Source organism: Yoonia sp. (assembly GCF_014859355.1).
In the GTDB taxonomy this organism is placed as follows: domain Bacteria; phylum Pseudomonadota; class Alphaproteobacteria; order Rhodobacterales; family Rhodobacteraceae; genus Yoonia.
On the sequence record NZ_JACUUJ010000023.1, the window covers coordinates 1 to 46801 of the forward strand.

Consider the following 46801-nt stretch of genomic DNA (forward strand, 5'->3'; position numbering starts at 1 on the left):
CCAGGAAATTCAGTCGCCTGCACTGTTTCAGCCAATTCGGCATCGCCTGTCAGCAGATCATAGGCCGTCAGCGCACGGCGGTCCTGCCCAATCCCCAAGCCAGTGGACGCGTTTCCTTGCGGGTCCAGATCGATCAGCAAGACCTTCTTTTTTTGCTCGGCCAATGCCGCACCAAGATTGATTGCCGTCGTCGTCTTGCCAACACCCCCCTTTTGATTGGCGATCGCAATGATCTTTGGGCCATCAAGAGGATATGCTTGGGTCACGGTGTATCCTTTTCAGGGTGAGGAGTCTGGCAGCAGAATCAGTCAAACTTGGACTGGCTTCAAGGTCAAATTGCCAAGATTGTCGGGCCTCAGCAAGTTCAGCCTCATATCGCTGACCTTTGTGTAAAAGCGCAACACCATCAGGTTGTAAATGGCGATGTATCAATGGAAGCAGTCCAGATACAGACGTTAAAGCGCGGGCTGACACAATATCTGCGTTTTGAGGAACAACTTCCTCGATACGATCGGCGATGACAGTGACGGGCAAAGATAGTTCTCTGGATGCAGTCCGCAAGAATGAGGATTTTCTCTGGTCACTTTCAATTAATGTAAAATGCGCATTTGGCTGCTCCGCTTTGCCAATAATTGCCATAACAATTCCTGGAAAGCCGCCACCACTACCAAGATCAACCCAAGTCTGATAATCCGCTGGTGCGAGTAAATAAAGCTGCATTGAATCAATGATATGTCGGTTCCACAGTTCTGGAACGCTCGCCCTGGAAATAAGGTTTATCCTGGGCGTCCACTTTTCCACCAAGGCTGCGAAAGCCTGTAAATCAGCAATTGTTTCACGTGAAACATTTTGTCCACCAATTTTGCCAGACATTGTCAGGTTCCAAATTTCTCATGGTTCTGTCGCCTGATGGCCGCAACGATCAGCATCAGCGCCGCTGGAGTCATCCCTTCAATACGGCTAGCGTGGGCAAGCGTTAACGGCCGCACAGCCTGAAGTTTCACAACGATTTCGTTGGACATGCCCTTTATCATTGCAAAATCAAGCGTCTCGGGGATGCGTTGGCTTTCATCCCTTTCCATCGCGGCGATATCACGTTCCTGTCGGGCAATATAATGTGCGTAAAGCGCATCTTTCTTAACTTGCTCTCGCACATGAACTGGGGCAGTTGAAACATCAATACCTAATTGATCTAAATGAGAAAAATCAACATCAGTTAAAGCCAAGGCATCAAGAGCAGTGCGGCGCGGCCCATCCGCGTTCAGTTTGACCCCTAGCCCAGCAATATCACGGGCTGACAGACTTATATTCTTAAGGGTATTCCTGAGATCATGGATCTTTGTCATTTTTGACGAGAAATGCTGCCAGCGTGTTTCGCCGACGCAGCCAATATCATAGCCCCGTTCCGTCAATCGCTGATCAGCATTATCGGCCCGAAGCGACAGACGGAATTCTGCACGCGAGGTAAACATGCGATAGGGCTCTGATACGCCGCGTGTGATCAAGTCATCGATCATCACACCGATATATGATTCGCGTCTGCTAAAAATAATCTCGCCCTTGGCGCTAACGGCCGATGCAGCGTTCAGACCAGCAACCACGCCTTGCGCCGCGGCCTCTTCATAGCCTGTTGTCCCGTTAATTTGCCCAGCAAGATATAAACCCGGCATATTGCGCAGCTCCAGCGTTGGCAAAAGCGCGCGCGGGTCAACGTAGTCATATTCAATCGCATAGCCAGGTTGCAGGATCTTTGCTTTTTCCAAGCCAACGATAGACTTTACATAGTCTTCCTGCACATCAACCGGCAGCGAAGTTGATATTCCGTTTGGGTAAACCGTATGATCATCTACACCTTCCGGTTCAAGGAAAATCTGATGCGACGACTTTTCAGAAAACCGGACAATCTTATCTTCGATCGACGGACAATAGCGCGGCCCAACACCTTCTATGTGTCCCCCATACATAGCAGACCGATTAAGGTTTTTACGAATGATGTCATGCGTTCGGTCATTCGTATGCGTAATACCACAGACTACTTGGGGCGCGCTCGTCCGATTTGAAAGAAAAGAAAACAATGTAGGGTTATCATCTCCAGGCTGAACCTCCAAGGAAAGCCAGTCAATTGTCCGCCCATCCAGCCGCGGCGGCGTTCCTGTTTTAAGTCGCCCCAAGGGCAAACCAAAGGAATCCAAGCGCTCTGCCATTTTGACAGAAGGCTTATCACCCATACGGCCCCCAGGACGTGACACATCGCCAATATGAATTATACCGCGCAAAAATGTACCCGTTGTTAAAATAACTGCTCCAGATCTCAATTCGGCGCCATCACTCAAAACAACGCCGACAACCCGATGACCCTCAACCAACAAATCAGTCGCCTCGCCCTCGACAACCGTCAGGTTAGCTTGTTTTCGCATTTCTGCATGCATTGCCGCCTTGTATAATCCGCGGTCAGCTTGGGCGCGGGGCCCCTGCACAGCAGGGCCTTTCTTGCGATTCAAAAGGCGGAACTGTATTCCCGCCCTATCCGCAACCCGCCCCATAACACCATCAAGTGCGTCAATCTCTCGCACCAGATGCCCTTTGCCCAAGCCCCCAATCGCAGGATTGCAAGACATCACGCCAATTGACGATCTGGTCAAGGTTATCAGGGCCGTCCGCGAACCCATCCGCGCGGCGGCATGTGCTGCTTCTGCGCCAGCATGCCCACCACCAATGACAATAACGTCAAAATCGCGATGTTTCACGTGAAACACTCCTCATTTACCGATGCAAAAGCTCGCAAAAATTTCATCAAGCACATGTTCTACATCAACACGCCCCACAAGACTATCCACTGCCCGAATTGCCGCACGCAAATCCTCTGCTATCAAATCTATCATCCCCAGATCATCAACCAACGCCATTTCCACAGCCCCAATAAAAGCAATGGACTGCACCATCGCCGTCCGGTGCCGTTCTCGCATCGCCACCCCAACTGATGCTACACGGTCCTGCAAAGCGCTTGAAATCTGGCTAATCAGGTCATCAACCCCCAGCCCCGTCTTTCCTGAAACGGCAAGCCCCGGGCCAGAAGCAACATCGGCTTTCGCCGACACAAGCAGATCACCAAACACAAATTCTTGTGGTTGAAGATCATCTTTCAACATCATATGGACACGTAAGTCAGCTTTTACTGCCCGCTCCCGCGCGCGCGCCACACCGATACTTTCAACTTCGTCAGTCGTTTCGCGCAATCCAGCGGTGTCAAGAAATGTAACTGGCAGGCCGTCCAAATCCATGCGCACCTCGATAACATCACGCGTCGTTCCTGCGATTTCAGATGTAATGGCGACATCACGTCCCGCCAACCTGTTCAAAAGCGTCGATTTTCCTACATTTGGCGCGCCAATAATCGCGACTTCAAAACCCTCCCGTATCCGCTCGGCAATCCGGACGCCCTCAGATTCCCGCCTCATTTCCGACTTTACCCGGCCAACCAAAGCCAGCACTTCTGGCGTAACATCAACAGGAACATCTTCATCGGCAAAATCAATTGTAGCTTCCAACAGGGCAGCAGCACGAACCAGATCCGTTCGCCAGCCCTCTGCCATTGTGCCCAGCGCGCCAGAAAAAACCCGCACTGCCTGTCGCCGCTGTCCTTCGGTTTCAGCATCGATCAAGTCCGCGAGCCCTTCGACCTGCGAAAGATCTAACACGCCGCTCTCCAATGCGCGGCGCGTAAATTCGCCAGCCTCAGCATGGCGCAAATTTGGCATATCTCCAAGGATTCGCAATACAGCCTTCACAACAGCAGGGCTGCCATGCAAATGCAGTTCAACCACCTCCTCACCGGTAAAGCTGTGATCCTCTGCAAACCGCAAGACAAAGGCTTGGTCCACCAACTGTCCGCAATCGTCACGCAAGCTTCGCAAACCACGCGATACCGGTACATCAGACATCAATAACCCAGCAGCCCACACCGCATGCGAGCCTGAAATACGCACAACCGCAACACCAGCACGGCCTTGCGCCGTTGCCAGAGCAAAAATTGTGTCCATCATGCTAACCAATTATTAGAAAATAATAAGTTACGTATTCATCGAATCGAAGAAATCCGCATTGTTCTTGGTTTGCTTCAATTTCCCAATCAGGAATTCAATCGCATCTGTGGTGCCCATCGGATTCAGGATCCGCCGCAGGACATAGGTCTTTGCAAGGTCAGATTTCTCGATCAACAGTTCTTCCTTCCGGGTGCCGGATTTCAGAATATCCATCGCCGGGAACACACGCTTGTCTGCGACTTTACGATCCAAAACAATCTCACTGTTCCCTGTGCCTTTGAATTCCTCAAAAATAACTTCGTCCATCCGGCTGCCGGTATCAATCAAAGCGGTGGCAATAATGGTCAGTGAACCGCCTTCTTCAATGTTCCGCGCCGCACCAAAAAACCGCTTGGGACGCTGCAATGCATTAGCGTCCACACCACCAGTCAACACTTTACCAGATGAAGGCACAGTCGTGTTGAACGCGCGTCCCAGTCGTGTAATCGAGTCAAGCAAAATTACAACATCGCGCTTATGCTCGACAAGCCGCTTTGCTTTCTCGATCACCATCTCCGAAACAGCGACGTGTCTGGATGCCGGTTCATCAAAGGTTGAAGATACCACTTCGCCTTTTACCGACCGCTGCATATCCGTCACCTCTTCGGGCCGTTCATCAATCAGCAAAACGATCAGATAACATTCAGGGTGGTTCCGCGCGATAGAACTGGCGATATTCTGCAACAGGACCGTTTTACCAGTGCGCGGTGGCGCCACAATCAAAGAACGCTGCCCTTTTCCGATCGGTGCCACCAAATCAATGATCCGCGCAGACCGATCTTTGACCGTCGGATCCTCTACTTCCATGATCAGTCGCTCATCTGGATAAAGGGGTGTCAGGTTATCAAAAGCAACCTTGTGTTTCGCCTTTTCTGGATCTTCAAAATTGATCCGCTCAACTGAAATCAACGCAAAATAGCGCTCATTGTCATTTGGCTCTTTCATCACGCCTTCCACGGTATCACCCGTGCGCAACGAATATTGACGGATCATGTCAGGCGAAACATAGATATCATCAGGGCCGGGCAAATAATTTGCCTCGGGCGACCGTAAAAATCCAAACCCGTCCTGCAAAACCTCTAGAACACCATCACCACCAATGACCCATTCTTCATCTGCCCGCTCCTTGAGAATGGCGAACATCATATCGCCCTTCCGCATAGTCGAGGCGTTTTCAATCTCCAGCTCCTCAGCCAGCGAAAGCAAGTCCTTGGGGCTTTGCGCCTTCAGGTCAGCAAGGTTCAGACGGTGTTGATTCATGAAAATTCCGCGGTCAGCGACATCGCCGACTTCTTGATAAGAGTTTTGGAAAACGCCATCCCGGACGGGATGCAACTTTGCACTTACGCAACCTCGTTCCCCGAGTCAATATTTATGCTAGAAAGGCCGCACTACAACAGCCACCACAATCAGTACCATCAGAACTGTCGGCACCTCATTGAAAAGCCGATAAGCCCGCCCCTTCCGTATGTTTACACCAGCCGCAAATTCCTTGCGCCGTGCCGCCATCCAGCCGTGCGCCCCGGTCATCGCAACCACCGCCAGGATTTTCACCCAAGCCCAGACAGATCCCCAGTCAAAGGCACCCAGCGTCAACATCACCAATCCAGCAAGCCATGCAACAATCATGGCGGGGTTCATAATCACCCGCAAAAGTTTTTCTTCCATGATCTGAAAGGTCTGGTCCAGTTCGGATCCGACAACAGCCCGTTCAGCATGATAAACATAAAGCCTTGGCAAATAGAACAACCCTGCCATCCATGCCATTACCGCCATGATATGTAGTGCCTTGATCCAATCATAATACGTGCGCAGCAAATCCATTGTTTTTCATGCCTTCTGTGTTCACCTCTTCCTAATAAATATAAGAATAAAGAAAAGATGATGTTGTAAGTAGTGTGCCACTTTTTTGTTGGTTATTTTTTATCCGCAAAGTTATCCCAAGGCTATCATGTGGTCTCAGTAACTTATTACCAATATAAAAATAAATAAATATTATTTTATTTCAGTTAGATAACAGGCCATTCTGAATGTAAAACAGCCAAAGAAACGGTTGTTGACCTACCCTACTGCGTTACTTTTCCACAGGTTGGATTTATGCTTTCCCACCGTGGATAAGTCTGATGACGGCAAAGAAGAACCCCGGACTTTTACAGCAGGTTTTATCACGCTAGATGCTACCCACATAAATTGCTTCGACTGACACAAGGTTTTTCCCAAAGGTTGTCCACATGGCAGAACAGATTATCCTTGCTTCCGGCTCAGACATTCGCACCAGAATGCTGCATAACGCAGGCGTTGCCCATGATGTGCAGGTTGCCCGCATAGACGAGGATGCGACCCGTCAATCCTTGCAGTCAGAACAGGCTTCCCCGCGTGACATTGCAGATACATTGGCCGAAATGAAAGCACAGCGCATCGCCACCAGAAACCCCGATGCGCTGGTGATCGGCTGCGATCAAATTCTTGCGCATCATCAGACGATTCTTACAAAACCCGCCTCTCCTTCAGACGCTTTGGCACAGCTTCAGTTTTTGCGCGGTGACACACACCAATTGCTGTCCGCAGCAGTTATCTATGGTGAAGGAAAGCCGCTTTGGCGACATGTCGGTGTTGTGCGTCTGAAAATGCGTGATGCATCTGATAGCTATCTTCAGGATTACATCGCGCGTAACTGGCACAGCATTCGCAATTCTGTTGGGGCTTACAAACTTGAAGAAGAAGGGGTGCGGCTTTTTTCACGCATTGACGGGGATTATTTCAATGTTCTTGGCCTGCCGCTGTTGGAACTCTTGTCTTACCTCACACTTCGCGGAACATTGCCATCATGACCCAAATTCCACGCGCCGCTGTCATTGGTAACCCGATCAGCCATTCCCTTTCGCCGAAACTGCACAATTACTGGCTCAGGCGGTATCAGCTGCAGGGCGAATATGTCGCTCTGCAAGTTGCCGAAGATGCACTTGAAAAAACGCTGCGCCAGATGCCGCAGGACGGATTCATCGGCGCAAATGTGACGATACCGCACAAGGTCAGCGTAATGCAGTTGGCAGATCACATCACAGATAGGGCAACACTGATCGGCGCTGCAAACACCCTGATCTTTAAGAACGATGGCAAGATTTTTGCTGATAATACAGATGGTTATGGTTTTATAGCCAATCTGCGCCAAGGTGCGCCAGATTGGGATCCAAAAGCCGGACCAGCAGCAATATTTGGTGCCGGTGGTGCGGCTCGCGCGATTATTGTGGCGCTTGCAGACGCTGGCGTGCCGGAAATCTTGCTGGCAAATCGCACCCGCCCCAAGGCCGAGGCATTAAAGACAGAATTTGGCACCCGGATTCAGGTTGTGGACTGGGTGCAGGCCAACCTGATGTTGGCCGATGCCCGCACCGTCATCAACACGACATCGCTAGGTATGAAAGGTGGACCGGAATTCAAGGTTTCGCTTGAGGCATTGCGCCCCGACGCAGTTGTCACCGACATCGTCTATAACCCGTTGCGTACACCCTTTTTGCAAGCAGCAGAGGCGGCAGGCTGTATCACGGTCGATGGGCTTGGGATGTTGTTGCATCAGGGTGTGCCGGGTTTTGAACGCTGGTTCGGCAAGCGCCCCGAAGTCGATGAAGAAACCCGGCGCGCGGTTTTGTCATGACCCATGTTTTGGGGCTGACCGGGTCTATCGGTATGGGCAAATCCACGACCGCCCGGTTTTTTGCGGAAGAAGGTATCCCCGTCTGGGATGCTGATGCTGCGGTTCACCGGCTTTATGATGCCGGTGGCGCCGCTGTTGGGCCAATCCGGCAGGTCTTTCCCTCCGCGATTGTGAATGATGCCGTCAGCCGTGAAAAACTGAAATTGATCATCGCCAAAGACCCATCTTCCCTGAAAACGATTGAACAGATCGTGCATCCGCTCGTTTCCGCGGATCGAGGGGTATTTATCGCAGATCATCATGATCCGTTGATCGTGCTGGATATTCCTTTGCTTTTTGAAACCGGTGCTGATGCCTCGCTGGATTCGGTTTTGGTGGTCACGGTGCCGCCAGAAATCCAGAAATCGCGGGTTCTGGACCGTCCGGGAATGACCAACGACCAGTTCGATTCAATGTTGGCGCGGCAAATGCCAGACGCAGAAAAACGCGCCCGCGCAGACCACGTGATCGAAACGCTGACACTGGACGACACCCGTGCCGCTGTGCGACATCTGGTTGCGGAACTGACCGGATAAAAACATGCGTGAAATTGTTCTTGATACCGAAACCACCGGATTTGAACCGCACGAGGGTGACCGGATCGTGGAAATTGGCGCGATCGAGCTTGTCCGGCATGTGCCCACGGGGCGAACCTATCATCAATATATCAATCCGCAGCGGTCAATGCCGGCAGAAGCCTTTGGCGTGCATGGCATTGGGCCGGATCTGTTGGATCCACCCCAAGACCCAAAGCCAGGGCAGGAAACACTGCGCGACAAACCCATCTTCCGTGACATCGCGCAAAGCTTTGTTGATTTTATTGGTGATGCCCGCCTTGTCATTCACAACGCCGCATTTGACATGAAGTTTCTGAATGCCGAATTGGGGTGGTTGAACCGTCCGCTTTTGCCGATGGATCAGGCGCTGGATACGCTGGCGATCGCGCGGCGCAAATTTCCCGGTTCCCCCGCCTCGCTGGATGCGCTGTGTCGGCGGTTTGGCATAGATAATACCGCGCGCACCTTGCATGGCGCCCTGCTTGATAGTGAAATTCTGGCAGAGGTCTATCTGGAACTGATCGGTGGGCGCCAACCTGACTTTGCACTGGCGGCCGATCCGCGGTCACAGGGATCGGATGACGTATCAGGTGGCTGGCGGCCGCAACCCCGCCCATCGCCACTACACGCACGGATCACCAAAGAAGAAGCCGCCGCCCATGCCAGTTTTATCGACAGCTTGGGCGACGGCGCATTATGGAAAAAAGACAGCTGACTTAATTGGGCTTTGCTTTTTCAGCTTCTGCGCGGCGTGCCAGTTCTGTTCTGTAAAGTGCAATAAAATCAATCATTTCCAAGTTCAGCGCGGGGAAACCACCGTCGCGGGTGACATCGCTGACGATCCGGCGCAAGAACGGAAAGGTAATGCGCGGGCATTCGATCAGCAGATAGGGGTGCATCTGTTCATCTGGCACACCTTCCACATGGAAAACGCCAGCATATTCAATTTCCAACACAAAAAGCGGTTCGCCCTTTTCCTTTGTTTTGCTGGTGATGTTCAGCTTTGTGATCACCTCATACTGTTTTTCGGCGTTCCGCTTGCGTGCATCAAGGTTGACCTGCACCTGAATTTCCGGCTGTGCATCGCCCGACACACCCTTTTGGGCCAGAATATTTTCAAACGACATGTCGCGAATGTATTGCGCCAGCACGCGGCTTTTGACTTGGGTCTGTTCGGCGGGTTTCGCGCCGTTTTCTGGTGTCTCTGACATTGGAAACTGCTCCGGTTGAATAAACTTGCTATGTTCCTAGCAGCCTATGGGGTGAGCCTCAATGCTGCGTCCAGCCTGATGGACGATGGGTTGGCTTTTTATCTGGTGTCACGTCTTCGAACTCTGCATCAATGACCCGGTCACGGGGGTGTTGCGGATGGTGTGATCCGGGTGATGCGGTGTTGATGTTCATCCGTGACCGAAGCCACAAAAACGCCTTGCGCCGGATACCCGGCACCAAAAGCGACAGCCCGGCGATATCTGTAAAAAAACCCGGCGTCAGCAGTAACGCGCCGGCAAACAGGATCATTGCGCCATTGGCCAGGGGTTCTGTTGGATCCTGCATGTCCGAAAACGATCGTTGCAGTTTGGCAAACTCGCGCGAACCCTGTGTGCGCACCAGATACGACCCCGCGATTGCTGTCGCGAGCACGATCAAAAGTGTCCACCAAACCCCGATCAAACCGCCAACCTGTATGAAAAGCGCGATTTCGATCATCGGGACGATGATAAAAGCAATTAGAAGCCACATTTGCGGAACCTTTCGTAACTTGTGCGGGGGGTAAGGTGGACTTGGCCCCGACGGTGACCTACATAAGGTTCGCATGGATGGGTTTCCATGGCTTGACGTGAAAGAGGTCCGAATGAACTCTCCGATTATTCAGCTTTTGGTGCTTGCGGGCATTGCTGTTTTTCTAATTCTGCGCTTGCGTGGTGTGCTTGGCACACGCGAAGGCTTTGAAAAGCCTGCCGTCACGCGGACAGGTCCAGGAAGTCTTGGCAGAAAGCCGGAATTCGACGTCATAGAAGGTGGTCCTGATCTGGACATCACAGACCACGTTCCCGAGGGCTCAGACCCCGCAAAAGCGCTAGCCGCGATCAAGCGCGCGGACCCGTCATTCAACGTCAGTGAATTTTTGGGCGGTGCGCGGGGTGCCTATGAAATGATCCTGATGGCCTTTGAAAATGGCGAATTGGACAATGTCGTGCCCTTCATTTCCGAAGATGTATATGAAGCGTTTTCAACTGTCGTCGATGATCGTCAGCAAAAGGGGCTGACCGTCGACGCGACCTTTATCGGGATCAGCGACATGAGCCTGAAAAACGCAACATTTGACGAAATGACCAAAGAGGCCGAGGTGACAGTAAGCTTCAAAAGTGAAATGACATCGGTTGTGCGCGACAAGGATGGCGCGGTCGTCGAAGGTAGCCCGAAAGAGATCAAGCGCCAAAAAGACACTTGGACCTTTGCGCGCAAGGTCGATTCCGACGATCCGAACTGGCGGCTTGTTGCCACGGATGCATGATGCGGTGTGATGGCTTATCTCACGTATAAACGCCTTGATTTCGATGACTTGAACGGATGGGCGGCGGATGATCTATCCGCCGCTTTTTCTGTTTTTAGCACGACATGCGCGGATATTGTTGACCCTGATTGGAAACATCTGTGTCACCTGGCCCAAGCAGGACCCGACCCCCGGCAATTCTTTGAAACCGAATTCCGCCCTGTGCTGATCGAAGATGGCGCGCCAACGCTGTTCACGGGATATTTTGAGCCAGAGCTATTGGGTGCGCGCCAGCAAGGCGGCGATTATCAGTGTCCCATATACGCGTTGCCTGATGATCTGTCATCGCGCAAACCCTATTATACGCGGCGCCAGATCGAACAGGACCAGGCTCTCGCAGGTAAAGGGCTGGAACTGGCGTGGCTGGCCGATCCGGTTGACGCGTTTTTTCTGCATGTGCAAGGGTCCGGCCGTATCCGCCTATCCGACGGGGATGTAATCCGCCTTGGTTTTGCGGGCAAGAACGGGCGCGCCTATACGTCAGTTGGTAAGGTGCTCGCGGATCGTGGAGTGGTTGCAGCAGACGGTATCTCGGCTGCGGTCATTCGTGATTGGGTGTGGGCCCACCCGGATGCAGGCCGTGCTCTGCTGTGGGAAAATCAAAGCTATGTCTTTTTTCGCGTCCTGAACGAAATTTCACCGGATGACGGCCCGCTGGGTGCGATGAACAGGTCAATCACGCCCGACCGGTCCATCGCGGTTGACCCTGCCTTTACGCCGCTGGGCGCGCCGGTGTGGATTGAAAAATATGGCGCTGACCCGATTAACCGCTTGATGATCGCGCAGGATACCGGGTCTGCCATCAATGGTGCGCAGCGCGCGGATATCTTTTTTGGCACTGGTGATGCCGCAGGCCAAAAGGCCGGGTCCATCAAGGATGGGGGCCGCATGGTTGTTCTGTTTCCCAAAGGACTGGTGTGATGCGTCGCCCCCGCCATCTGTCATCCGAGGAACGCGCACTGTGGGACCGTGTTGCTGATCGCGCAACGCCACTGGAACCGCAGCGCCAGCAGGCTGTGGTGGACCGCCCCAAGCTGAAGAAACCCGTCCCCCGGTCTGATCCGATGCCCGATTTTCGCGTTGGCCAATCTGCCGATATGACACGTCCACATGATCTTTCGCCACAATTGCCTGACCGGTTGGCACGTGCAACCATCAACATGGACCACAAGGCATTTGGCAAAATGACACGTGGTAAACTGAAGCCAGAGGCCCGGATCGACCTGCATGGCATGACTATGGCACAGGCGCATCCTGAACTGGTGGCTTTTATTCTGGGGTCACAGGCGCTGGGGCGGCGTTTGGTGCTGGTCATTACCGGCAAAGGCAAGGACCGCGACGATGGCGGCCCGATCCCGACCCGCTATGGCGTGTTGCGCCATCAGGTGCCGCAATGGCTGGCCCTGCCACCCTTGGCGCAGGCGATTTTGCAGATTACCCCGGCGCATCTGAAACACGGCGGGCATGGTGCCTATTACGTTTACCTACGTCGCGGTAGGTAGTTGCCGGATCGCACGCTTGAGAGGGGCGATGCTGATCAACGCAGCCAGCAAAAAGGATGCGGCAAATACCAGCATCTGTTGTTCAAAGCCAAAACCAAGGTCAATCAATACCCCTGACAGCCCTGGCCCGATTGCTGTGCCCAAGACCATCACGGCTGCAACCATTGACTTGATGGATCCGATGTTGCGTGTGCCAAAAAATTCGGCCCAGATTGCGATGGGCAGTGTCGCCTGCCCGCCACCTGCTATCCCCATCAGAACGACGGCGATGGCAGACCAAGCCGGGGTGGGCGCATACCAGTGCAGCGTAAAGGCAATGCACAACGGTAACAAATAGATCGGAAACAAGCGCCCGGCTCCAAATTTGTCGATCGCGGCACCATAGGCAAAAGATGATGTAACCAGCGCCACCGTGCCCAAGGGCAACATGGCAACAATACTCAAATGATCCCAGCCTTTGATTTCCGCGAAATGGACCTGGTGAAACCAGAACGATGTGCCAAACGCTGGAAAAAACAAAAGTGCTGGCATCAGGGACCAAAACAACGGATGGCGCAAAACGTCTTTGCGTGTCCAGTGTTTACAGTCCATCCCGACAACGTGATCCTCTGCCAGGCTGGATTGTGGTGTGCGTTCCAATCGCAACAACCGATAAAGGACGGGCATCAGCAATAAAGCGATGATGCCGGTCCCGAACCACAGTGTCTGCCAGGCGAAAAACCCCTTTAACCAAACAAGAGTTATCGGCATCGCCGCTTCTGCCAGCATGATCCCTAGCGATGCGATGGCCAGCGCACGTCCGCGGGTGGCGATGAACCAGCGCGCCATGGCAACAAGTGCCACGTGACTGACCATGCCCTGCCCGAAAAACCGCAATGCGAAAATCACGAAGGGCAACATGGCGGCATAAGGGTTGATTGCCATGGCAAAGCATGATGATGCCAAAAGCCCGACCACCAGAATACCAAGTGTGCGAACGCGAAACTTGTCCACAAGCCCACCCATGAAAACCATCGCAACAGCAGAGGCGGCAGTGCTGAACATATAAATCAGCCCCCATTCACCATTTGACAGCCCGAATTCAGCCCGTATTTCGCCGCCAAACACAGCAATGAAAAACGTCTGGCCAAAGCTGGACAGCATGGTCAGTAGTGCGCCGACCAACAGAAATGGCGCATTGTCGCGGACGAACCGCACATATGTGGCAAAACCGATCATGCGCCCTTATTGATTGCGAACGACGGGATGTAAAAGAACTAAATCAACCCGAAAGGATCAAAGCACGTAGCGGCTAAGGTCGGTAGATCGGGACAGTTCGCCCAGATGCTTTTCAACAAAATCAGCATCAACAGCTATTTCGTCGCCACCCCGGTCAGGCGCGTTGAACGATAGATCCTCGAACACCCGTTCCATCACGGTGTAAAGCCTGCGCGCACCGATGTTTTCCACCGCCTCGTTCACCTCGGCTGCGATTTTTGCCAGTGCCGCGATGCCATCGGGGGTGAAGGTCACGATGACATCTTCGGTTTTCATCAAGGCAGAATATTGCCGCGTCAGCGCGTTGTCGGTTTCCGTCAGGATGCGCACGAAATCTTCCATCGTCAGCGCACGTAATTCCACACGGATCGGCAGACGCCCCTGCAATTCGGGCAGCAGGTCCGACGGTTTGGCAACGTGGAACGCACCGGATGCAATAAACAGGATATGATCGGTCTTGATCGGGCCGTGCTTGGTGGAAACGGTCGTGCCTTCGATCAGGGGAAGCAGATCACGTTGCACGCCTTCGCGCGACACATCCGCACCGCGCGCGTCGGCGCGGGCGCATACCTTGTCGATTTCGTCCAGAAACACGATGCCGCTTTGTTCGACCGCTTCCATTGCGGCCTTGGTCACGGTTTCATCATCCAGCAGCTTGTCTGCCTCATCCGCGATCAAGGCATCATAGCTTTCGGCCACGCTCAGGCGCTTTTTGACCGTCCGGCCTCCCATTTTGCCGAACAGTTCGCCCAGGTTCATCATGCCGCCCATGCCACCGGGCTGGCCGGGAATTTCAAAACCACCCAGCGGGTTTGACGTATCGGCCAGTTCAAGTTCGATCACCGTGTCATCCAGTTCACCCGATTTCAGTTTCTTGCGAAACATCTCGCGGGTGGCGTCGCGGGCGTCGCTGCCGGCGATGGCGGTAATCACGCGTTCTTCGGCGGCGTGTTGCGCTTTGGCTTTGACGTCGTCGCGCATGTGTTCGCGGGTATCCAGAATGGCAGTATCAACCAGATCGCGAATGATCTGTTCTACATCACGGCCAACATAGCCGACCTCGGTGAATTTTGTCGCCTCGACCTTGATGAACGGCGCGCGGGCAAGTTTTGCCAGACGGCGGGAAATTTCGGTTTTGCCGACGCCGGTCGGGCCGATCATCAGGATGTTTTTCGGGTAAACCTCGTCGCGCAGGTCGTCGCCCAATTGCTTGCGTCGCCAGCGGTTGCGCAGGGCGACCGCAACGGCGCGCTTGGCCTCTTTTTGGCCGATGATGAACCGGTCCAGTTCGGATACAATTTCACGGGGGGTCAGGTCTGTCATGTCAGTCCTTACATCAAAGAAGGGGGAAGCCTGTGCAGGGGTACGATCCCAGGCATCAGGCACAAGATACGGGCGCGGATCCGTTCCCAGAACGCACCCAGCGATAGCAAGACAATACCAAGGATAAGCACGGTCAGCGCGGCGCCGTCACCATCCATCATCGTGGCGGCAAGGGCCACAATATAACCGATGGCCGCAATCAGAAACGAACGCCGGTCAATGACAATGGCGATCAGGGCAAAGAATGCCAGAAAACCCAGCAGGATTACATCAGCCAAAGCGGTATCGCTGTCCAAAAGCGTCAGGGCGACGGTATTCACAAGTGCGGGGGCCGCAACGACATGAAGCCAGAACCCGTTTGCGCTGCGACGGGTCACGCGGTGTGGGTCGCTCATGTCAAAGACCATCGCGATTCCAAAAACCACCAACCCCAGCGCCAGCGTGATAAAGGCGAACGGCCCGCCAGCGGACAGCAGAAAAAGGTCACTAAAGCTTTCCACCCTGCCGCCGCGACTGGCCGTGAAAACGATGGCCACGGCAAACAGGCCAACTGCGATCATCGCCATGGCGAAAGGCACGCGAAACCGCCACCAATAGGCCGCCAGCGTCAGCGTGGCCAGAAACAGCGGCAATGGCACGCTGGAATAGTCGTTTTGCGCAACCATAAAGGGCTGCATCATTCCCGACATGAACCCAAATGCGGCATTGCCGGCAAACATGACCGACAGCGCAATCGCAGGGGCTACCATGCGCCGTTTGCGGATAAAATATTCGGACAAAAGCCACAGCAAGACGCCGCCGATCGCTGCGATCATCATTGCATAGCGGGTCACATCGACAATTCTGTCGCCCAGCACCAATGACGCAACACCAAACCAGCCGAACCCCAGAATCATCAGGCCGATCACGATGAAAATTTCGTTGAACCCTTTGAACAGTTCGAACGGTTCGTCGCCTGCAGTCAGGTTTTCGCGCGCACCACGGCGGCTGTCGGCAAGGCTGACCAATGCGGCGGCCTGTTTTTCGCTTAGCAATCCGCTGCCAATCGCAGCGCGAAGATCGTCACGTTCGATCATCCGATGCTTTCCACCGTCAGATTGCCGTTGGTGTAAACGCAGATATCGGCGGCGATTGCCATGGCGCGGCGGGCGATATCCTCGGCTGACAGGTCGGTGGTTATCAGGGCGCGCCCGGCGGCCAAGGCATAGTTGCCACCTGATCCAATGGCGGCAACGTCGTGTTCGGGTTCCAGCACATCGCCTGCGCCGGTAATGATCAACAATTCCTTGCCGTCGCTGACGATCAGAAACGCCTCCAGCTTTTGCAAATACTTATCGGTGCGCCAGTCCTTGGCCAGTTCCACCGATGCGCGGGCCAATTGCCCCGGCGTTGCCTCCAGCTTTTTCTCAAGCCGTTCCAGCAGGGTGAAAGCATCAGCTGTCGATCCCGCAAATCCGGCGATCACATCCTGCCCGCCGGGCGACAGGCGACGCACCTTGCGGGCGGTGCCCTTGATCACGGTCTGGCCAAGGCTGACCTGACCGTCACCGGCGATAACCACCTTGCCACCCTTGCGCACCCCAATGATTGTTGTGCCGTGCCAGCCTGGGAATTGTTCGCTTGCCATCGTCCGCTCCTGTTTGTTGGGTCATATATGGCTGGGCGGCTGCGGCCAAACAACCCCGGCGCCGCGTCCGATGACCAGACATGAAAAGGGCGCCCCAAAAGGGACGCCCGATGTCGCATATCCTTGGCGGATCAGATCGATTCCTTGATCCAGCTTTCCAATGCGGCTTTTGGTGCGGCACCGGTTTTGTTTGATACGACCTGCCCGTCCTTGAAAAGGAACATCGCCGGAATACCGCGCACACCCATCTGGGCAGGCGCATTTGGGTTTTCGTCAACGTTTACTTTGACGATCTTCACCTTGCCCGCCATCTCGTTCGAGATTTCTTCCAAAGCGGGGCCGATCATGCGGCAGGGGCCACACCATTCGGCCCAAAAATCCACAACGACGGGGATGTTGGACTGGCGCACTTCGGCGTCAAAGGTTGCGTCAGTTACAGCTACGGTGGCCATCGGCTTACTCCTTGGCGATATATTATCTGTGCTGAACGTAGGCACGCGGTAAGCGATGGTCAAGGGATGGGCAAATTGGCCAGCGCACCCGAAAGCAGATCATCGGGCAGCAGTGTCAGCCGCCCTGACGCCGTCCAAAGGATCGCAACTTGCACCGGCATGTCGGGGTAGATTTGCCCCAGTGCATGATGGTAAACCGCCATCTGGCGCAGCAAACCGGCGGGCGTTTGCGCCGGATCATCAGGGATGACGGCGTTTGATTTGTAATCGACCGCTAAAATGCAGTCTGTCGCGATTAACAGACGATCAATCGCGCCGTGAATACGGCCAATACCGGGAATATCGGCTGTGATATCCACTTCGGTCAGTGCATTATCCGCCCACAGATGCGCCAGCGCAGGGTTATCCAGCAGGGAAATCACCTGTGCGACCAGCGCGGGGTCATCCTGTTCAATCAAACGCAGACCAAATTCCATCCGCTTGGCCGGCGCGATTACCGGCAGATGTTCCAATAGCCGGTGAATCAGCGTGCCACGGGCCATCGCGTCAGCATCATTCCCGGTCACGTCGCTTGGCAAGGTTTTTTCCCCAGGCAATTCAGACGGCGCGCGCGTCGCAACGCGGTCTGGAACAGGCAATGTGCCAAAGACGGGCAGAGTGATGTCAGGTATCGCAGTTGATTGCGTCGTCACAAGCGTGCCGACGTCCCAATCCAGATGCGATACGCGCCGCACAGGCAAATCACCTGCCTTCGCATCATAAACACCGCAGCCGTCCATCCCGCTGGCCACGATATTATGCCAACTGTCATCATCTTCCTTGATATTCCCTGCCGCGCCAACGATCAGCCATTTTTCAGCCCGCGTCATGGCAACGTAAAGCAGGCGCAACCGTTCACGGGCCTGTTTGGCGACAACCAGGTCACGCAGATTGGTCACGGCGGGCGCGCTTTCTGCTTTGGGGGTTTTCCAGACGACATGTTCGCCATGTTCGCCAGCGGGCAGCAGCTCTGCCTTGATGTCGGTCTTGGGTTGCACGGTGTCGGGCAGAATGACGATGGGCGATTCCAAGCCCTTGGCACCATGGACAGTCATCACACGAATTTGGTCGCTTTGGCTGTCCATCTGGCGCTTGACTTGCAGATCGTCGGTTTCCATCCAGATCAGAAAGCCCGTCAGGCTGGGGACACCGGTGTTTTCATAAGCGAGGGCCTGGCTCAGGAGCGCGTCAATCCCGTCTTCGGCTTCCGGCCCCAGACGTCCCAGCAGGTTGCGCCGCCCGTCGTGCCGGGTCAGGATGCGTTCGATCAGGTCATAGGGGCGCAGGAAATCGGCCTCTCGACGTAGATCATGCAGGATTTCCAATGTTTCAGGGTAATCCCCGCTGCGCAGCGCGGGCCACAGATGGCCCTTTTCCGGGCGGTGATGCGCCAATGTGAACAGGTCTTGTTCCGACCAGCCAAACAGAGGCGAGCGGAGCGTCGCAGCCAGTGACAGATCATCCTCTGGCAAGGCTAGAAAACTCAACAACGCGGCCAAGTCCTTGACCGCCAGCTCGGCCCCCACGCGCAAACGATCGGCGCCCGCGATTTTCAGACCTGCAGCTTTGCAGGCGCGGATGATCTCGGCGAAAAGGTCTGACCGGCGCTGGACAAGGATCAGGAAATCGCCCTCGCTGATCGGACGGCGCTGAAAGACACCGGTTTCGCCGATTTCAACAGGGATCGTTTCCTGCGCGATCATACGTTTTATCTGCCCTGCAATCCGCGCCGCCATCAGCACATTATGGTCCTGTGTGCCGGGCTGATCGACGGGATCCCACCAGTTGCCGCTGTCGTCATTGCCCGCCTTTTCAATCGGTGGCCAAAGATCGACGCGGCCCGGCATCGCGTCCTTGAATGCAATATGGTTCAGTTCATCGTCCATCCCCGCCGCGCGGTCGCCGGTAAAGGTTGCATCAACCACGGACAGGATTGCCTGCGATGACCGGAAAGAATGATCCAGCGATGTGACAACAAAGGGTTTCTGCACGGCGCGATGGGATGCATGAAACAGGTTTTTCATCTGGTTAAATGCCGCCGGGTCGGCACCTTGGAACGAATAGATCGACTGTTTCTTGTCACCTACGACAAAAACCGTGCGTTCCCTGTCAGACCGCGCGCCGATGCCTGCGGCAAATTCCTGTGTCAGGCGTTCGATCACCGCCCATTGGGTCGGGCTGGTGTCCTGCGCTTCGTCCACCAGCAGGTGATCAATGCCGCCATCCAACCGGAACAGCACCCATTGGGCGACGCCCGGATCGGTCAGCAGCGCGCGCGCCTTGCGGATCAGATCATCAAAATCCAGCGCACCCATCGCCAGCTTGCGCGCCTCATATGCCGGAACAAAGGCCTGGCCAAACCGATAGATGACCAGTGTGCGTTCAAGTGCCTGTAAAGCAAGCCGGTCTTTGCGTGCGGATTCCACGCGGATCATCAGCGGTTCAATCGTTTCCATCAGGTCGCTGTGGGCCGTGCGCGTCGCCTTTGTGGGGAACGATCCTACCTTTGCACCAAAGGGGTTTTTTGTGCCTTCACCAAACAAAAACACAGTTTCCAACGTTTGCAGGTCGCGCAATGTCGGGTGGTCGCCGGGGCAGAACCCGGCCAAAGCGGTTGCCGCCTTTTGGTCATTTGTGCTGCCTGTCGCGCAAGCCGTGCGCAGGTCGGCGATTGCGGGGATACTGTCGGCGTCAAAAACCTGCGCTATCAGGCTTTGCGGTGTCAGTGTTGGATCAACACCAAGAAATTCGCAAATCACATCCCTTGAGGTTTCGCATGCGAAACTATCCCGCTTTGCCGCCACCTCGGCCGTCAGTCTCGCCAGATCAGCGCCGGTAAACAGCGCCAGCAGGTCATGCACGGCCTGTGAATCTACGCCCGTGACCAGTGTATCCATCACTTCTTCGCGCAAAAGCTGCGCATCGCGGTCTTCCATTTCGCGAAATTGCGGGCTGACGCCCGCTTCTAGCGGAAAACGGCGCAGGATACCGGCACAGAACGAATGGATCGTCTGAATCTTCAGCCCGCCCGGCGTTTCAATCGCACGGGCAAACAACGTGCGCGCAGCCCTTAGCTGTTCCGCATCAATCACGCGGTCAACGCCAAGGCGGCGCAGGTCATCATGCAGCGCGTTATCGGCCATCATCGCCCAGGCACCCAGCCGCTTGAACAGACGGTTCTGCATTTCGGCGGCGGCGGCCTTGGTATAGGTCAGACACAGGATGTTCTGCGGGTCCACCCCATCCAATAACAACCGCGCCACCCGGTCGGTCAAGACGCGAGTCTTGCCTGACCCGGCATTTGCCGACAGCCACGTCGAATTGCCTGGATCGGCGGCATCGACCTGTCGTTGGGTGGCTTCATCGCGCATTATGTCAGCACCTCTGGATGCGGGTCATCGCTGATGTCCCATTCGCCATAGCGCGACAGGTGGTCGTAATCGCTGCGATCGTCTTTGGAAAACAGCGCCATCCGGGCGGTATAGCCCCGGTCAATCCGCTGCCAGTTGGTTAATAGCGTTGTGAAGTCGGCCCAAACCTGATCTGCGGGGTGGTTTTCCAACGGGGCGGGAACAATTTTCATATCCGTGTTCACGCCCAGAAAATATGCACCCTGCACCGGCAATGCACCCATGCCCTTGAATGCGCCACGCGTGACCATGGCGGACTCTAATAGCAATTGTTTGTCAAATTTTTCCTGTTGTTTTCCTGTGGGAACGATCCCTGTCTTGTAATCATAGATCAGCGCCGCGCCACTGGGTGTTACGTCGATCCTGTCGGCCTTGCAGGTCAGCGTGACGCCAACCTGTGGCACGGTGATTTCCCCCCATTGTTCGACCTTGCGGGTGTCGGCCAATGCTTGGCGCTCGCGCTCTTGCGCCAGAAACATATCAGCCGATCTTTCTATCCGTGCCAGCCATTGCGCCCGGATCGTGGGCCATGGGCATTGGGCGGTAAATTCTTGCTGGGCGATCTTTATCAGGGCGGCGCGGTCATCAGGCGTGTGCCCTTCCGCGATGAAACGTTCCAGAATTTTGTGCACGATAATGCCCCGCAGTGGCGCATCGGCACTAGGCTGCAACGGGTCAAGCTGGTTCAGCCGCAAGACATTGCGGGCATAGATGGCAAAGGGATCGCGGATCAGGGTCTTGATCTGCGTCACGGATATTTTTTTCGGTCGCGCGGCCAGCGGTGGGCAGGGTGCTGGGCGTCGTGCCGCCGCGATGCTACCGGTTGGTGCCGATAACTTTGCTGCCATCGCGGCCCAATGATCGCCCCGGTTTCGCATTGCCAACAGCGCCTCTGGCCCATTTTGCGCAGGCAAACCGCTAAGCAGGTTTGTCAGCCGGTTCACCCAGCGCGATGGCACGGTTTCTGCGTCAGATGACCGTTTTGCACGGGTGATCCAAACCTCGCGCCCAGCGATGGCCTGCTGGTAGTCATGCGCCGACAGGCCGATCTGGCGTTCCGGTAACAGCAAGCCGGCGGTCTTGCGCATGGTGCGGTTCAACCATGGATCAGGGGGCGGGGCTTCGGGCCAGGTGCCGTCGTTCATGCCGCCCAGAATGGTCAGGTCAACGCCCTGCACCCGCGCCTCTAGTGTGCCCCAGATCAGGATGCCGGGGTGGCCCTTGTCGGGATCGCGCACGACACCTTCGGCGATGATGGCCCCGAACAGGGCGGCATAATCGCGGGGTGACATGGTACCGCCCGCGTCTGCATTGTGATCCAGCATATCGCAGATGCCCCGCGCTTCGCGGCCTGCGGTCTCTTGCCAAAGTTCCCCTGCACCTGTGGCGTTTGGTCCAGCGGCAAGGGCTTCGGCCATGGCCAGATGTCGTTTTACGTGATCGGTCAGAGGCAGATCAGACGGATCATCAAGGCCGGTGATCAACCCTGCCAGCCATGCGATCCAAGCCGTGCGGTCTGTGTTTTCCCCGGCCCATTTTGCCAGGGTTTCCACTGTCGGAAATGGCGGACCCGAGCGCCGCAGATGCAGTTCCAATTCCCGTGTGTGCAACAAATGCGGCCCGCGCTTTGGCCCATCGGAATGGCACAGTGGATGTTTCAGCAGCGTCAGCAGGCCCGCGCCCGTGAGCGGTTTGCCAAACAGATCGGCCACATGGCGCAGAAACCGCCCCGGCGGTGACAGGGCCAGCGGCAGGCCCGCGCTGTCATCTGGCGTGATGCCCCAACGGTCGAGCGCCGCCGTTACCTGCCGCGTCAGCATCCGGTCGCGGGAAATCAGTGCGGCGGTGGTGCCATCTTCGGCCGCTTGGCGCAGGCGCAGGGCGATGGTTTCCGCCTCTGTCCTTGGCGATGCGGCCTCGACCAAGGTCAGCCCTTGCGTCGCTGTGATCATGCAGCCCAGTGCCGGCCCTTCGGTCAACCATTGGTTTGTGACAGGGGCAGGGCGCAAAGACAGTGAAACAAGCCCGTTACGCGCCGGACGAACGGGCGCAAGATCAGTCCAAGGCGCCACATCGCCGGGGTGAAACCCGATCAGGTCCATCAGGTGACGAAACCGGAATTGCGGGTGATCCTCGGCGGTCATGGCGTTATCCATGCTGTGCCAAACCGTTTCAGGCAGATCAAAATCAAACCCAGGCAACACGATCGCCCCCTGCGGCAGCCGTGCCACTGCCTGCATGAACAGCGCCGTTGCCCCGCGCGATCCGGTGGACCCCGCGATAATGACAGGGTCTTGCGGAGGTGTCTTGGCCCAACGGTTGGCCAGCGCGTTAATCACCATGCGCTGACGTGCTTCCTTGTCGGGTTCGTCGGGGACGTCGCTGAAATAAGGCGCGACAATGTTCAGAAATTTCTGCGCCCGTTGCCAGTGGCCTGACTGGTCTGTAACGTCCAGCGCCTTGATGTCGTCGGGGCTGACGCCTTCGCCCTGCATTTCATCCATCAATTTTGCCAGACTGTCGGACAGATCGTAAAGCGCTGTGCGCGGGGCCAGGTCGGGTTCTTTTTCCAGCAGTTCGGACACCAATTGTGCAAGCTGCAACCGCCGTCGCAGCGGCGATACGGCAGGCGGCAGGTCTGCCAGCGGGTCGATCGCAAGATCGGTGATCAGACGGATCCGGGGTAACAGGCGCGGCGGACCCGCGTCAAAAACAGCGCGGATCCGCCGCTGCATTCTTGTTGTGTTCACATAGATCGTGACCCGCGCCAGATCGGTGGGGACCATGCCCGTGCTGCGTGCCAACAACCCGCGCACCAGACCTTCGGCAAAATCGACACCGGGGGCTGCGCCAAAAATGCGTGGGCTGTCGCTGGGGTCAAACATGCAACATTGCCTCGGCCAGCGGAATGCTGTCAGGTTGGCCGACATCGCACCACTGGCCCGGGTAAATCACACCGAAAAGCCCGCCGCGCGCCGCCATCTGATCCCAAACCAAGTTCATGGAAAACACCTCTTTTTCGATGGTGGCTAATGTGTCTGTGCGGATCATCTGCACACCTGAAAAAACATGCGCAGGTGCGCGGGTCAGGCGCCCCTTGGCGTCCATTGCAAAATCGCCTTTGCCCGTGTGGCCGACGACCTGTGCCGGTGGCACCAGAAGCAACAGCGCCTCTATTTCATCGCGCCATGCGCTGCGCAGTTGTGCAACAGGGTTCGGGCCGCGCCAGACGGCATCGGTATTCATCGTGATCACGGGATTGCCCGGCAAAAGCGGCAGCGCGTGCCGCAACCCGCCACCGGTTTCACGCAACAGATCGGTTTCGTCTGAAATGGCAATATCACGCCCTGCCAGATGCCTGCGCAACATATCAGCCTTGTAATGTGCATTGACAACCCGAAGCCCCTGCCCTTCCGTCAGGTCCAGAGCGTGGTCGATCAAGGCACGTCCTGCGACCTTGATCAGCGGCTTGGGCCGGTCGTCTGTCAGCGGGGCCATACGGGTGCCACGCCCGGCAGCAAACAAAAGGATAGGCATTGTCATCGGCGCAGCCTTTCCAGCAGGGCAGCATCTGGCGCGGGAAGGCAATCCAGCGTTGCGCTGCGCAACCGTGCCAATGCCGGATGTGCCAGATCGCGCATCAGGTTTTCCCAGACGCGGGGGATCAAATCAATGTAATGTGGTTTGCTGCGGGTTTGCGCCAGACGGGCGAACACCCCAAGAATACGCAGGTTGCGCTGGGCACCCAAGCAGGCCAGTTGCGGGCGAAATGCAGGCCCCATGCCCGTGACGTGCATGAAATATTCGGTCATATTTTCTACCAGTCCCGCGTCTATATCCCGCCGCACATCCCGCAACAGCGACGCCAGATCATAGCCAGCGGGCGCGAAGAACGCATCCTGAAAATCCAGCAGGCCGACGCGCGCCAGCCCGGTCTGATCCGGCCGCCAGATCAGGTTTTCGGCGTGAACGTCGCGCAACGCTAATGTGTCAGGGTGTGGCGCCAGTGTTTGGAAATGCCTGATCACTTCCTGCGTCAGGTCGATGACATCGGTCTTGGCGTAAAATTCACCTGTGATACTAACCATATCGCCAGCGACCTGCGGGGTAAGCTGAGGCAATGTAAGGTCAATTGTTTGATCGTGCAGGTGCGCCAAGACATCAATGGCGGCACGGTAAAGCTGTGGGGTGTCATGCGGGTGGCGCAAAAGCCAGTGGGAAAAATCCTCTGTTCCAAGATCCGACAGCACCATGACGCCAAGCTCTGGCGCATGCGCCAGCACCTTTGGCGGGCAAAGGCCAACGGACTCAAGCCAGTGGGCCAATCGGGCAAAGGGGCGGGTGTCTTCGGCATTTTCGGGTGGCGCATCCATCAGAATGACGCTGGCGTCACCCCTTAGCAGGCGCTCATACCGTCGGGCAGAGGCATCGCTGGCCAAGGGCACCCGCTGCCAGCCTGCCCAGTCGGACTGTTCCAAATACCGGGAGATCCGAGCAGCACGATCATACATGCAGATCGCCAAGGCGCTTGCCCCATGCATCAGGCGCGTCAATTATGACGCTATGCCCGTTGTCATGTGCTGCGAAACGCAGGCGCAGCGCATTTTCAGGGGCGTCATCGCCCAGCCGGTCGGGCCATTCGATCAGGCAGATGGCGGTGTCAAATGCGTCGTCGAGCCCCAGTTCAAAAATTTCATCAGCATGGGTCAGCCGGTAAAGGTCGCAATGCCAGATGTCGCCGGCGGGATCCTCGTAGGTTTGGATCAGCGTAAATGTCGGCGATGGCACTTCTTCTTGCCGGCCAAGACGGGCGCGGATCAGCGCCCGGCTGAACGCCGATTTTCCGGCACCGATTGGCCCTTCCAGCAAAATAACATCACCCGGGCGCAAGATAGGCGCAATCCGCCCTGCCAGTGCGGCGGTGTCAGATTCCTGCGGCAGGGCCAGATAGGTAGAGTCAGCGGACATGGTGCCAAGACTATGGCCTTGGCGATTGCCTGCAAGGTGAAATCATCGCTTGGCGGCAAGTAATGCCGGATCCGCCGCCGCGAGTTTGCGCATCACCGGCATTTGCGGGGGAGCAAGACTGAACCTGACCATTGTCATGCCCCCCGAAATCGGCTGCGCATGGCAGCGCAGGTGACGTCCATCGTCAAGGATCACGCGATCAGACCACGGTTTGCGCGGGCCAAGTATATGAATGAAACGGTGCAATTCGGCCCAGACAGGGGTTGGCGCGCACTTTGATTGCCAGTTCTTGCTGGCTGATTGCAGGTCAAATGGCGTGATCACGCCTGCCGGGCTTTCATCCCAAAGCCGGTTATAAGCCGCATTTGACATCACCATCGTGCCACCACTGGAAAAGACCGCGATCGGATCTGCAAGGGCATCAAGCACGGCCTGCCCCGTTTCAATGTCCGTGCGGAATCGCCGGGTCAGCGATATTTCGGCGCTGATATCTTCAAACAGAAAGGCAAAGGCACCATCAGGATGCGGGCGTCCGGTGACGCGATATGTCTGACCTTCGGGCAGGTTCCAAATTTCGGTATAATGGCCATTCTTTGCGGCCACTTCCAGCGCGGTGAAGTGATCGCGCCATGTGGTATAGTTTTTCGGTTCCGGCAGCATCCGCGTTTCGCGCAACCGGTCCAGCACTGTATCCAGTGTTGGACGCTGGCTCAGAAAATCAACCGGCAGATTTGTCATATCAACAAGCGCTGGGTTGAACATGGTCAATTCACGTCGCTTGTTAAAAATGGCTAGCCCGATGGACAGGTCAGCAAAGGTTTTGCCAAGCGTTTGCACGAAATGGTGACGTTCATGGTTTGCGCGCACGACCGCATTGGCATCAGTTGCGAAGTGCAGGGACCCATCATGCCGTTTTATGCTGGTGACATCAAACCAATGTTCCGCCCGTTTTTTAGGCAGCGTGACCGACAGCCTGCGCACCGTGCTGTCGCGGTTGGCCAGCGCTTCGTGCAGATTGGGAAAAAGCGGCTCGCTTGGCCAAGTATCAGCGGTGGCTATGTTGTCACTTGTATTTTGCCGTTGGTCACAAAATGTCAAATACATATGGTTGGCCCACAGAAGGGTGCCATCGTGGTCTTCGTGCCAGATCATCTGCGGGCTGTGCTGCGCCATGTCGCGCAGCATTTCCAGTTCTGACATTCTGATATCAATTTCAATCACGTCGCTGGCTGTCTGGCCGTCGGCATCGTTGTGGCCTTTTACCGCGAGGCGCAAGATGCCGTCTTTTTGCTGCGCGTCCAGCCAGATATCGGCGGCCTTGGCCCCGGCGATTTGCACAGGTGTGCTGATGTCTTCAGCAAGCGTTTCGCGTAACTTTGGAAAGTGTGGCGAAAGAACGTGGATCACCGCATCATAGTCATTCATATGTCTGACATGCGGTGCGATCATGGCCAAGGCGTCAGGCGTTGCGTCGATCATGATCTTGTCATTGAACAGAAAGACCGGTCCTGTTGCCGTGCTGTCGTTGGCCGTCACAAACCGGGCGCTTCTTCGGTCAATGAACCTCAGCGTGATCATGACGATCGTTGCGCCGATTGTTGCAGCGGCTGTTGCCACCGTCAAATCCATCCATGTCATCGCCAACGTGCCCTTGATTCCGGCCTTCGCAACCAGCATCCACAATTAAAGTTAAGACGCGGTTAAGAAGAGTTCAGGCTGTCGGCCATAGATCAATGGGTTTGTTTTTGCCAAGCGCGCGACCGGGCGCGCGGTTCGGGTCGGGCAGGGCAGATCTTGCCCATGTGACCTGCACAATGGCACCGCCGGTTGCCTGACCGGCCCAGCCTGCATGGCCATGCCTGCGGCTATTGGCAAAGGTCAGCTTTGCCCCAGATCGTTCGAGAAGGGTCTTGGCGATGAACAGGCCCAGCCCCATCCCTTCGTAACCGGGGCGGCGCCCGCGGTCTTCGGTATACCGCCGCCGGCGCACATAAGGGTCGCCGATGCGCCCTAGCACAGAAGGCGGAAACCCCTGCCCGTCATCAGATATGCGGACGTTGATTTCGGTTTCGGACCAGTTGATATCGACATGAACCTTGGACTGTGAAAAATCGACAGCGTTCTGGATCAGGTTGCGCAACCCGTGAATGATTTCAGGGCGGCGGGGAATGGTTGGTTGGGCCAGTTCAGCCCCCAGCGCCGGGCCGACTTTAAAAACAACTGTCTTGCCACGGCTGACATGCGGTTCGGCGGCTTCCCGAACCACGGTTTCCAAAGGTGCGTGGCGCAGGTGCAGGTCATCCTTGCCCGCCCGCCCCATGGAATGCAGAATATCGCGACAGCGGTTGGCTTGTTGCCGGATCAGGGCGGCATCCTCTAGCAATTCGGGATGGTTTTCCAGTTCTTCCATCAATTCGCTGCTGACCAGTTTGATCGTGGCAAGCGGTGTGCCCAGTTCATGCGCGGCGGCAGCAACGACACCGCCCAGATCTGTCAGTTTTTGTTCACGCGCCAGCGCCAGTTGCGTGGCCAGCAGTGCCTCGCCCATGGTGTGCATCTCGGTTGTGACCTGTCGGGCATAGATGGCCAGAAAGACCACACCAATGGTCAGCGCGACCCAGAACCCGAACAGAAACAGCCCCGGCAAGACCAGCATTTCCCCTTGTGCGCCAATAATGGGCAGGCTCAACTGGCTGAGAAGGCTGATCAGTACGATCGCTGCCAGCCCCAGAAATACGGTGCTGCGCAGATGCAGAACCGTTGCAGCAATGGTGACGGGGGCCAAGACCAGCATCGCAAATGGATTATTCAGCCCGCCCGTCAGAAATAACAGCAGGCTTAGTTGCACGATGTCAAACACCATCCAGAACGATGCCTCACGTTCGGAAAGACGTTTATTTTCAGGATAGACAAAGCTGCAAAACAGATTCGCCAGCAACGAAGCGGCAATCACCATTGCGGCAAATCCTACCTCGATCTGCAGGCCGTAAACCTGAACCGCAACCAGAATGGCCGTGGCCTGCCCGGCGGCGGCAAACCAGCGCAGCGTGACAAGCGTGCGCAAGCGCACCCAGTTGCTGCGCTGCTGGTCCTGAAACATTTCAAATTCCGAAATCGACATTTGATGATGTCATCCCATGCGCCAAGCTGGGCTATTGATAAGCCTGTGTGCATAGAGGATCAATGCGACCAATCCGCAAAAGGGGGATCGGATGTTCAGAACGATTGCAAATGGCACCAGCGTGCTGGCCCTTGGACTGTCGGGTGGAACCTATATCATGACGCAAATGGCAGATGATGCGGGGGGTCAGATACGCGGGTTACTGCGGCGGCGCAGGCCTGCAAGATGCTTGATGCCAAACGGGATGATGACTACGAATATTAACTTATGCAGCCTATGGCATTGATCTATTTCGAGATGCCGGATGTGGGGTTTGTGGATTTTTTCGCCAGATCACACCCCCGAGGAGGTGGCACCACACACGGGATGTTTCGGCGCAGCGGCCTGAACAGTTGACGGCTTTGGCCAAGGGCCTACGTTCAATTCTGAAATGTGAAGGACCGATGATGAATACCGAGCCACTGGATCTGGGCGATGACAACAGCCTTCTTTTGGTCGATGATGACGAGGCATTTCTGCGGCGGCTTGCCAAGGCGATGGAAAAACGCGGATTTGCAGTAGAAATGGCCGATTCTGTGGCGGCAGGCATTGCGATTGCGACGGCACGACCGCCGGCTTATGCGGTTGTTGACCTGCGGCTGGAAGATGGCAACGGGCTTGATGTGGTCGAACGATTACGCGCACAGCGGCCCGAAAGCCGGATCGTCGTTCTGACAGGCTATGGTGCAATTGCAACGGCGGTGGCCGCCGTCAAGATTGGCGCGGTCGATTATCTGGCGAAACCGGCCGATGCGACCGACGTGACCAATGCGCTGCTGGCGCGCAATGACGGCCTGCCGCCACCCCCCGAAAACCCGATGAGCGCGGATCGTGTGCGTTGGGAACATATCCAGCGGGTCTACGAGCTTTGTGACAGGAACGTTTCAGAAACCGCGCGGCGGTTGTCGATGCACCGGCGCACATTGCAACGGATACTGGCCAAGCGCAGCCCGCGGTGATTGGACGGATCACAAGGCATCCATCAGGCGCTGGTGCAGGGCGGTAAAGTCATCGCGCACCTGCGCGGGGGGCCGTAGCCGGATTGTCAGGCTTTGCGTCAGCGCCGCAATCTGTTTACCAAATAACCTGTCCGCTTCTGCCTGCGTAAACCCTGCAATCTGCACTGCCTCTAGCCAGGCAGAAAGTTTATCGGCTTTTTTTATCTGGCGCTTGATCGTTACGGGTATTTGTGCCGGCAGGCCAAAGCGCAGATGGATGGCGGCGGTCAGCCGGTCATCCAGCGCGCCGTACCCCGGCCCCACCGCGGCCTTGACCGGGCTGATCATGTCACCAATCACATATTCCGGCGCATCGTGCAGCAATGCGGCCAACTGCCATTTTACCGGGGCCTTGGGGTTCTGGCGGCTGAAAATTTCGGTCACCAACAGGGAATGTTCGGCTACTGAATAGGCAAAATCGCCCCGCGTCTGCCCGTTCCAGCGCGCGACAAAGGCCAGCCCGTGCGCGATATCCGCGATTTCAATGTCCATCGGGGTCGGGTCCAGCAGGTCCAGCCTGCGGCCCGAAAGCATCCTTTGCCATGCGCGTGGTTGTTTCATGGGGGGTTCGCCTTAATTCATTTTTCAGACAACTGCATAATACGTGGCTTTGGATTGTGGCAACCCGACCGCGATGCTATGGCACGCCCAACAATTTTCAGGAGAAGAACAGCATGTCGCAAGACTATATCGTCAAGGATATCGCGCTGGCCGCCTTTGGCCGCAAGGAATTGGATATCGCCGAAACCGAAATGCCCGGCCTGATGGCCCTGCGCGAAGAATTCGGAGCATCGCAACCACTGAAGGGTGCGCGCATCGTGGGCAGTCTGCACATGACGATCCAGACCGCTGTTCTGATCGAAACGCTGAACGCGCTGGGCGCCGATGTTCGCTGGGCGTCTTGCAACATCTTTTCCACCCAAGACCATGCCGCCGCGGCCATTGCCGCAGGCGGCACGCCGGTTTTCGCGATCAAAGGCCAAAGCCTTGAGGAACACTGGGATTATCTCGACCGGTCGTTCCAGTTCCCCGAAGGTGCGAACATGATCTTGGACGATGGCGGCGATGCGACGCTTTATGTTTTGCTGGGTGCGCGGGCCGAAGCGGGCGAAGATATCATCCCTGTCCCCCAGTCCGAGGAAGAAGAAGTCATCAAGGCGCAGATCAAGAAACGCATGGCGCAATCGCCCGGCTGGTTCACCAAAACCCGCGACGCGATCAAGGGCGTATCCGAGGAAACGACAACGGGTGTCCACCGCCTGTATGATCTGCACAGGAACGGCCAGCTGCCTTTCCCTGCGATTAACGTGAACGACAGCGTAACCAAGTCGAAGTTCGATAACAAATACGGCTGCAAGGAATCGCTGGTCGATGGTATTCGCCGTGCGACAGATACGATGATGGCCGGCAAGGTTGCGGTGGTCTGCGGCTATGGTGACGTTGGCAAAGGTTCTGCCGCATCGCTGCGGGGTGCTGGCGCGCGCGTCAAGGTGACTGAAGTGGACCCGATTTGCGCGCTGCAAGCCGCGATGGACGGGTTCGAGGTGGTGTTGCTAGAGGATGTGCTGGACACTGCCGACATTTTCATCACCACCACCGGCAACCGCGATGTCATCCGGATCGAGCATATGCGCGAGATGAAGGATATGGCGATCGTCGGCAATATCGGCCATTTCGACAATGAAATTCAGGTGGCCGCGCTGAAAAACCATAAATGGACCAACATCAAGGAACAGGTGGACATGATCGAAATGCCGTCTGGCAACCGTTTGATTCTGCTGTCCGAAGGGCGCCTTCTGAACTTGGGCAATGCCACGGGTCACCCGTCTTTTGTGATGTCGGCATCGTTCACCAACCAAGTGCTGGCGCAGATCGAACTGTGGACCAAGGGCGACGAGTATGCCCCTGGTGTGTTCATCCTGCCCAAGCATCTGGATGAAAAGGTCGCGCGTTTGCATCTGAAACGGATTGGCGTGAAACTGACCGAACTGCGCAAGGATCAGGCCGATTATATCGGCGTGACCGTGGAAGGGCCGTTCAAGCCCGATCATTACCGTTATTGATTGCACAAACATGCCGCCATCGGCCAATTGGCACGGTGGCGGCACAGGGTCAGTATGCGTGCCGCGTAAAAACTTGCCGCCTACTGCAAAAAAATCTTAGCAAATGCCCGATGTATCGCTAATCTTCGCCCTACGGTGCGAAACGCATTGAATTATGAAAAAAACTTCGGGGACATTCCTATGGGTAAGCGCGACGATTTGATTGCACGATATGCAGATGACTTGAAAAATAAATGTGGCATGACGCCGGATTTGGATTTGCTGACCAAGGTCACAATCGGTTGTGGTCCGGCGATCTATAATGCAGATGCGGCCACTGTCGCGGCGACCCAACCGGCCGAGGTTGAGACCGTCAAAAACAACTTTCTGATCAAGAAACTGGGCCTGAAAGATGGGCCAGAGCTGGATACGGCAATCAAATCCGTGCTGGATACCTATGGCCAGTCAGAACGGAACAAATACCGCGCTGTCGTCTATTACATGCTGACCAAACATTTCGGCAAAGAAGCCATTTACGGCTAAGACTCTGCTACTTAACGCATTCTGACGCCCGCCACTTCGGTGGGCGTTTTGCGTTGCGTTTGAATAAAATTCTAGGCGTATAACATTTGCCAGATATGCGTCCGGCCCGCTATAAGTAAGGCAAGACTAGTATGGTCTGGACCTGGATATTCAATGCGTGTGGTGGATTGGGAGCACGCGGGGTGAAAGAGGGTTCGGGCTATGTCCGGCCCTCTTTTCTATTCAATCACCCGATTTGGTTTCACCCATTTCGCAAATGATCTGCCATTCGTCATCTGTAACCGGCTGCACCGACAGGCGCGCATTATTCACCAGCACCATGTCCTTTAGCTGGGGCTCAGCCTTGATCTGTTCCAGCGTGACGGATTTGTTGAACCGGCGTACCGCCTTGATATCCACGCAGTCCCAACGGGCATCATCGGTTGTGCTGTCGGGGTGCGCCTCAGCGCAGACTTCGACGATGCCGACAATCTCCAGCCCGCTGCGCGAATGATAGAAAAACCCCCGGTCGCCCCGTTTCATCGCACGCATGTTGTTGCGGGCCTGATAATTGCGCACACCGTTCCATTCTTCGCCAGCATCACCCTTGGCGACCTGATCATCCCAGCCCCAGACATCCGGTTCCGATTTGAACAGCCAATAGGCCATCAGCCGATCACCTTTTTCCACGCTTGCAGCGTGACATCGCTGAACAATCCGGCCTTGGCATAGGGGTCGTTGGCGGCCCAGGCCTGTGCTGCGGCCAGATCGTCCACCTCCAGCACGATCAGCGACCCGCACATCTGCCCGTCAGCATCCAGAACAGGACCTGCCATTTCAACCACGTCGGTTTCGGCGATATAGGCCAGATGCGCGTCGCGGTTATCCAGCCGTGTTTGCAGCGCGCCGGGTTTGTCCTTGGTCATGAGTGCAAAACGCATGTCATTCTTCCTTGAGTGGGCGTGACAACAGCGCATTCAGCGCCGCCATCACATCGGTTTGTCCGCTTGTCAAATCTGCAACCACTGTGCAAATCGGCAGGTCAATGTCCAGATCCCGCGCCAGTTGTCGCACCGCGCCGGCCGTGGCGACACCTTCGACGGTGGTGCCGGCATCAAAGGCTTTACCCTGACCCAGCGCCAACCCGTAACGGTAGTTGCGCGATTGATCGGATGTGCAGGTCAGCACCAGATCGCCAAAGCCCGACAGCCCCGCCAGTGTTTCAGGATCGGCCCCCAGCGCGGCGGCAAGGCGTTGCATTTCGGGAAATCCGCGGGTCATCAACGCGGCGCGCGCGCTGTCGCCCAGCCCCGCGCCAATCGCCACACCGGATGCAATCGCCAGCACGTTTTTCAGTGCGCCACCCAATTCCGCCCCCACCGTATCGGTGGTGCGATAAAGCCGCAGCGCCGAGGTGGACAGTGCCGTTTGCAAAATTTCTCCTGCCGCATCAACGGCACAGGCCAGCGTCAGCGCGGTGGGCAGGCCCCGGGCGATATCGGTGGCAAAACTGGGCCCGGTCAGGATCGCAGCGATCGCATCGGGGATCATGTTGCGGATTGTGCTGGCTGGCCCCGTCATGCGTTCAAGGTCGATCCCCTTGCAGCAGGCGACCAGATATTTGCCGGAAAGCGGGGTAACATGATCCGCAAGAAAGGGCCGCAGCGTCTGTGCCGGGATCGAAAGCAGGATGATATCTCGGGAAAAAACAGTCTCTAATACAGCGGAAAACGTCATATTTTCGGGCAATGTCACATCAGGCAGCTTTGGGTTTTGCCGTGTGGTCTGGATGGCGGCCTGCGCATCGCCGTCGCGTCCCCAAAGCGTGATGTCATTGCCATCCAAAGCCAATGCCACACCTAGCCCCGTGCCAAAGGCGCCACTGCCGATGATCCCGATTTTCATGCCTTTGCCCCTTTTTTGCCTGATCCCAGCATTGGCGCGGCGCGGTCGTCCAACGGCCAGCGGGGGCGGGCTGACAGGGTCAGGTCATCCACCGACCCTGCGTGCATCCGCGCCGCCCCGGCATAGGCGATCATCGCGGCGTTGTCGGTGCAAAGATGCAGGGGGGGTGCGATAAAATCAGTGTCTAATCCAGCGCAAAGTGCCATCAAAGATGCGCGGATCGGCCCGTTTGCGGCAACCCCGCCGGCGATGGCAAAAGACGGTTTTGTCGGGGTCAGCGCCATATATTCAGCCAAGGCGCGGCGTGTCTTTTCGGTCAGAATATCGACGATCGCGCCTTGAAAGCCCGCGCTAAGGTCTGCCTGATCCTGCGGCGTCAGCCCGCCCTTTTCCACGATAACACTATCGCGCGCGCGCAGCATCGCGGTTTTCAGACCGGAAAAAGACATGTCGCACCCCGGTTGGTTCAGCAGCGGGCGCGGCAGTGCAAATCGTTTCGGGTCGCCATGACGCGCCGCCGATTCGATTGCGGGGCCGCCGGGCTGGGGCAGGCCAAGAATGCGGGCTGTCTTGTCGAACGCCTCGCCCGGGGCATCGTCAATGGTGCCGCCGACTCGGTGGTAACGGTCATGCGCCGCGACGATCAGGAACTGACAGTGACCGCCGGATACCAGCAACATTAAATAGGGAAACGTGATCTGATCAGTCAGGCGCGGCGTCAGGGCATGGCCGGCCAGATGGTTCACCCCGATCAGCGGCAGGCCGGTTGCGGCGGCCAGCCCCTTGGCGCACATCACGCCGGACAAGACGCCGCCAATCAACCCCGGCCCTGCGGTGACCGCGATGGCGTCAAGGTCGGCAAAGCTGACACCGGCCTCGGCCATCGCCTGTTCGACGGCGTGATCCAGTTTTTCGGCATGGGCGCGGGCAGCGATTTCGGGGACAACACCCCCGAAATCAGCGTGCAGTGCGGTTTGTCCGTAAACCACCGATGACAGCACAACAGTATTGCGCACCACGGCGGCGGCGGTGTCATCGCAGCTGCTTTCGATGCCAAGGATTGTCAGGTCTTGCGTCATGGGGGGTTCCGGTTGCGCCTTTATCGCATGCAGGTAACACTGCGCAGGCATGCAAACAATGGTATCGCCATGAAACCCACCCTGATTGTGACCCGTCCAGACCCGCAGGGCCCGCTGTTTGCCGCCACGATCAGGCAAGCCTGGCCCGGGCCATTGGATGTGATCCTCTCGCCGCTTCTGCGGATCGTGCCGGTGCCGGTGGCGGATAATCTCACGCGGATCGGCGGTGTCATTTTCACGTCGGTCAACGGTGTTGCACAGGCCGCACGGCTGGGTTTGCCCAAAGGGTGCCTTGCGTTTTGTGTTGGCGCACAGACGCAAAAGGCCGCGGCTGATGTCGGGTTTGAAACCGTCACCGGACCTGGCAACGCAACAGAGCTGACGGCCCTGATCCTGCGGCGCGGGGCGATTGGGCCACTGGCGCACATCAGGGGGCATCACGCACGCGGCGATATTGCCGCTACTCTTACTTCGGCAGGTGTGGCGTGCCGCGATGTGATCGCCTATGACCAACAGGCACAATCGCTGCACACAGCCGCCAAAACAGCGCTGGATGGGATAGGCCCCGTGGTTGTGCCGCTTTTTTCGGCCCGCACCAGCACGATATTTCAGCAACAGGGGCCATTTGCGGCCCCTTTGCATCTGATCGCGATCAGTGCGGCTGCGGTGCCATCGGATATGACCGTGCGAACCATCGCGATTGCCACTGCACCAAACGGACCGGCCATGGTTGCCGCAACAATCGCTTGTTTGCGCGATCTGGCACAGCAAGGCTGATCACGGTGCATTTGCTTGAGGGTCGCGAATTTGCGCGCTAGGATAACAAGATAACGGCCTTTTCGATGGGCCATGCGGTGAAAGGGTTTCAACGTGGCAAATCAACCTGCCAAGGGTCGCAAGACGCCAACACCACCGACGCAATCACAAGAAGCTGGCAAAAAACCTGCGGGCTTGGATGTGGCAGTGTCCGATGTGATTCCGCCAGAGGTGCATCCCCGTGCCGCCCAAACGCCAGCAAAAGCGCCGCAAGCCCCTGATGTTGCATCAAAGCCTGCTGCATCGGAAAAACCGCCCACCCCGACATACACAGAACCTCAAAAGCCGGAACCGACCCCGCCCGCACGGCGGGGCGGGTTTGTGCCTTTGGTTTTGGGCGGGCTGGTGGCTGGGGTCATTGGCTTTGGTGTTGCAACACTGACCACGGCGCCGGCAGATAGCCCTTTGTCAGACCGGTTGGCAGGCCAAAGCGCCGAAATCGCCGCGCTGCAAGAGAAAATTGCGCAAATGCCGTCCCTTGTGGCCGACGATTTGGCGGCGCTGCAAGCGGCGCAAGAAGCGGTTTCCGCCGACATTTCCCGGCTTGATGCCGCCGTTGCCGCATTACAGACGCGGTTGGATGACCTGCCGTCCATTGCAATTGGCGATGCGGCAACATTACCCGCGCCTGATATGTCGGCCTATCAGGCTGAACTGGACGCCTTGCGCGCCCAGATGCAAGATGAATTGTCCACCATGACACAAACGGCGCAGTCAGAATTGGCTGCGGCGCGCGCCCAAGCGGCAACCATTGAACAAAGCGCGCAGGATTCTGTCCGCCGGTCTGCGGGCCGCGCGGCGCTGGCGCGTGTGCAGACGGCGCTGGATAGTGGTGCGCCTTTGGGGGCCTTGCTGGATGATCTGGCGGATGCCACCGGCGACGCGATACCGGATGATCTGGCGGCGGCGCGCGATGGTGTGCCAACCCTTGCCAGTTTGCAGGATACATTTCCCGATGCCGCCCGCACCGCGCTGGCTACCGCCCGCAGCGCAGGGGTGGCGGGCGAAGACACCAGCGGCTTTGCGGCGTTTCTGCGCAACCAGTTTGATGTGCGCTCTGTCGCCCCACGCGAAGGAACAACTGTTGACGCGATCCTGTCGCGAGCCGAAGCTGCGATAAAGTCAGGCCGTTTGTCTGATGCGCTGGCCGAACTGGCCAGTCTGCCCGATGTTGCCCGCGCTGACTTGTCAGACTGGCTGAAGCGCGCAGAATTGCGTGCCAGCGCCCTGACCGCCGCAGATATGCTCGCGACCACTTTTAACGATAAATAAAAGGCGAAACCCATGCTTTGGTCTCTCATTAAAATTCTGGTTTTCGTCGCCGCCATTATTGCGCTGACTTATGGCGGGACCATCCTGATGGACCTTGACGGTGGGTTGACGGTCAATACCGGCATTGACGAATTCACGCTGGAACCGATCGAGGTCGTATTCGGGTTGGCGGCGTTTGTTCTCGCGGTCTGGCTTGGCTTGAAAATTCTGGCGTTTCTGGTGGCTGCGTTCAAATTTCTGAACGGCGATGAAACCGCGATTTCGCGTTATTTTGACCGCAACCGCGAGCGTAAAGGCTATGAGGCATTGGCCGAAGGTATGATGGCGCTAGCGTCGGGGGAAGGGCATCTTGCTTTGACAAAGGCGGCGCGGGCGGAAAAATACCTGCAAAAGCCGCGGTTGACCAACCTTCTGATTGCGCAGGCCGCTGAACTGACTGGCGACCGAAAAAAGGCGGAAAATACCTATAAAAAGCTGCTGGAAGACAGCCAGACCCGCTTTGTCGGGGTGCGCGGCATCATGAAACAAAAGCTGGCGGATGGCGATACGGATACTGCGCTGAAACTGGCGGAAAAGGCGTTTGCGCTGAAGCCAAAGCATGAAGAAACCCAAGACGTTCTGCTGCGTTTACAGGCAGAAAAATCCGATTGGATTGGTGCGCGCAAGACGCTGAACACCAAGCTCAAAACCGGCACGCTGCCGCGCGATGTTTACAAACGGCGTGATGCGGTGCTGGCCCTATCAGAGGCGCGCGACATCATTGATGACGGCAAGACAATCGAATCCCGCGAAGCCGCGATCGAGGCGAACCGCCTGTCACCCGACCTGATCCCGGCGGCTGTCATGGCTGCGCGTGGTTACATGGCCGATGGCAACGCCCGCTATGCCACACGGGTGCTGACCAAGGCATGGAACGCGCATCCGCATCCCGATCTGGCCGCTGCCTTTGCCGAAATCGTGGCGGATGAAACGCCGCAGGCCCGGCTGAAACGGTTCAAGGCCTTGGTGAAATCCAGCCCCGATCATCCCGAAACGAAAATGCTGCTGGCTGAACTGCATATCACGGCCGAGGAATTCCCTGATGCCAAGCGCGCGCTTGGCGATCTGGTTGAAACCGATCCGACCGCGCGGGTTCTGACGCTGATGGCGGCAATTGAGAGGGGCAGTGGCGCGGATGACAGCGTGGTGCGCGGCTGGTTGACGCGCGCCTTGACCGCGCCGCGCGGCCCGCAATGGGTTTGTGACAACTGCCACACGGTTCATGCCACATGGGCCCCGACCTGTAGCAACTGCCATGCCTTCGACACACTATCGTGGAAATCAACCCCCACCAGCGAGGTCGCAATGCCCGCAGGCACCGAAATGCTGCCGCTGATCGTGGGCCGTGACAAAGAAACCAACCCGCCCGCCACGACCGAGCTGGTCGAGGCCGAGGTGGTGGACGGTGACAGAGATCAAAAACGGCCCGAGGGCTAGCGTTTCCATTGCAGCGCACTGCCCTTTCCAAAGCTGTCAAATTCCGTTATGTGCCATCCATCTTGGAAGACCGGCGCCCGCATTCCAGCGCCTGACAAAGAAGATACAGGAATGAGGGGGAATACGCCCCCTACGCAAAAGGCCGCACAGGCCAACTAGGAAAACATGATGTTTAACGAAGTCAAAAAATCAATCCAGTGGGGGCAAGAGACGCTGACGCTGGAAACGGGTAAGGTTGCTCGTCAGGCGGATGGTTCTGTTATCGCCACGCTGGGCGAAACCAGTGTCATGGCCAACGTGACCTTTGCCAAGGTCCAGCGGCCCGGTCAGGATTTCTTTCCGCTGACCGTGCATTACCAAGAAAAATATTATGCTGCGGGCAAGGTTCCCGGCGGTTTTTTCAAACGCGAAGCGCGCCCCACAGAAAAGGAAACGCTGACGGCGCGTCTGATCGACCGCCCGTTGCGCCCCCTGTTCGTTCCCGGTTTCAAAAACGAAGTGCTGGTGATGTGCACCGTGCTGAGCTTTGATGGAGTGAACGACCCCGACATGATCGCCATGATCGCGGCATCCGCTGCGCTGACCATTTCCGGCGCGCCTTTCATGGGCCCGATCGCCGGTTGCCGTGTGGGTTTTGTGGATGGCGAATACATTCTGAACCCCGAAATCGACGACATGCACAACCTGCGCCTGAACCCCGAACAGCGTCTGGACCTTGTCGTCGCCGGCACGAAAGATGCCGTGATGATGGTGGAATCAGAAGCTTACGAGCTATCAGAGGCTGAGATGCTGGGCGCTGTCAGCTTTGCGCACGAACAAATCCAGCCGGTGATTGACCTGATTATTGATCTGGCCGAGTCAAGCGCAAAAGAACCCTTCCAGTTTGACGTACCTGATTATGCCGATCTTTACGCCGCCGTGAAATCCACTGGCGAAGACAAGATGCGCGCCGCTTATGCGATCACTGACAAACAGGAACGCACCATAGCCGTATCCATCGCCAAGGCCGATATCATCGCCGCCCTGACCGAGGAACAGCAGGCTGATGCAAACCTTGGCGCGGCCTTGAAAAAGCTGGAATCAGACGTTCTGCGCGGTGACGTTGTGAAAAATGGCCGCCGGATTGACGGGCGCGCGCTGGATCAGATCCGGCCCATCGTGTCGGAAACCGGTATTCTGCCCCGGACCCACGGTTCGGCGCTGTTCACGCGTGGTGAAACCCAAGGCCTGGTCGTGACCACGCTGGGCACCGGTGACGACGAACAGATGATTGATGCGCTGACCGGCATGTATAAATCCAACTTTTTGCTGCACTATAACTTCCCTCCCTATTCGGTGGGCGAAGCGGGGCGCGTTGGCCCTCCGGGGCGTCGCGAAATTGGCCATGGTAAACTGGCGTGGCGTGCGTTGCAGGCCGTTCTGCCCGCAGCAACCGATTTTCCTTACACCATCCGCATCGTATCCGAGATTACCGAATCGAACGGTTCGTCGTCGATGGCAACGGTCTGCGGCAGCTCTTTGTCGATGATGGATGCTGGTGTGCCGCTGAAGGCACCTGTTGCCGGTGTGGCCATGGGTCTGGTGATGGAAGACGACGGGTCTTATGCGATCCTGTCCGATATTCTGGGTGACGAAGACCACCTTGGCGATATGGATTTCAAGGTCGCTGGCACTGAAAACGGCATCACGTCCTTACAGATGGATATCAAGATTGCGGGCATCACGCCTGAAATCATGTCCAAGGCGCTGGACCAAGCCAAAGCAGGCCGCCTGCATATCCTGAATGAAATGTCCAAGGCGCTGACCGGCGCGCAGGAATTCAGCGTGCATGCGCCCAAGATCGAAACCATGCAAATCCCTGTCGATAAAATCCGCGAAGTCATCGGGTCTGGCGGCAAGGTCATCCGTGAAATCGTTGAAACGTCGGGTGCCAAGGTCGATATCAATGATGACGGCGTGATCAAGCTGGCATCGAACGACGCCGCGGCGATCAAACGGGCTTATGACATGATCCATTCGATCGTGGCCGAACCTGAAGAAGGCCTGATTTACAAAGGCACCGTGGTCAAACTGGTTGATTTCGGCGCTTTTGTGAACTTCTTTGGCAAACGTGACGGTCTGGTCCATGTATCCCAGATTGAAAACAAGCGCCTGAACCATCCGTCGGATGTGTTGAAGGAAGGTCAGGAAGTCTGGGTTAAATTGTTGGGCTTTGATGACCGCGGCAAGGTGCGTTTGGCCATGAAAATGGTTGATCAGTCCACTGGCCAAGAACTTGCCAAAGAAGACGCTGCCGAATAATTGGCCGCATCAACGGGGCAAGGAATTTGCCCTGCACGGTTTGCACCCGGCCCTTGTGGCCGGGTGTTTTCGTTTCGGCAATCCAGGCTGTGTGTCCCTGGAAAAATGCGTTTTGTTGACGACAAACATATAAACCAAAAAGCCCGGCAAGGTGCGAGGCCCTTCATGTGCTTGCCGGGCGCCTCAGCTGGATAGTTTGGTTGTCCGCAGATAGGGAAAGTGGGTTGTAAAATCGCCATATTTCGCCTTGGCGTCTGCATCGCTGACCGCTGTCGGGATGACCACATCGTCACCGACATTCCAGTTTGCGGGCGTTGCGACGTTTTCGCGTGCAGCGGTTTGCAAGCCGTCAAGCGCGCGCAATACTTCGGCGAAATTGCGCCCGACGTTCATGGGATAGGTCATCGACAGTTTCAGTTTCTTGTCAGGCCCGATGATAAAGACGACGCGCACGGTTGCACTGTCAGCCGGTGTGCGGCCGTCGGGTAAATAGGCATCGGCAGGCAGCATGTCGAACGCTTTGGCGACGGTCAGGTCTTCATCGGCAATGATCGGGAAACCAGCCTTTGCATGGGCAAAGGTTTCAATGTCGCTTTTCCATTTCTTATGATCCTCAACTCCGTCAACGCTGATGCCCATCACCTTGGTGCCGCGCTTTTCCCATTCATCGGCCAGCTGCGCGACAGCGCCGAATTCAGTTGTGCAAACGGGGGTAAAATCCTTGGGGTGGGAAAACAGGATCGCCCAGCTATCGCCGATCCAGTCGTGCAGGGAAATCGCGCCCTGATCAGTTTCAACGGTCAGATCGGGAATCGTATCGTTAATGCGCAGTGCCATTGGATGCTCCTTATTACCTGCTTATATTTACGATATATGAATTACATCACACGAATGCTACCGCGCCTTGCACCGGGCCAACGACAGTGCGACACCTTGTCCAGACAATCAAGGAGCGGTCATATGATCCAGAAACGAGATTTCTACATCAACGGTCAGTGGGTGGCCCCAGCCAAACCGCGTGACCATCTTGTCGTGAACCCATCCACCGAAGAAGCCTGCGCCGTTATTTCGCTGGGCGATCAGCCTGACACCGATGCGGCGGTTGCATCTGCCAGCGCCGCCCTGCCGGCGTGGTCGGCGACGCCCCCGGCGGAACGCGCGGAATATGTCAAAGGCATCCTGGCCCAATACGAGGCCCGAGAGGAAGAAATGGCGCAGGCCATCTGCCTTGAAATGGGCGCACCCATCGACATGGCCCGTGACAGTCAAGCCACCTGCCTACCATGGCATTTGAAAAATTTCCTGACCGCGTTTGAGGAAATCGAATGGGTGCGCCCGCTTGGCCCGCACGCGCCCAACGACCGTATCGCGCTGGATCCGATCGGCGTTGTCGGGCTGATCACGCCGTGGAACTGGCCGATGAATCAGGTCACGCTCAAGGTTATTCCGGCGCTGTTGGCGGGGTGTACCATCGTGTTGAAACCATCGGAAGAGGCGCCGCTGTCGTCGTTGTTGTTCACTGAATTTGTGCACGACGCAGGTGTGCCGGCTGGCGTGTTCAACATGGTCAATGGTGACGGCGCCGGTGTGGGCAGCCAGATGTCCAGCCACGAAGACATCGCCATGATCAGCTTTACCGGATCCACCCGCGCAGGGCGCGCTATTTCGCTCGCGGCGGCGCAAACGCTGAAACGCGTGACGCTGGAACTGGGCGGCAAGGGTGCCAACGTGATCTTTGCCGATGCCGATGACAAGGCGGTCAAGCGCGGCGTGATCCACTGCATGAATAATTCCGGCCAGTCTTGTAATGCGCCGACCCGGATGCTGGTGGAACGGTCGATCTATGATCAGGCCGTGGAAATCGCGGCAGAGGTCGCGAACAGTATCAAGGTTGGCCCCGCATCCGAACCGGGCGACCACATTGGCCCCATTGTGAACAAGACCCAGTGGGACCAGATTCAGGCGATGATCGCCGTCGGCATCGAAGAAGGCGCGCGGCTGGTTGCCGGTGGTCTTGGCCTGCCCGAGGGCGTGAACCGTGGCTATTTTGTGCGCCCGACCGTCTTTGCCGATGTGAACAACGATATGCGAATCGCGCGTGAAGAAATATTTGGCCCTGTCCTGTCGATCATCCCGTTTGAAGACGAGGCAGACGCGATCCGCATTGCCAATGATACCCAATACGGGCTGACCAATTACGTGCAGTCGCAGGACGGCGCCAAACGTAACCGTATGGCGTTGGCGTTGCGGTCCGGCATGGTGGAAATGAACGGCAAATCCCGTGCAGCCGGTTCGCCCTTTGGCGGGGTCAAGATGTCAGGCCGCGCCCGTGAGGGCGGTGTTTGGGGAATCGAGGAATTCTTGGAAGTCAAAGCCATTTCGGGTTGGGCCGCAGACTAGGCTTGTGTTCGCCAGCGCACGAATTCGGTGCGCTGGCGGGTCTATCGTGCAGCAGAAGTTTTCTGATATTCCAATCGGTGAATTTCAGGAGGGATGCCATGCTTGCCCAAATCAAAGGCCTGCACCATGTCACGTCGCTTGCAAGCGACGCCCGTGACAACAATGCTTTCTTTACAAACGTCCTTGGCCTGCGCCGGGTCAAAAAAACAGTGAACTTCGATGCACCTGACGTGTATCACCTTTATTATGGGGATGAGGCCGGCACGCCCGGCACCATCATGACCTATTTCCCGTTTCAGAACGCTGCGCGGGGTCGCCCTGGCGCAGGTGAGGTGGGCCGCACAGTTTTCAGCGTTCCGACCGGCACATCGCGGGCCTGGCTTGACAGATTGGCCACGTTTGAAGTGGCCGGACTGGCGCAAGACGTGCGTTTCGGGCAAAAGCGCGTGCTGTTCAATGGGCCCGATGGTGATGTATTTGCGCTGGTCGAACACGACGATGACCGCGCCCCGTGGACAGGCAATGGCGTTAGCGCAGACATGGCCGTGCGCGGTTTTCATTCTGCAGACATGCGTTTGCGTGATGGCGCAAAGACGGCAGAGTTGCTGCAATTCATGGGCTATGAAAAAGACGACACCGAAGGCAGCGTCACCCGTTACATCGTGCCCGGCGGCAATGCTGCAAACACGATCGACCTAGATGTGAACCCGACCGCAAGTGCCGCGCGTCCGGGGGCTGGGTCGGTCCACCACATCGCCTTTGCCGTTGCAAACCGGGCGCGCCAGCTAGAGGTGCGCGAGGCGTTGCTGGACACCGGCTATCAGGTGACGCCTGTGATCGACCGCGATTATTTCCACGCGATCTATTTCCGCACGCCGGGCGGTGTCCTGTTCGAGGTGGCAACAAATGAACCGGGTTTTGACCGCGACGAAGACACCGCACATCTGGGGCAGGCACTGAAATTGCCCGGACAGCATGAACATTTGCGCGCACGACTTGAATCGTATCTTCAACCGCTGGAGGACTGAAATGCCATATTTTGCCAGACAGACACAGGGGGCCAGCGGCGCGCCGCTATTTTTCACCTGTCACGGCACCGGTGCGACAGAAGACCAGTTTCACACGCTGGCCGAACAACTGCTGCCCGGCGCGCATGTGACATCACCACGTGGGAACGTCACGGAAAACGGCGCCCTGCGGTATTTCCGGCGCACCGCCGAAGGTGTCTATGACATGGACGATCTGGCACAGCGCAGGGCCATGATGGCAGATTTTATCGCCAAGGAACGTGCCATCAAACGCCCGTCGCAGACCATTGCCATGGGTTATTCGAATGGCGCGAATATCCTTGCGGCGGTTGCGCTTGTTCGGCCTGACCTGCTGGATACACTGATCCTGATGCATCCGCTGATCCCGTGGGATCCGGCACCGCAACCAGAACTGTCGGGCCGGCGCGTCCTTATCACAGCGGGCAAACGCGACCCGATCTGCCCGGCGGACCGGACGCAGGCGCTGGCCGATTACCTGACAGCGCAAGGCGCGGATGTCCAAATCCACTGGCACCCCGGCGGACACGAGGTTGCCAATTCCGAGGTGGATGCAATCGCCCTGTTCCTGCGCGGCTAAAACGGGGCCTTGGCGCTGATTCGCATCCCCTGCCCGCCGTCGGGGTGGCGGAATTGCAGCGTTTCGGAATGCAGCATCAGGCGGGGGTAATCCCGCGCCGCCCCTTCCGCATAAAACGGGTCACCCAGTATCGGGTGGCCCAGCGCCAGCATATGCACCCGCAACTGGTGCGACCGGCCGGTTTTCGGCATCAGCCGCACGCGGGTTTCGCCGCCGCCACGGCGCATCACGCGCCAGTCGGTCACGGCTTGCCTGCCGTTTTCATGGTCTACCATCTGGCGGGGGCGGTTGGGCCAATCCACGATCAGCGGCAGATCAACGGTGCCCGTCTTGGCCACCATATCCCCCCAAACGCGCGCGACATAGGTTTTGCGGGTCTGGCGTTTTTCAAACTGCAACCCCAGATGGCGCTGGGCGTGGGGCGTCAGGGCAAAGACCATCACGCCCGATGTATCGCGGTCCAGCCGGTGCACCAGCAGCGCGGTGGGAAACACCGCCTGCACCCGCATCAGCAGGCAATCGGCCAGATCCGGCCCCTTGCCGGGGACAGACAGCAAACCGCTGGGTTTATCGACCAGCACGACCTGATGATCGTCGTGCAGAAAAACAAGCGGGTCCGTGGGCGGCGTATAAGTCACCCGTAATCCCGTTCACCGAAAATGGCAGACCCCACGCGAATATGCGTGGCCCCCTGCGCGATGGCGCGTTCGAAATCGCCGCTCATCCCCATGGACAGGCCGGTCAACCCGTTGCGCGCGGCGATTTTCGCCAGCAGGGCGAAATGCAACGTTGGTTCTTCGTCCACGGGGGGGATGCACATCAGCCCCGCCAGCGGCAGGTCAAGCGCGCGCACCTGCGCCACGAAATCATCCGCCTGCGACGGCAGCACACCGGCCTTTTGCGGTTCTTCGCCCGTGTTCACCTGAATGAACAGATCAGGGCAATGGCCCATGTCCTGCGCCAGCCTTGCAAGCGTTGTTGCCAGCTTGGGCCGGTCAACCGTGTGGATCGCCTGCGCCAGGTCCATCGCCTGCCGCGCCTTGTTGGTTTGCAGCGGGCCGATCAGGTGCAGGGCGATTCCGTCATAGGTTTCGCGAAAGGCGGGCCATTTGCCTGCCGCTTCTTGCACCTTGTTTTCACCAAAGACCCGGTGCCCCTGATCCAGCACCGCGCGCACGCGGTCCAGCGGTTGCACCTTGGATACGGCAATCAACGTCACATCATCGGCGGGCCGGTCAGCGGCGGCACAGGCGGCGGCGACGCGGGCCTTTATTTCGTCTAGGGGCATGAAATCATCCTGTTTTGGGTCAAAAACCACGGTTTTCCCTGAAATAGGGCGTTTGGCGGGCGATGTCATGGGGCAATCAGGTGTGTGTCATAGATGCATCATTTTCCACCGACCCGCATTTGCCCCCCCCATTTGGCTTGAGTGTGCGGGGCGTTCAGCGCAATTAAGCAGCAATGCTGGTCAAACTGGCATTCTTGGGAATGCAAAACTTTGCGAGGGAATAAATCCATGAAAAGCATCCTTCTTACAACAACTGCGATCGTCGCCTTCGCTGGCGCCGCAGTTGCTGACGGACACACCGGTGTGTCCTTCTCTGGCTCGGTAGAGCTGGGCTATAACGACGACAGCGACAACGATGTTCGCCCAATTGATGGTGGCGCGATCGGCGACTATGATGGCTTCTACTGGGAAGGCAACCTTGCTGTTTCCATGACAACCGCGTTGGACA

General features: G+C 56.9%; 45 protein-coding genes and 1 pseudogene. 18 read left to right on the top strand and 28 right to left on the bottom strand.

Translation table 11 applies throughout. The features are described 5' to 3' along the window. The 6 genes from IBX59_RS09610 to hemJ form a co-directional block, all read right to left on the bottom strand. Positions 1 to 266, bottom strand: a 266-nt coding sequence (locus IBX59_RS09610) for a ParA family protein (RefSeq protein ID WP_296374900.1), incomplete at its 3' end; no start/stop codon positions are given. Next, a complete protein-coding gene (rsmG, locus tag IBX59_RS09615) occupies positions 244 to 873 on the bottom strand; it encodes a 16S rRNA (guanine(527)-N(7))-methyltransferase RsmG (protein WP_296374903.1) in 630 nt (209 codons plus the stop codon). The genes rsmG and IBX59_RS09610, both read right to left, overlap by 23 nt. Positions 874 to 875: 2 nt before the next feature. Beyond that, entirely contained in the window at positions 876 to 2756 is a 1881-nt protein-coding gene (gene mnmG / locus IBX59_RS09620) for a tRNA uridine-5-carboxymethylaminomethyl(34) synthesis enzyme MnmG (RefSeq protein ID WP_296374905.1), read from the bottom strand. 3 nt (positions 2757 to 2759) lie between these two features. After that, positions 2760 to 4040 (bottom strand): tRNA uridine-5-carboxymethylaminomethyl(34) synthesis GTPase MnmE, encoded by a 1281-nt coding sequence (gene mnmE, locus IBX59_RS09625; protein ID WP_296374988.1) that lies wholly within the window; start codon positions 4038 to 4040, stop codon positions 2760 to 2762. A gap of 30 nt (positions 4041 to 4070) precedes the next feature. Further along, positions 4071 to 5342: a transcription termination factor Rho gene (gene rho, locus IBX59_RS09630; protein ID WP_296374907.1), complete on the bottom strand. Its 1272-nt coding sequence runs from the start codon at positions 5340 to 5342 to the stop codon at positions 4071 to 4073. Between the two features lie 117 nt (positions 5343 to 5459). Beyond that, positions 5460 to 5906 carry a protoporphyrinogen oxidase HemJ gene (hemJ, locus tag IBX59_RS09635; RefSeq protein WP_296374908.1) on the bottom strand — a complete coding sequence of 149 codons (447 nt, stop codon included), beginning with the start codon at positions 5904 to 5906 and terminating at the stop codon, positions 5460 to 5462. 407 nt (positions 5907 to 6313) lie between these two features. On the opposite strand from hemJ, the gene IBX59_RS09640 reads away from it, so the two are divergent. Genes IBX59_RS09640 through dnaQ form a run of 4 tightly spaced genes read left to right on the top strand, consistent with a single transcriptional unit; the run spans position 6314 to position 9048 of the window. Then, on the top strand, positions 6314 to 6913 hold the full coding sequence (locus IBX59_RS09640) for a Maf family nucleotide pyrophosphatase (protein ID WP_296374910.1): 600 nt from the start codon (positions 6314 to 6316) through the stop codon (positions 6911 to 6913). Next, positions 6910 to 7737, top strand: a complete 828-nt coding sequence (locus IBX59_RS09645; RefSeq protein ID WP_296374912.1) for a shikimate dehydrogenase — start codon at positions 6910 to 6912, stop codon at positions 7735 to 7737. The genes IBX59_RS09640 and IBX59_RS09645 overlap by 4 nt, the downstream gene beginning before the upstream one ends. Continuing rightward, complete coding sequence (gene coaE, locus IBX59_RS09650; protein WP_296374915.1) at positions 7734 to 8312, top strand: dephospho-CoA kinase; 579 nt, start codon at positions 7734 to 7736, stop codon at positions 8310 to 8312. Before IBX59_RS09645 ends, coaE begins: the two co-directional genes overlap by 4 nt. A gap of 4 nt (positions 8313 to 8316) precedes the next feature. Further along, entirely contained in the window at positions 8317 to 9048 is a 732-nt protein-coding gene (gene dnaQ, locus IBX59_RS09655; protein ID WP_296374916.1) for a DNA polymerase III subunit epsilon, read from the top strand. Between the two features lies 1 nt (position 9049). Here dnaQ and secB read toward each other — a convergent pair whose 3' ends face one another. Continuing rightward, positions 9050 to 9544: a protein-export chaperone SecB gene (gene secB, locus IBX59_RS09660; RefSeq protein WP_296374918.1), complete on the bottom strand. Its 495-nt coding sequence runs from the start codon at positions 9542 to 9544 to the stop codon at positions 9050 to 9052. Between the two features lie 58 nt (positions 9545 to 9602). Continuing rightward, positions 9603 to 10076, bottom strand: coding sequence for an FxsA family protein (locus IBX59_RS09665; RefSeq protein ID WP_296374922.1), 474 nt, complete (start codon positions 10074 to 10076; stop codon positions 9603 to 9605). Between the two features lie 112 nt (positions 10077 to 10188). Here IBX59_RS09665 and IBX59_RS09670 point away from each other — a divergent pair, with 112 nt between their 5' ends. The 3 genes from IBX59_RS09670 to IBX59_RS09680 are packed head-to-tail and all read left to right on the top strand — an operon-like array spanning position 10189 to position 12392. Continuing rightward, positions 10189 to 10851: a Tim44/TimA family putative adaptor protein gene (locus IBX59_RS09670; protein WP_296374923.1), complete on the top strand. Its 663-nt coding sequence runs from the start codon at positions 10189 to 10191 to the stop codon at positions 10849 to 10851. A 9-nt stretch (positions 10852 to 10860) separates the two neighbouring features. Then, positions 10861 to 11811, top strand: coding sequence for a murein transglycosylase A (locus IBX59_RS09675; protein ID WP_296374926.1), 951 nt, complete (start codon positions 10861 to 10863; stop codon positions 11809 to 11811). Next, positions 11811 to 12392 carry a Smr/MutS family protein gene (locus IBX59_RS09680; protein WP_296374928.1) on the top strand — a complete coding sequence of 194 codons (582 nt, stop codon included), beginning with the start codon at positions 11811 to 11813 and terminating at the stop codon, positions 12390 to 12392. The genes IBX59_RS09675 and IBX59_RS09680 overlap by 1 nt, the downstream gene beginning before the upstream one ends. On the opposite strand, the gene IBX59_RS09685 is transcribed toward IBX59_RS09680, so the two are convergent. The 12 genes from IBX59_RS09685 to regB all read right to left on the bottom strand — a co-directional run bounded on the left by IBX59_RS09685 (position 12375) and on the right by regB (position 28589). Next, entirely contained in the window at positions 12375 to 13610 is a 1236-nt protein-coding gene (locus IBX59_RS09685) for an MFS transporter (protein WP_296374930.1), read from the bottom strand. The two genes, IBX59_RS09680 and IBX59_RS09685, sit on opposite strands and share 18 nt — an antisense overlap. A 57-nt stretch (positions 13611 to 13667) precedes the next feature. After that, positions 13668 to 14972 carry an ATP-dependent protease ATPase subunit HslU gene (hslU, locus tag IBX59_RS09690; RefSeq protein ID WP_296374932.1) on the bottom strand — a complete coding sequence of 435 codons (1305 nt, stop codon included), beginning with the start codon at positions 14970 to 14972 and terminating at the stop codon, positions 13668 to 13670. 8 nt (positions 14973 to 14980) lie between these two features. Further along, positions 14981 to 16048 carry a hypothetical protein gene (locus IBX59_RS09695; RefSeq protein WP_296374934.1) on the bottom strand — a complete coding sequence of 356 codons (1068 nt, stop codon included), beginning with the start codon at positions 16046 to 16048 and terminating at the stop codon, positions 14981 to 14983. Then, a complete protein-coding gene (gene hslV / locus IBX59_RS09700) occupies positions 16045 to 16599 on the bottom strand; it encodes an ATP-dependent protease subunit HslV (protein WP_296374936.1) in 555 nt (184 codons plus the stop codon). Before hslV ends, IBX59_RS09695 begins: the two co-directional genes overlap by 4 nt. Before the next feature lie 131 nt (positions 16600 to 16730). Continuing rightward, a complete protein-coding gene (trxA, locus tag IBX59_RS09705; protein ID WP_296374989.1) occupies positions 16731 to 17096 on the bottom strand; it encodes a thioredoxin in 366 nt (121 codons plus the stop codon). Positions 17097 to 17110: 14 nt separating this feature from the next. Further along, positions 17111 to 20461 (bottom strand): double-strand break repair helicase AddA, encoded by a 3351-nt coding sequence (gene addA, locus IBX59_RS09710; RefSeq protein WP_296374938.1) that lies wholly within the window; start codon positions 20459 to 20461, stop codon positions 17111 to 17113. Next, positions 20461 to 23385, bottom strand: coding sequence for a double-strand break repair protein AddB (gene addB, locus IBX59_RS09715; RefSeq protein ID WP_296374940.1), 2925 nt, complete (start codon positions 23383 to 23385; stop codon positions 20461 to 20463). The genes addA and addB overlap by 1 nt, the downstream gene beginning before the upstream one ends. Next, positions 23378 to 24043 (bottom strand): nucleotidyltransferase family protein, encoded by a 666-nt coding sequence (locus IBX59_RS09720; RefSeq protein WP_296374943.1) that lies wholly within the window; start codon positions 24041 to 24043, stop codon positions 23378 to 23380. The genes addB and IBX59_RS09720 overlap by 8 nt, the downstream gene beginning before the upstream one ends. Then, positions 24040 to 25011 (bottom strand): phosphotransferase, encoded by a 972-nt coding sequence (locus IBX59_RS09725; RefSeq protein ID WP_296374944.1) that lies wholly within the window; start codon positions 25009 to 25011, stop codon positions 24040 to 24042. The genes IBX59_RS09720 and IBX59_RS09725 overlap by 4 nt, the downstream gene beginning before the upstream one ends. Next, the gene (gene tsaE, locus IBX59_RS09730; RefSeq protein ID WP_296374946.1) at positions 25004 to 25468 is read right to left on the bottom strand and encodes a tRNA (adenosine(37)-N6)-threonylcarbamoyltransferase complex ATPase subunit type 1 TsaE; all 465 of its coding nucleotides are present in this window, start codon (positions 25466 to 25468) and stop codon (positions 25004 to 25006) included. The genes IBX59_RS09725 and tsaE overlap by 8 nt, the downstream gene beginning before the upstream one ends. Before the next feature lie 42 nt (positions 25469 to 25510). Then, on the bottom strand, positions 25511 to 27106 hold the full coding sequence (locus IBX59_RS09735) for a PAS-domain containing protein (RefSeq protein ID WP_296374948.1): 1596 nt from the start codon (positions 27104 to 27106) through the stop codon (positions 25511 to 25513). 73 nt (positions 27107 to 27179) lie between these two features. Continuing rightward, complete coding sequence (regB, locus tag IBX59_RS09740) at positions 27180 to 28589, bottom strand: sensor histidine kinase RegB (protein ID WP_296374950.1); 1410 nt, start codon at positions 28587 to 28589, stop codon at positions 27180 to 27182. 443 nt (positions 28590 to 29032) lie between these two features. Between regB and IBX59_RS09745 the strand changes: the two genes are divergently transcribed. Beyond that, entirely contained in the window at positions 29033 to 29587 is a 555-nt protein-coding gene (locus tag IBX59_RS09745; RefSeq protein ID WP_296374953.1) for an ActR/PrrA/RegA family redox response regulator transcription factor, read from the top strand. Between the two features lie 9 nt (positions 29588 to 29596). On the opposite strand, the gene IBX59_RS09750 is transcribed toward IBX59_RS09745, so the two are convergent. After that, on the bottom strand, positions 29597 to 30187 hold the full coding sequence (locus IBX59_RS09750; protein WP_296374954.1) for an HD family hydrolase: 591 nt from the start codon (positions 30185 to 30187) through the stop codon (positions 29597 to 29599). Positions 30188 to 30300: 113 nt separating this feature from the next. Here IBX59_RS09750 and ahcY point away from each other — a divergent pair, with 113 nt between their 5' ends. Beyond that, complete coding sequence (gene ahcY / locus IBX59_RS09755; RefSeq protein WP_296374956.1) at positions 30301 to 31689, top strand: adenosylhomocysteinase; 1389 nt, start codon at positions 30301 to 30303, stop codon at positions 31687 to 31689. A gap of 180 nt (positions 31690 to 31869) precedes the next feature. After that, positions 31870 to 32211: a DUF2853 family protein gene (locus IBX59_RS09760; RefSeq protein ID WP_296374958.1), complete on the top strand. Its 342-nt coding sequence runs from the start codon at positions 31870 to 31872 to the stop codon at positions 32209 to 32211. 222 nt (positions 32212 to 32433) lie between these two features. Here the strand turns inward: IBX59_RS09760 and IBX59_RS09765 are convergent, their stop codons facing one another. The 4 genes from IBX59_RS09765 to tsaD are packed head-to-tail and all read right to left on the bottom strand — an operon-like array spanning position 32434 to position 35174. Continuing rightward, a complete protein-coding gene (locus tag IBX59_RS09765) occupies positions 32434 to 32859 on the bottom strand; it encodes an EVE domain-containing protein (RefSeq protein WP_296374960.1) in 426 nt (141 codons plus the stop codon). Then, positions 32859 to 33131 carry a YciI family protein gene (locus tag IBX59_RS09770; RefSeq protein ID WP_296374961.1) on the bottom strand — a complete coding sequence of 91 codons (273 nt, stop codon included), beginning with the start codon at positions 33129 to 33131 and terminating at the stop codon, positions 32859 to 32861. Before IBX59_RS09770 ends, IBX59_RS09765 begins: the two co-directional genes overlap by 1 nt. Position 33132: 1 nt before the next feature. Continuing rightward, positions 33133 to 34095, bottom strand: coding sequence for an NAD(P)H-dependent glycerol-3-phosphate dehydrogenase (locus tag IBX59_RS09775; protein WP_296374963.1), 963 nt, complete (start codon positions 34093 to 34095; stop codon positions 33133 to 33135). Next, positions 34092 to 35174: a tRNA (adenosine(37)-N6)-threonylcarbamoyltransferase complex transferase subunit TsaD gene (gene tsaD, locus IBX59_RS09780; protein ID WP_296374965.1), complete on the bottom strand. Its 1083-nt coding sequence runs from the start codon at positions 35172 to 35174 to the stop codon at positions 34092 to 34094. Before tsaD ends, IBX59_RS09775 begins: the two co-directional genes overlap by 4 nt. A 69-nt stretch (positions 35175 to 35243) precedes the next feature. Here tsaD and IBX59_RS09785 point away from each other — a divergent pair, with 69 nt between their 5' ends. The 4 genes from IBX59_RS09785 (at position 35244) to pnp (ending at position 41039) form a co-directional block, all read left to right on the top strand. Beyond that, positions 35244 to 35951, top strand: coding sequence for a uroporphyrinogen-III synthase (locus IBX59_RS09785; RefSeq protein WP_296374968.1), 708 nt, complete (start codon positions 35244 to 35246; stop codon positions 35949 to 35951). Between the two features lie 93 nt (positions 35952 to 36044). Further along, positions 36045 to 37262 (top strand): hypothetical protein, encoded by a 1218-nt coding sequence (locus IBX59_RS09790; RefSeq protein ID WP_296374970.1) that lies wholly within the window; start codon positions 36045 to 36047, stop codon positions 37260 to 37262. Positions 37263 to 37274: 12 nt separating this feature from the next. Further along, positions 37275 to 38738 carry a heme biosynthesis HemY N-terminal domain-containing protein gene (locus IBX59_RS09795; RefSeq protein ID WP_296374972.1) on the top strand — a complete coding sequence of 488 codons (1464 nt, stop codon included), beginning with the start codon at positions 37275 to 37277 and terminating at the stop codon, positions 38736 to 38738. A 168-nt stretch (positions 38739 to 38906) separates the two neighbouring features. Further along, positions 38907 to 41039, top strand: coding sequence for a polyribonucleotide nucleotidyltransferase (pnp, locus tag IBX59_RS09800; RefSeq protein WP_296374973.1), 2133 nt, complete (start codon positions 38907 to 38909; stop codon positions 41037 to 41039). A 183-nt stretch (positions 41040 to 41222) separates the two neighbouring features. Here the strand turns inward: pnp and IBX59_RS09805 are convergent, their stop codons facing one another. After that, the gene (locus IBX59_RS09805; RefSeq protein WP_296374975.1) at positions 41223 to 41876 is read right to left on the bottom strand and encodes a peroxiredoxin; all 654 of its coding nucleotides are present in this window, start codon (positions 41874 to 41876) and stop codon (positions 41223 to 41225) included. A gap of 123 nt (positions 41877 to 41999) precedes the next feature. Between IBX59_RS09805 and IBX59_RS09810 the strand changes: the two genes are divergently transcribed. From IBX59_RS09810 to IBX59_RS09820, 3 genes are all read left to right on the top strand, one after another. Then, positions 42000 to 43439, top strand: a complete 1440-nt coding sequence (locus IBX59_RS09810) for an aldehyde dehydrogenase family protein (protein ID WP_296374977.1) — start codon at positions 42000 to 42002, stop codon at positions 43437 to 43439. A gap of 98 nt (positions 43440 to 43537) precedes the next feature. Beyond that, positions 43538 to 44467, top strand: coding sequence for a ring-cleaving dioxygenase (locus IBX59_RS09815; protein ID WP_296374979.1), 930 nt, complete (start codon positions 43538 to 43540; stop codon positions 44465 to 44467). A gap of 1 nt (position 44468) precedes the next feature. Then, complete coding sequence (locus tag IBX59_RS09820; protein ID WP_296374981.1) at positions 44469 to 45065, top strand: alpha/beta hydrolase; 597 nt, start codon at positions 44469 to 44471, stop codon at positions 45063 to 45065. Here the strand turns inward: IBX59_RS09820 and IBX59_RS09825 are convergent. Beyond that, a complete protein-coding gene (locus tag IBX59_RS09825; protein ID WP_296374983.1) occupies positions 45062 to 45703 on the bottom strand; it encodes a pseudouridine synthase in 642 nt (213 codons plus the stop codon). The genes IBX59_RS09820 and IBX59_RS09825 overlap by 4 nt on opposite strands. Further along, positions 45700 to 46353 (bottom strand): YggS family pyridoxal phosphate-dependent enzyme, encoded by a 654-nt coding sequence (locus tag IBX59_RS09830; protein WP_296374986.1) that lies wholly within the window; start codon positions 46351 to 46353, stop codon positions 45700 to 45702. Before IBX59_RS09830 ends, IBX59_RS09825 begins: the two co-directional genes overlap by 4 nt. A 228-nt stretch (positions 46354 to 46581) precedes the next feature. Here IBX59_RS09830 and IBX59_RS09835 point away from each other — a divergent pair. Next, positions 46582 to 46801, top strand: a pseudogene (locus IBX59_RS09835) (hypothetical protein); the annotation flags it as partial.

Coding starts and splice junctions, on each gene's coding strand:
- rsmG (WP_296374903.1), bottom strand. CDS start 873: ATGTCTGGCAAAATTGGTGGACAAAATGTTTCACGTGAAACAATTGCT.
- mnmE (WP_296374988.1), bottom strand. CDS start 4,040: ATGGACACAATTTTTGCTCTGGCAACGGCGCAAGGCCGTGCTGGTGTT.
- rho (WP_296374907.1), bottom strand. CDS start 5,342: ATGAATCAACACCGTCTGAACCTTGCTGACCTGAAGGCGCAAAGCCCC.
- hemJ (WP_296374908.1), bottom strand. CDS start 5,906: ATGGATTTGCTGCGCACGTATTATGATTGGATCAAGGCACTACATATC.
- IBX59_RS09640 (WP_296374910.1), top strand. CDS start 6,314: ATGGCAGAACAGATTATCCTTGCTTCCGGCTCAGACATTCGCACCAGA.
- IBX59_RS09645 (WP_296374912.1), top strand. CDS start 6,910: ATGACCCAAATTCCACGCGCCGCTGTCATTGGTAACCCGATCAGCCAT.
- coaE (WP_296374915.1), top strand. CDS start 7,734: ATGACCCATGTTTTGGGGCTGACCGGGTCTATCGGTATGGGCAAATCC.
- dnaQ (WP_296374916.1), top strand. CDS start 8,317: ATGCGTGAAATTGTTCTTGATACCGAAACCACCGGATTTGAACCGCAC.
- secB (WP_296374918.1), bottom strand. CDS start 9,544: ATGTCAGAGACACCAGAAAACGGCGCGAAACCCGCCGAACAGACCCAA.
- IBX59_RS09665 (WP_296374922.1), bottom strand. CDS start 10,076: ATGTGGCTTCTAATTGCTTTTATCATCGTCCCGATGATCGAAATCGCG.
- IBX59_RS09670 (WP_296374923.1), top strand. CDS start 10,189: ATGAACTCTCCGATTATTCAGCTTTTGGTGCTTGCGGGCATTGCTGTT.
- IBX59_RS09675 (WP_296374926.1), top strand. CDS start 10,861: ATGGCTTATCTCACGTATAAACGCCTTGATTTCGATGACTTGAACGGA.
- IBX59_RS09680 (WP_296374928.1), top strand. CDS start 11,811: ATGCGTCGCCCCCGCCATCTGTCATCCGAGGAACGCGCACTGTGGGAC.
- IBX59_RS09685 (WP_296374930.1), bottom strand. CDS start 13,610: ATGATCGGTTTTGCCACATATGTGCGGTTCGTCCGCGACAATGCGCCA.
- hslU (WP_296374932.1), bottom strand. CDS start 14,972: ATGACAGACCTGACCCCCCGTGAAATTGTATCCGAACTGGACCGGTTC.
- IBX59_RS09695 (WP_296374934.1), bottom strand. CDS start 16,048: ATGATCGAACGTGACGATCTTCGCGCTGCGATTGGCAGCGGATTGCTA.
- hslV (WP_296374936.1), bottom strand. CDS start 16,599: ATGGCAAGCGAACAATTCCCAGGCTGGCACGGCACAACAATCATTGGG.
- addA (WP_296374938.1), bottom strand. CDS start 20,461: ATGCGCGATGAAGCCACCCAACGACAGGTCGATGCCGCCGATCCAGGC.
- addB (WP_296374940.1), bottom strand. CDS start 23,385: ATGTTTGACCCCAGCGACAGCCCACGCATTTTTGGCGCAGCCCCCGGT.
- IBX59_RS09720 (WP_296374943.1), bottom strand. CDS start 24,043: ATGACAATGCCTATCCTTTTGTTTGCTGCCGGGCGTGGCACCCGTATG.
- IBX59_RS09725 (WP_296374944.1), bottom strand. CDS start 25,011: ATGTATGATCGTGCTGCTCGGATCTCCCGGTATTTGGAACAGTCCGAC.
- tsaE (WP_296374946.1), bottom strand. CDS start 25,468: ATGTCCGCTGACTCTACCTATCTGGCCCTGCCGCAGGAATCTGACACC.
- IBX59_RS09735 (WP_296374948.1), bottom strand. CDS start 27,106: ATGACATGGATGGATTTGACGGTGGCAACAGCCGCTGCAACAATCGGC.
- regB (WP_296374950.1), bottom strand. CDS start 28,589: ATGTCGATTTCGGAATTTGAAATGTTTCAGGACCAGCAGCGCAGCAAC.
- IBX59_RS09745 (WP_296374953.1), top strand. CDS start 29,033: ATGATGAATACCGAGCCACTGGATCTGGGCGATGACAACAGCCTTCTT.
- IBX59_RS09750 (WP_296374954.1), bottom strand. CDS start 30,187: ATGAAACAACCACGCGCATGGCAAAGGATGCTTTCGGGCCGCAGGCTG.
- ahcY (WP_296374956.1), top strand. CDS start 30,301: ATGTCGCAAGACTATATCGTCAAGGATATCGCGCTGGCCGCCTTTGGC.
- IBX59_RS09760 (WP_296374958.1), top strand. CDS start 31,870: ATGGGTAAGCGCGACGATTTGATTGCACGATATGCAGATGACTTGAAA.
- IBX59_RS09765 (WP_296374960.1), bottom strand. CDS start 32,859: ATGGCCTATTGGCTGTTCAAATCGGAACCGGATGTCTGGGGCTGGGAT.
- IBX59_RS09770 (WP_296374961.1), bottom strand. CDS start 33,131: ATGCGTTTTGCACTCATGACCAAGGACAAACCCGGCGCGCTGCAAACA.
- IBX59_RS09775 (WP_296374963.1), bottom strand. CDS start 34,095: ATGAAAATCGGGATCATCGGCAGTGGCGCCTTTGGCACGGGGCTAGGT.
- tsaD (WP_296374965.1), bottom strand. CDS start 35,174: ATGACGCAAGACCTGACAATCCTTGGCATCGAAAGCAGCTGCGATGAC.
- IBX59_RS09785 (WP_296374968.1), top strand. CDS start 35,244: ATGAAACCCACCCTGATTGTGACCCGTCCAGACCCGCAGGGCCCGCTG.
- IBX59_RS09795 (WP_296374972.1), top strand. CDS start 37,275: ATGCTTTGGTCTCTCATTAAAATTCTGGTTTTCGTCGCCGCCATTATT.
- pnp (WP_296374973.1), top strand. CDS start 38,907: ATGTTTAACGAAGTCAAAAAATCAATCCAGTGGGGGCAAGAGACGCTG.
- IBX59_RS09805 (WP_296374975.1), bottom strand. CDS start 41,876: ATGGCACTGCGCATTAACGATACGATTCCCGATCTGACCGTTGAAACT.
- IBX59_RS09810 (WP_296374977.1), top strand. CDS start 42,000: ATGATCCAGAAACGAGATTTCTACATCAACGGTCAGTGGGTGGCCCCA.
- IBX59_RS09815 (WP_296374979.1), top strand. CDS start 43,538: ATGCTTGCCCAAATCAAAGGCCTGCACCATGTCACGTCGCTTGCAAGC.
- IBX59_RS09820 (WP_296374981.1), top strand. CDS start 44,469: ATGCCATATTTTGCCAGACAGACACAGGGGGCCAGCGGCGCGCCGCTA.
- IBX59_RS09830 (WP_296374986.1), bottom strand. CDS start 46,353: ATGCCCCTAGACGAAATAAAGGCCCGCGTCGCCGCCGCCTGTGCCGCC.